Raw genomic sequence first — 55,642 nt, 5'->3', positions numbered from 1 at the left:
GGCGAGGCCGTAGATTTCGCGCTGGCCGAAGACAAGATTGGCCTGCACGCCGAGATCGACCAGGACTGCGGCGATCAGAAGCGCGATGAAGGAACTCGTCCCGAAGATCGCGCCCCCAAAGGCCACGATCACCATCGAAAGGGCGACGATCGTGCCGACGTGGCTGTGGCCGCGATCGGCGAGCCGTCCCGCGACGGGGGCTGCGAAAACGCCGAGAACGCCGGCAAGCGCGAACAGCGCGACATCGGTCGGTGTGAAATTGAACGGCTCGCGCATCAGGATGATCGGCGCCCCCGTCCAGAACAGCGAAAAGGCCGCGAACATCGAGGCATGATAGAGGCCGCGGCGGCGCAGGACCGGCTCGCGGATGAACAGGCTGCCGAGTGAGCGGATCAGCGCGAGATAGCCGCGCTCGCCCTGCGGTACGCGGGTGGGAAGCATGAAGAGCGAGGCGAGAGCCAGCGCCGCGATCAGCCCCGCGGAGAGCCCGAAGACGCCGCGCCAGCCGACATAGTCGGCGAGGAAGCTCGCGACCGGACGCGCCAGGAGAATGCCGCCCAGAAGCCCGCTCATGACATTGCCGACCACCGCGCCGCGCTCGGCCTCCGGCGCGAGATTGGCCGCGAGCGGAACGATCATCTGGGCGGCGCACGAGGTCGTTCCAACGACGAGCATCATCAGGAAGAGCGCCGAAAGGCCCGGCGCCAGCGCCAGACCGGCGAGGCTCACCACATTCGCCGCCATGGTGAGCAGGATGAGCAGGCGGTTCTCGACGATATCGCCGAGCGGCACCAGGAAGACGAGGCCGATGGCATAGCCGATCTGCGCCACGGTCACGACCGCGCTTTCGGCTTCTACCGGCAGGCCAGTATCGGCGCCGACCAGGGCGACGAGCGGCTGGGCATAGTAGAGATTGGCCGCCAGCGCCCCGCAGGAAAACGCGAACAGAACGGTCAGCGGCATGGCCAAGCCATGCGCGGTTTGCTCCGGCGCTGCCGAAGAACGGGACTGGCACATGTCGGGTCCTGATGATCCCAGTTGAAGGCGATCGGTCTCGGCCGACCGAGGCAGGATGCGACGGCGGTCTTCTGCCCTGCCGCATGTTTCGCGGCATCTACCTGCTCTCTTGCCTCCCGACTTCCACCCCTCGGTCCGTCACACACACGTTGACGATCCGTCCGTCTTTGGAGACCGCGCAACCGCGCCGCCAGCTTGCCCCCGGCCGTTCGCTCGCTATCGTTGCGGCGATTGAACGAATTGGCCGTGGCCGTCGCCGGCCGGCAAGACAGGACGAGAGATGCGCTTCACCGGAACCGAAACCTATGTGGCGGGCAAGGATCTGATGGTCGCGGTCAACGCCGCGATCACGCTGGAGCGCCCGCTCCTCGTCAAGGGCGAACCGGGCACGGGCAAGACCGAGCTGGCCTCCCAGATCGCTGCGGCGCTCGGACTCCGGCTCATTCAGTGGACGGTCAAGTCGACCACCAAGGCCGCCCAGGGCCTCTACGAATATGACGCGGTCTCGCGCCTGCGCGACAGCCAGCTCGGCAGCGAGAAGGTCCACGACATCCGGAACTACATCAAGCCCGGCAAACTCTGGGAGGCTTTCGCCTCCGACGAGCGCGTCGTGCTCCTGATCGACGAGGTCGACAAGGCCGATATCGAGTTTCCCAACGACCTCCTGCAGGAGCTCGACAAGATGAGCTTCGACGTGGTCGAGACCGGCGAGACGGTCGCGGCAAAGCACCGGCCGATCGTCGTCATCACCTCCAACAACGAGAAGGAACTGCCGGACGCGTTCCTGCGCCGCTGCTTCTTCCACTACATCCAGTTTCCCGATGCCGAGACGCTGCAGGAGATCGTCGACGTCCACTATCCCGGCATCAAGCAGGATCTGGTTCGCGCCGCGCTGACGCAATTCTACGAAATCCGCGACCAACCCGGCCTGAAGAAGAAGCCTTCGACCTCGGAGGCGCTCGACTGGATCCGGCTTCTGGTCGCCGAAGACATGGAGGCGAAAGACCTTCGCGAGAGCCCGTCTAGGGTGCTGCCGAAGCTCCACGGCGCGCTTTTAAAGAACGAGCAGGACGTTCATCTCTTCGAGCGCCTGGCCTTCCTGGCACGGCGCCAGGGCTGACGACTGGAGAGGGGCACCCGCATGACCGAGATCGAGATCCGACCGCTGGAAGCGGCCGACGAGACCGAATGGCGCCGTCTCTGGCGGGGCTATCTGGAATTCTATGAGGCCGAGGTTCTGGAGGCAGTCTATCGCTCGACCTTCGACCGTCTGCTCGGCCAGGAGCCCTACGATCCGAACGGTCTACTGGCGATCGTTGACTGACGGCCCGTCGGGCTCGTGCACTACCTCTACCACCGCCATTGCTGGCGGGAGGAGAATGTCTGCTATCTGCAGGACCTTTTTGCCGATCCGTCCGTGCGCGGCCGAGGCGTCGGCCGCAAGCTGATCGAGGCGGTCTATGGGGCGGCCGACGAAGCCGGCTGCCCGTCTGTCTACTGGATGACCCAGGAATTCAACTATGCCGGCCGCATGCTCTACGACCGGGTCGGCGTGAAGACGCCCTTCATCAAATATCAGCGGCCGGTCTGACCGGCCGCTGACCTCTTCCCTCGCCCGACGGCTCAGGCCGCGAGCAGCTTCTCCATCTTGCCGACCGGATGATTGGTGAAATCCTTGTCGATCTCGCCAACCACACGCGACTGCACCTCCTTGTGGAGGTGCTGGCGGAGTTCCCCGAGGATCTTCGGCGGCGCGACCAGCACGATTTTGTCGAAGCGCCCGCGATGGGCCATCTTGTAGAGGATGTCCGAGAGCTCGATGGCGAAGCGCTCCTTTTCGAGCTCGTGCCAGTCGGTATCCTGGACGGCCGAGCGGTGATTGCCGCTGGCGTCGGGCATGCGGCCCGGCATGTTGGCGCCCTGATCGCGATCCGGCGGATTCTCATGCTCCTTGACGCGCCGAATCTCGAAATTCGGCAATTCGCCATCGCCCATGTTCTGCAGGAAAAGAGCCTTCTCCCCGTCCGCGACCAGGAGCCAGGTCTTGTAGCCAATCGGCTTGTCCAACATGACTTGATGCCTTTCCGTTGTGGAGCCGGCACGTGGGTTGCGTGCCTCTCTCCAATAACGTTCGGGGGCCAAGTCCGTTTCGCGAAATCCCTCTGTTTTCAACGGCTCGTGACATCGCGCGGATTTACCGAAAATCTTAACCGTCTCTGTCGATAGTCGGGGATTGGTAGCGCAAATGCACCACCCGTTAAGGGGTATCGGCGAAATTCTCGGGCTCGAAACAGCGTGCAATCTGTGTCGAAGTTCGAGTGACCGTCATGCTCCGCCAAAAACCTGCCAAGACTCTCCAGGTCGTCTCTCTTCTTGTTCTCGTCGCCGGTCTTTCGGCATGCTCGAGTGGCCCGCGCTTCTTTCGCCGCGCGATGAGCGAGCATGAATGCATGACGCGGGTGATGTATTTCGAATCGAACCGGTCGAGCCCGGAAGGCATGCTCGCCGTCGGCACGGTCGTGATGAACCGCGTCGAGAGCAAGCAGTATCCTGACACGGTCTGCGGTGTGGTCGGCCAGAAGAACCAGTTCGCGCCGGGCGTCCTGACGAAGCGCATGGAGAAGGGCGTCAAACTCGCATCCAGGATGGCGTCGAAGGTCCTGGATGGCGGGCGCCATCGCTACGTCCGGGAGGCCAAGTTCTTCCACACCGCGGGCATGACCTTCCCCTACACCAACATGCACTATCTGGTTGAAGCCGGCGGCAACGTCTTCTACGAGAAGCGGAAGAACGCCCGGCGCTCCTACGACCCGCCGTTCCGAAACCCGCCGGCTCTCGATCAGGCGAACCGGGCGGCCCGGGCGATGCTGTCCGGCTATGCGACCAGCGAGCCGCAGCGCCTGGCCAATACTTCCCCGGCGACGGCGCGCTTCGAGCAGCACCTATCGCCCTCGACCGAACTCGTCTCGCCGCGCGAAAGCGTGCGTTCGGACGTCTCGCTGAAGCCGATCACCATCGACGACGTGCTCCGGGCGAATGGCGGCGGGTTCTGAAGACCGCCGCGCGGGCCACCTTCAACCGCTCGTCCCGCACCGGAAGACCAAGTGAGGTCCTGCGCCGTGCCTCGTCGGCACGGCCGGCTGTTCAGGCGAACAGGCGCATGCCCTGCCCGGACCGCTCGCGAAAACTCTCGGCGACATGTTCGGCGAGCGCTTCGGCCACAGGCCCAGCGCCCTCGCGCGTCATCATGTCGACCCGGTAGCTGCCCAGCGGCGGCAGGCCGCCCGGCCCATCCAGGCGCACGAGACGCGGCGACAGCACGCTCGCCGGCAGCGCGGCAACGGCGAGATCGGCCTCGACGGCGGCGATCTGGGCCTGGCACTGCTCGCTCGAATAGGCGATGCGGTAATCCAGCCCGGCCCGATCGAGGGATTCGAGCGCCTGGCTCCGCCAGAAACAGCCCTGCTCGGCCAGCGCCAAGGGAAGCGGACTGCGCGTGGCCGCACAGCCATTCTTGAGCCCGACCCAGACGAGCATCTCCGTATGCACTTCCCGGACGGGCAGGCCGTGTCCCTCCTCGCAGGTAAACAGGGCAACGTCGAGTTCCCCCAGACTGCACCGCCGCCGCAGTTCGGAGCTCGTGTCGAGGCGGACTTCCACCTCGACATGGGGATGCGTCGACGCGAAGCGCTGGAGGATTTCCGGCACGGCGAACACACCGGAATCGTTCGGCGCTCCGAAACGCACCCGCCCCTCCATCACCGGCCGACGAAAGTAGCTCATCGCCTCGTCATTGAGCTTCAGAACCTTGCGGGCAAAGCCGAGCATGTATTCGCCCTCGGGCGTCAGCTCGACTGACCGGGTCTCGCGGCGAAACAGCTCGCGCCCGACGATCTCCTCCAGCTTCTTGACCTGCAGGCTGACGGCCGAAGGCGAGCGGAACACCCGCTCGGCCGCGCGGGTGAAATTGCCGGTTTCGCAGATCGCGACGAAGGTCCGCGCCAAATCGATATCGAGATTGGTGACGACCGGGGCCATCTGGTTCATGGGAGGAACTCCTCGTCCTCTGTGAGTTAAACTCAACGCATCTCTTAAACCTTTTCGTTCGACTCATCAATCCGGAGCCGGCAACCTGACCTCACATCAAACGACGGAGGTCATCATGCTACAGTCGGTCTACAGCACTCGGATCGAAGAGACGGCCCACGCCGCCGGCGTCACCGGGCTCGGCGGCTGGTTCAAGTCCTGGACGGAGGAGCGGCGCAGGCGCAAGCTTCGCCGCGACGCCTTCGCGACGCTCCTGCGCGTCGACGACGACGTTCTCGAGGATATTACCGGGCTCAGGCGCGATCAGGTGGAAGCCGCCGCGCGGCTGCCGCTCGACGTCGACGCGCTGGAGCGGCTTCAGGCCATGCGGCGGGCCGAACTCAAGTCGGCTCGCTTGCTGCGCCGCTGAGCGCGCGGGCCTCGGCAAAGGAGAGGTGTCGGATCCCCTCCCCGTCGAAATAGACGAAGCCGAGGCTCTGTCGCCGCGAGACCATCGCCGAGGGCAAGGGATCGTAGCGAAAGGTCTCGCCGCCGAGATGCGGGGTCAGCGAGCCGATGTCGACCCGATTGTCTTGGGTCACCCGCAGAAGCTGGAGACGGCGGCCATCCGCCGCCGTCGCCTCGAAGGGAATGCCGGCGAGCCTCAGGAAGCTCGTCGGATCCGGTGCGTTGGGGAAATTGTCGGTGAACGCCTTTTCGACGAGGTCGAAATCTGGCTCCGCCTCATCCGGCTTTGCCCCGTGCTCATGGTCATGGGGCGCATGCGGCGTCTGCCATTGCGCGGCGGGACGCGGGTTGTTGTGTCCGAGATGACCGTGAGTCATGTCGTAGGGGTGGAAATGCTCGTTGTCCTGCTCGCGATGCATCCCGTTCTCCTCCGCCGCTTCGATCCCCGTAAAACCGCGCCTCAGTAGGTGACCGGCTTGTCGATGATCGCCTTGTGCTTGCCTAGCGAGCCGTGGGTGACCATCGAGCCCAGGGCTTCGACCGCCACGCGCACGCCCATCAGGGCCGTGATGTCGGAGGTATCGTAGGGCGGCGAAACTTCCACCACTTCGAGACCGCAGATGCCGGGGGCACAAACGAGGCCGAGGATCTTCAGCGCCTCGCGCGGCAGGAAGCCGCCCGGCTCCGGCCAGCCCGTGCCGGGCACGAAGCCGCAGTCGATGGAATCGACGTCGAAGGAGATGTAGACAGCGTCGGCATCCTTCCAGGCGAGTTCCAGCGCGATCTCGGCTGTCTTTTCCAGCCCGAACTGTTCGATGTCCTCGATGGTCAGCACATTCGTCTGGCGGCGATAGGCTTCCTTGGCGCCGGGGCGCGGCACCTGCCAGCCGCCGATGCCGAGTTGCACGAGATTGACCGCCGGCACGTTCGGCAGATTCGTCGCCCAGTACCAGGGCGTCGTATGCATGCGCTCGTCGAGGTCCTTTTCCTGAATGTCGATGTGACGGTCGAAATGGATGATGCCGATGCGCTTCGAGGTGCATTCGGCGATACCGCGCACGCACGGAAAACCGATCGAATGATCGCCGCCCAGCATGATCGGCACGGCGCCGGAGGAAAAGACATGGGAGACGCCGCGCGAGATCTGGTCGAAGGACTTTTCCAGATTGCCGGGGATGGTGAAGACGTCGCCGGCATCGCAGAGCGTCATCTGTTCGCGCAGATCGACGCCGAGCTCGTAATTGTAGGTCGTATAGAGCGCCGAGATGCGGCGGATGCCCTGGGGCCCGAAGCGGGTGCCGGGCCGGTAGGTCGTGCCGGAATCGAAGGGGATGCCGAGCACGGCAGCGTCGTATTTCCCGACATCGCGGACATTCTCGACATAGGGCGCCTTCAGGAAGGTATTGATCCCGGCAAAGTGGGGAAGCTCACCGCGCGCAAAGGTCGGGATCGACTTGTCGGTGATCGAGTCGGCGCCTGGCAGGCCCATGTCGAGCGCCCATTTCTGCTCGCGCTTCCAGCCTTCGCCCGAGAGCTTGTCCTCGGCTTCCAGCGCCTTCCAGCCGCGAGTCTCCCTGGCATCGAAATTCGGGTGGTGCCGGCGGCTGCGGTTCGTCTCGGCGCGGCGCAGGCCAGCCTTCCGGCCGCCGCGTGTTGGCTGTTCGATGGTCATGGGATTGCTTCCTCCTTGGCCGCATCGCCGGGCATCGCCTCGCTCTCGTCGGGTCCGTTCCCGGAGGCGATCGCCGGCTTGTTCAGTTTGAGGTCGTAGGTGATCGTGGCGCCATAGGCGCCGGGATGCTGCGGGTCGTGGCGCACCTTGTCGAAGACGAGAAGCCGCGTGCCCAGCTTGAAGGCTTCCTGAATGTCGTGGGTGACCATGAAGATGGTCATGGCGTGCTCGCGCCAGATCTCGCCGATCAGTTCGTGCATGTCCTGGCGAATGCCGGGATCGAGCGCGCCGAATGGCTCGTCCAGAAGCAGGATCTTCGGCTTCTTCAGAAGCGCCTGGGCGATGGCGAGGCGCTGCTGCATGCCGCCGGAAAGCTGGGCCGGATAGCGTTTCGCGGCGTGGGAGAGACCGATCTTCTCCATCAGCGCTTCGGCCTCGGCTTTCGCCGTCTTGCGGGATTCACCGAACAGGCGCCCGAGCCAGGGCGATTTCTCGATCTCGGCCGGCAGCAAGAGGTTCTGCAGCACCGTCAGATGTGGAAAGACCGAGTATTTCTGGAAGACAACGCCGCGATCGGGCCCCGGCTCACCGGGGATTGGCATGCCTTCGACCGCGATCCGGCCGCGATCGGGCTGCTCCTGCCCCAAAAGCATGCGGAGGAAGGTGGATTTGCCGCAGCCGGATGCCCCGACGATGGTCACGAACTCGCCGCGCGGCACCTGAAGCGACACCCGCTCCAGGATCGGCGCCGGACCGTAGCTCTTATAGAGATCGGAGACGGCGACGAAGCTCACAGACCGCCGCCTTTCAGATGCGCCCAGGGGAAGAGCACGCGCGAGGCCCAGGCGAACATGCGGTCCGTCAGATAGGCGAGCAGCGTGATCCATGCGACATAGGGCAGGATGATATCCATCGCGAGGTAGCGCCGCACGAGGAAGATGCGGTAGCCGAGCCCCTCGGTCGACGCGATCGCCTCGGCCGAGACGAGGAAGATCCAGGCCGGGATGAGCCCGATGCGCAGGGCCGCAAGCAGCACCGGCCAGACCTGCGGCAGGAAGATTCGGGTGATGATCTGCCAGCTCGACGCGCCGAGCGTCTGGGCCTTCACCAGCTCTTCTTCCGGGATGGCGAGGATGGCCTGGGCGAGCGAGCGGATCATCGCCGGTGTCGTGCCGATGACGACGAGCCCGATCTTCGCCGCTTCCCCGAGGCCCAGCGTGATGAACAGGATCGGCAGGATCGTGATCGGCGGGACCAGCGAAAACGCCGCGACGAAAGGCGCGAAGAAGGAGCGCGCATAGGGGAAGAAGCCGGCAAGGCAGCCGACGAAGAGGGCGATCGCGCCGGAAATGAACAGACCGATGAACAGCCGCTGCAGGCTGGCGAGCGTATCCACCCAGAACAGAAGATCGCCCGACCGCCGATCCGGAACGAAGGCGATGTTCCACATGGATTCGCCCATGGTGGCGAGCGACGGCAACAGCTTGTCGGAGGGGTTTTCGGCCAGCCGGATCTGGCTGGCGATCACATAGGCGAGGATCAGGGCGATGAAGGGCAGAAGCGCCAGGCCGATCGCGACCGGTCGCGACGGCTCGCGGTTGATCAGGCGCATGCGACGGCCTCCATCTCGCCGATCCGGCGGCCTTCGAGCCAGGGATGGGTCGAGAGTTCGGCCTGCCAGCCGGCGCCGTCGCGGCGATAGAGCGTCACCGACATCGCGGTCCGCCACAGCAGCGTTGCGCGGTCGCAATCCGCGATGGGCACGAAGGGGTCGATCCACTCGGGCGCCGGCGGACGCGGGGTGACGACGATCCGCCAGGCGCCGGCGGTCAGGACGATGTCGCGCGTCGGCTCGATCGCCATGGCGCCCGGCGCGGTGGTCTCGCCATCGCGCGAGCCGGCCACGAGCGACCACTCTTCACGATAGGCCTCGACCACCCCGTGCTCGATGATGCGATCCGCGGAGAGCTCCATCCGTCCGATATCCGGCGCCTTCAAAGGCCGCAGATCGAACAGTCTCTGCCAGATGCAGATAGCACCCTCGACGCGGGTCAGCCCGCAGAAGGCGTCCTGGCCGGCGATGAAGGCGAGTTGCGCGTCGCTGCAGGCTTCCAGACTGTCGACGGCGCCGAAATCCGGACGATCCTCGGGCACCCGCAGATCGGCATGCCAGCGTTCGGTCTGAAGCCAGAAGACCCGCGCCGGCCGGTCATCGGTGAGGAGCCCGGGCCCCAGGCGTTCGAGAGCCGTTCGCTCCCACAATCCGCGATAGGCCGGCGGCACCGGTGGCAGCGCCTCAAGCATTCGCGGCCTTCTCATGCCGGGCATACTGACCGAAGGACGAGAGGCCCTTGGCCCCCTCGGGCAGGGCGATTTCGCCGTTGGCGAGACGTTCCCTCAGATAGGTGAAGCTCTGAATGGTCTGGGCGTAGAGGTGATCGCCGGCGCGCATCGGCCCGTATTTCTCGTCCGGCTCGCCGCCGGTCAGTTCCGGCAGCGGCGCGACCTCCGTGTGGTAGTCGCAGGCGAAGAACAGCGGGAAGGAATAGCGTTCCTCCTTCACCTTCCGCACCCGGTGGGACGTCGCGACGAAGGCGCCATTGGTCCAGACCTCCATCATGTCACCGATATTGACCACATAGGCATCGTCCAGAAGTGGCACGTCGATCCACTCCCCCGCCCCGTTCATCACTTCGAGCCCCGGCGCCGTCGGCAGGAGCAGAGTGAAGCATTCGTAATCGGTGTGCGAGCCGATGCCTTGCGAATCCTCGGCCGCGGGATCGAAGGGATAATGGATGAGGCGCAACTGGCTCGGCGGATTGGTGACGAAGCGGTCGAAGAAGGTCTCCTCGAGCCCGAGTGCAAGAGCGAAGCCGCGCAGGAGATGGCGGCCGAGGTCGAAGACCTCGTCGTAATAGGCCTGCACCGCCTCCCGGAAGCCCGGCAAATCCGGCCACTGGTTCGGGCCGACCATCGGCGTCTTCGCGACGACGGAGGGATCGTCGGCGGAGACCTCACGGCCGAGATCGAGCGCCTCCTTCTTGTCGCGCTTGCCGCCGACCATCACCTCTTCGCCTTCCGGCACATAGCCGCGATGGTTGGCCGACTTGCCGATATAGATCTCCATCTTCCTGTCCGCCGGCAGCGCAAAGAAGCTCTTCGTCGCTTCGAGCAGTGCGGCGCGCTGCTCGCGATCCACCTTGTGCCCGGTGACATAAAAGAAGCCGACCTCGCGGGCCGCCTTGCCGAGCTTTTCGGCGACGGCGCGGCGCTCGCCTTCATCCGGGGAATAGAGGCCACCGACATCGATGACGGGGAGCTCCGTGAACGCGGTCTGCTGAGCCATGGATGCTCTCCATGCTTGGGGAAGATCGTGCCGGACGGGCGACGCCGGAGGTCCGGCGACGCGCGTTTGTCGCTGGACCTAGAGTTCGCCGTCGCGCGCCATTTCGACATAGCTGTTGTCGTAGCGCAGCTTCACGTTGTTCTCGTCGCCATAGGTCGATCCGTCGGGAAAGCTGACGCCGACGAATTCCGGGCTCGGCGCCCCCTGCCCCAAAATGCCGTGGTCGTAGAGGAATTCCGCGACGAATTTCGTGGTCTGGGGCAGCTTGTCGCCGGTCGTGAATTCGAGAAGCTCCTCCGGCGTATAGAAGAGCGCCGTCGCGGCAAGCTGGCTCTTGTAGCCTTCGAGATCGGTTCCGGCCGCTGCGGCCATGGCCTCGAGGGCGGCCGTGCCTTCCGGGGTGTCGGACTGCATGAGCGCGAGGACTTCGAACCACGCCCCGACCAGCGCCTTGCCGAAGTCCGGATTGTCGTTGAGCGTCTCTGTATTCACCACCAGCATGTCGATGATTTCGCCGGGGATCTTGGAGGAATCGAAGACGAGATTGGCGTCGGGGCCGGACAGGATCTCCGACAGCATCGGGTTCCAGGTGGCGACCGCCGTCACCTCGGGCGTGCCGTAGATCGAGACCATGTCGGCATCGGAGGTGTTCACCGTGGTGATGTCGCGTTCGCTCAAGCCCACCGATTCCAGGGCGCGCGCCAGGAAGTAGTGGGAGACCGACAGCTCTACCAGATTGACGCTCTGGCCCTCGATATCGGCGAGCTCGGTCCCGCTCTTGAGCACGAGGCCATCATTGCCATTGGAATAATCGCCGGCGATGAGAACGGTGGTGTCGACACCCCCGGCCGAAGGAATCGACAGCGCATCCATGTTGGTCATTGTACAGGCGTCGTATTCCCCAGCGGTATACTGGTTGATCGACTCGATATAGTCGTTGATCTGCACGATCTCGACATCGATGCCGTATTTCTCGGCCCATTTGTCCATGATGCCGGATTCTTCCAGATAGCCCCAGGGCATCCAGCCCGCATAGATCGACCAGCAGACGGAAAACTCGGTCTTCTCTTGGGCGTTGGCGGCCTGAACGGCTATCAGGGAAGCGGCGAAAGCGAGGGCGCCGGCTAGCTTCTTCATCGAGCATCATCCTTCTTCGTCGCGTCGGCCGCACTGGCCGAGTCTCTCAAGGGTTTCGCGCGAAGAGGACCGGGAGACGGCCCGCTCGCGCGGGACCGTGCGGCGTTCTCCCGGGATTTTGGCCCGCCGTGTCTCCCCGAAGTTCACGGGGAGTGCGTCTCTCGGACCAGCCGCACCCTCGAAGAGGATGCCGGAACCCTAGACGCACCGCACGAAAGAGCACAGGCAAGCGGCGTGCCAGGGAGCGAAGAATGGGTGGAAGCTGGAGATTGGCATGCGCCGAGGCCGGGGCGGCGGCGAGATCGCTCGAAAGCTGGGCTTTCACTGCCACAAAAAGTGGCATCCAGACGCCCGGCGTCGCACGAATCTTGCGCTTTCGATGCAAGAAAATTTTTTGGCCGGCAAAGAAACCGGCGCTGCTCTGGGAAGGGATTTATGATTGCGTATCGCAATCATTGCGACGCGCACATGGAGGTCGCGCTGACCAACACCCTGATTTACCCGTCAAATCATTCGATCGACAGCAAGCATTATAAATAGCAAATAACAATTTATCAGTGCAAGAAGTTCGCCGATTTTTACTCGAAACGACGCTAGTACGCTGGTTTTTATGTCAATTTCGCCGTGAAGTTACATCGGGAAAATTAAGACACTTCGCGTATGAACCAAGCATCGAATTCATCAGAGCAGATGAATTATCAGTAGCCCTTATCAAAGGCTGCCGAAATACATCGAATTGGAAATTCGGCGTTTGCCTGCCCCTGCGGCGCCACGAACGGGTCAAGCGGCCTGAGGGCCAGAATGATTGGAGGACTGCAATGTTTGGTTCAGGTCTTGGTTCCGGCTCCCACGCCGCTGGTGTCTTGCAGGCGCTGGAGAAATCGCTTGCGATCATCGAATTCAAGCCCGATGGCACGATCATCACGGCGAACGAGAATTTCTGTCGCGCACTCGGCTACGACGTAAAGGAAATCGCAGGAAAGCATCATTCGATGTTCGTCGAACCTGCCGAGGCGCAGAGCGCGGACTATCGCGCCTTCTGGGCGAAGCTCGGCAGAGGCGAGTTCGACGCGCGGCAATACAAGCGCATCGGCAAGGGCGGCCGGGAAATCTGGATCGAGGCGTCCTACAATCCGGTCTTCCAGGGCAAGAAGGTCGTCAAGGTGGTGAAGGTCGCCACCGACATCACGGCCGCCAAGAACCTTGCCAGCGAGAATGCCGGCAAGCTCGATGCGATCTCGCGGTCGCAGGCGATCATTGAATTCGCGCTGGACGGCACGATCCTGACCGCCAACGAGAATTTCTGCAATGCGATGGGCTACACGCTCGACGAGATCAAGGGTCGCAAGCACGCGATGTTCGTCGAAACGGCCTATGGTCAGAGCGCGGAATACCGCGAACTGTGGGCCAGGCTTGGCCGTGGCGAGTTCGTGAGCGACGAGTTCAAGCGTATCGCCAAGGGCGGCAGGGAGATCTTCATCCAGGCCTCCTACAACCCGATCTTCGACGCCGACGGTCGGGTGACCAAGGTAGTGAAGTTCGCCAGCGACGTCACCGGCCGCGTCAATGCCGTCCAGACGATCGCCGACGGTCTGGGGCGGCTGGCCGAAGGTGACGTGCGCCAGGAGATCAAGGAACCCTTCATCCCCTCCCTCGACAAGCTGCGCACCGACTTCAACGCCTCGGTGGCCGTCCTGCGTGATGTCCTCATTGCGGTCGGAGAAACCGCCTCGACCATCGGCTCCGCGACCGAGGAAATCCGCGTCGCCTCCGACGATCTTGCCCGACGCACCGAGCAGCAGGCGGCCTCGGTCGAAGAAACCGCCGCCGCAATCGAGGAACTGACCGGGACCGTTCGCGCCTCCTCCGAAAAGGCGGAGGAAGCCGGGGCGCTGGTCGAGAAGACGAAGACCGGAGCGGAGAATTCCGGCGCGATCGTCGCCAAGGCGGTCAGTGCCATGGGCGCGATCGAGGCGTCTTCGCAGCAGATCAGCCAGATCATCGGCGTTATCGACGAGATCGCCTTCCAGACCAATCTGCTTGCCTTGAACGCCGGCGTCGAGGCCGCCCGCGCCGGCGAGGCCGGCAAGGGTTTCGCCGTCGTCGCCCAGGAAGTGCGGGCGCTTGCCCAGCGCTCGGCGGAAGCCGCCAAGGAGATCAAGGGTCTCATCCAGACCTCGACCAGTCAGGTCGAACAGGGTGTGACCCTCGTCGGCGAAACCGGAAAGGCGCTGGAATCGATCGTCGCCGAAGTGCAGCTGGTCAACGAGAACGTCCAGGCGATCGTTCAGGCCGCCCGTGTTCAGGCGGTGGGGCTTGCCGAGATCAACAAGGCGGTCGGCTCGATCGACGAAGGCACCCAGCAGAACGCGACCATGGTCGAGGAATCGACGGCCGCCTGCCATAATCTGGCGAAGGAAACCGACGAGCTGAACTCGCTTCTCGCCAAGTTCGACGTCTCTACCGGCAGGGGTTCGCGGCCGCGTCCGGCAGCCAACACCTCGCGTCCGGCCGCCTCGCCGGCACGCCAGCTCCAGGGCGGTGTGCGCAAGGCATTCGCCACGAGCGGCAACAACGCCCTCAAGCAGGACAGCTGGGAGGAATTCTGATGCGCAACACGATGGAACACGGCCAGGCCGGCGAAGCGAACAACGCCTATATCGAGATCATCGCCTTCGAGATCGGCGGACAGGAATTCTGCGTTCGCACGATGTCGGTACGTGAGATCAGGGGCTGGACCCAGTCGACCCCCCTGCCCCAGGCGCCCCAGGAAGTCATGGGCATGATGAACCTGCGGGGATCGATCATTCCGATCGTGAACATGGCGACCAAGCTCGGGATGCCGGCCTCCAAGCCGGATGCACGCAGCGCGGTCATCGTGGCGGAGATTGGGAACACGGTCGTCGGCCTCCTCGTCGACCGGGTCGCCGACATCCTCACCGTCGAGGCAGCCAGCGTCCAGCCGACGCCGGAAATGCGCGGCAGCTTCTCGGCCGGGTACGTCTCGGGCGTTCTCGCAACGGACAGCGGAATGACCAGCTTTCTCGACCTCGACCGCATGTTCGCAGGTTTCGATGCCGAAGAGATCGCCGCCTAGGAAATCAGAAACCCCTATGCCCGGGCATCGCGCCCTGCATGCCGCCGCACCCACCGGTGCGGCGGCTTTTTTTATGGAGTTTCAACTTCTTGCCAAATCGCGTCGCGGCTACAGCTTTTGGCCGGATCATCATGTGCGTGAGACCATGGCCGCGTTTTTCTCAGACTATTCCGCCTTTATCGGCCTTGGCATCGTCACTGTCGTCTTCATCGCCTTCGCCCTCGAACGCTATCCGCCTGAAGTCGTCGCCATCGGCGGAGCCGTGACCTTCTTTCTATGCGGATATCTCGACAGCGAAGAACTCGGCAGCGTCTTCTCCAACCCCGCTCCGATCACGATCGCGGCGATGTTCGTTCTGTCCGGCGGGTTGGTGCGGACCGGCGCGCTCGACGCCGCTGCGGGCTGGTTGGTCGCCAGAGTGAAGACCCGCCCGGCCACGACACTCGCCACCATGACGGCCGGTCTTCTCGTCGCTTCGGCCTTTCTCAACAACACGCCGGCCGTGATCGTGCTCCTACCGATCGTCGTCGAGATCGCGCGCACGCTGGGCGTCGCCGAGACCCGCCTCCTGATGCCGCTCTCCTTCGTCGCCATCCTCGGCGGCACCTGCTCGATGATCGGCACTTCGACCAACCTCCTGGTCGATGGCGTCGCCCGGGCGCAGGGTCTGGAAGCCTTCTCGATCTTCGAGATCACGCCGGTCGGCCTGGTGGCCGCCGCGACGGGGCTCGCTTACCTCGTCCTGGTGGGCCGCCTGCTTCTGCCGGAGCGCGCCGGGGCTGCCGAGACGATCGGCGAAGGCGAGCCGGAGCCCTATTTTACCGAGATCGTGGTGCGGGAGGGCTCGAGCGCCATCGGTCGCCGGCTGGGCGAGGTCGGCTCCCTGACGCTGCGCGGCATGAAACCCGTCGCCATCCGGCGCGGCACCCAGACATTGCGGCGCAACCTCGCCGATATCGAAATCCGCAAGGCGGACCGCATCGTCATGTTCGCCACACCGGAAGAGATCCTGACGCTGCACGAAAGCGACGGCTTCCGCGTCGCGCGTGTCGCCCCGCCTGCAGACGATGAAAAGCGCATCCTGGTCGAAGCGACGGTCGCACCGCATCGCCGCGGCATCGGGCGAAAAGTGTCCGAACTGATCGGCATTTCAGGGTCGGGGATCGCGGTCCTCGGCGTCAGGCGCCATCTTCACGTTCCCGGTCCCACCCTGCACGAGACGCGCCTGCGCCCTGCCGACCGGCTGCTGCTAGAGGGACGCCCGGAAGCGATCACGCGGATTGCCGATGCCAACGATCTCGTCGGCGTGGATGTCAGCAAGGCGCGCTCCTTCCGGCGCGACAAGGCGCCGCTGGCGATCGGCGCGCTGCTCGCGGTTGTCATCGTCTCCGCTCTGGGTCTTGCCTCGATCCAGACGGCGGCCTTCGTTGCGATCGCGGCCTGCCTGCTCCTGCGCGTTCTCGATGCCGACGAGGCCTGGCGTTCGATCCGGGGCGATCTGCTTATCCTGATCTTCGCCATGCTCGCCATCGGCATCGGCATGCAGCAGGCCGGGTCAGTCGATCTCCTGGTCGAAGTCATCTTCCCCTGGCTCGAAAACGCGCCCGTGCTTGTCGTGGTGCTGGCGATCTACGCCCTCTCCTCGCTCCTCACCGAGCTCGTCACCAACAATGCCGTCGCGGTCGTGGTCACGCCGGTGGCGCTCAGCCTCGCCGAATCCCTCGGCATCGACGGGCGCGCGCTCGTCGTGGCGGTCATGTTCGGCGCCTCGGCATCCTTCGCAACGCCCATCGGCTACCAGACCAACACGCTGGTCTACGCCGCCGGCAACTACCGCTTCTCGGATTTTGTGAAGGTCGGCCTGCCGATGAACGTCGCCGTCGGGCTCACCACCACCGTGGCAATCTGCATCTATTACGGCCTGTGACCTGGCGGCCGCCCCGAGCGCGTCATGTCAGCGCAGGCAAGCACATCACGCTCAGAGCTTGTCCAGCGGACAGGGCCGCGCCTTCCGCAGACACTTGCGACGATAGACCCGCTCCCAGCGGGACAACCGACCAATCCGCGTCAGCCGAGCCACCAGTTCCTCGAAGAACGCCTTCTTCTTCGGCTTTGTCTTCAGCCGCTTGAAGCGCTTCTTTTCCCGCCGGGTCATCGAGCATCCGATGCAAGTCCCGTCGCCACGGAACTTGCAGACGCTGATGCAAGGCGACGGCGCCTTCGCCCATCGTTTCGCCAAGGATGGCTCCCCATATCATCGGAGACCGAGAGATCGCGAATTGTCCTGCAGACGGCGGACGAAAGAGACAATCCGTCGGCTCTTTTTCAAGGCGATCCGGTGCCTGCCCCTTCCCGCCAGCTTCCGGGGCTGGTATTAAGGGTGACTAAGATTGTCAAGTTTTAGAATGGTTCCAAACTGGGCTCCTACAAGGCCTCACGCGGAACCGACGGGACATCGAGCATGAGCGCTGCATTAGCCTTCCAGGAATCCGCCGCTGTCGGTGCGACGATCCTGCCATTTCGTCGAGGCGGCCAGACCGTCGGCTGTCCGACGGTCGCCCAGCGGACGCCCCAGTTGCAGGAGGAAGAGCGCGACCGGCTGAACCGGCTTCGCTGGCTCGCCCTGAAGAGCCGCCTGGCGCCACGTCCCAATGTCGAGCGGGCCTGCCTGCTTCTCAGCACGCAATCCGATGCCGCCATCGAGAATCTGGCGAACACCTTCTTTCGCGGCCTGCGCGAGCATGCCAACCGCGAACTCAGCATCTATCGGCCGGGAACCGCCAACCCGTCGGAGGACGAGATCTGGCTGTTGCGGCTGATGGCGGCCTGGCAGTCCGGTGAGCGCACGTCCGGTGCAGCCCTCGTCGCCTGGCGCGTCCGGCCCGAGGGGCGGCGGTGGCTGCGCTTCCTTTCGGAATCGCTCGCGCACAAGCTCTAGCGCCGAGCGTCTCGCCTGCGGCTCCATGTCGATTTGCAGGCGCAGATACGAGGAAGGGCGCCGCCGAGCCAAGAGAGACGGACGCCAACGACATTTTCGAGAAGGGTAAGGAGAGAACAATGGCCCTCGTCGCCGCCAAGATGGAGCCCACCGCCAAGCAGGAGATCGTCGAGGGCTTGACCCAGGCCCTGGCCGAGACGGCCGTCACCACGGTCAAGGCGCAGAATTTCCACTGGAACGTCACCGGCATGGCCTTCGGCCCGCTGCACGAGCTCTTCCAGAAGATCTACGAGGACCATTTCGAGGGTCAGGATTTCCTGGCTGAGCGCATCAAGGCGATGGACGCCCATGCAGAAGGTCGGATGAGCGTCTTCCTGGAGCGTTCCGCCATCACCGAGCATGACGGCAAGACCGACGCCAAGTCGATGATCGAAGTTCTGATGAAGGATCAGGAGACCCTGTCCTCGACGCTTTCGGCACTCGCGGAAGTGGCCGACCAGCATGGTGACTTCGCCACAAACGACATGGCCACCGCCCGCATCGAGGCCCACGACAAGTTCGCCTGGATGCTGCGCGCACATCTGAAGACGACGGCGGGCTGACCAGGCACCGTCCACCCCATTTTGCACCGCAGCCGACCCGTCCGGTCCTACCGGACGGGTTTCTCTTTGCCCGACGGATTCTTGAGAACCGCCCTCCTCAGAGACGCGCCTCGTCACTGCCGCAGGTCGATACCGCCGGCACCATGCCGGACGCAGCCTTTTGGCGTGTCGGAACACTCGGAGGCCGTCGTCTCCCGAACAGCGAATAGGTGTAGATCGCCAGCGCCGACCAGATGAAGGCGAAGGCCACGAGCTGCCAGGAACTGAACGGCTCGCCGAACAGGAAGATCGCGGTCAGCACGAGGAGGGTCGGTACGAGGTATTGGAGGATGCCGACCGTCGTGTAATGCAGAAGACGCGCACCCGCCGCATAGAGGATGAGCGGGATCGCCGTTACCGGCCCTGCCCCGATCAGCATTGCGGTTTCGACGCCGTTGGTGAGGAAGTGCCGTTCCGGCGCGAGCCAGAACAGCGTGAGCAGTGCCGGCACCGTCAGGATGACCACTTCGAGGAAAAACCCCTCGCTCGCCCCGACAGGCACCATCTTGCGAAGAAGCCCGTAGGTCCCGAAGCTGCAGGCAAGCACCAGGGAAATCCATGGCAGACCGCCGGCCTTCACCGTCATGACGGCGACGCCGATGGCGGCCAAACCGATCGCGATCGCCTGCAGGCGCGTCGGCCTCTCGCTGAGAAAGACGGCAGCGAGCGCCACGTTGACGAGAGGATTGATGTAGTAGCCGAGCGCCGCATCCACCGCCTGATTCGAGACGATGGCGTAGACATAGACCCCCCAGTTGCCGGAGATCAGCGTCGCCGTCAGGGCGGCAAGCGCCAGGGTGCGGAGATTGCCGAAATGCCGCCAGGCACTGGCAAGGCTTCCTTGCCACCACAGGATCGCGATCGCGAGCGGCACGGCCCAGATGATCCGGTGCGCCACGATCTCGAGCGGCGAGACGTGGTCCAACAGTTTCATGTAGACCGGCATGATGAGGCCCCAGATGGCGTAGGCGCCAAGGGAAAAGGCCAGACCCTGTCGGCTTTCAGCGAAAGCCGGTTGCATTGTCGTATTCCGTCTCATGGAAGGGTGTGATGCGAACGCCTTATCAGACTGTGGTGGTTGGCACAGCCCGATTTTTGTTGATCGCACCGATCAACATCCGTGATCGGCCGGGGCGAAAGGGCGATCGAGGCGGCGATACCGCGACAAGCGGGTTCGCGAGGTCATCCGGTAGCGGCTGACCATTCACACTCCGCGAGGCCAGGCGGCGAAAGTGCAGCCACCTCTTTCCCTCAAACAAGGAACCCGACCGCGAGAAGGCGCTTCGCGGCCGGGTTTCTGTCACGCCTGGAGGTCGGCGGATGGACGGCGGTGCGGGCGACAAGCGCCCTTGCGACTATTGCAGATATTTCGTCGGGTCGACGGGCGCGGAGTTCTTGCGCACCTCGAAGTGCAGGATCGGCACGTCGGTGTCTCCGCTCATGCCGGACTTGGCGATCTCCTGGCCGCGGCGCACCGTCGCGCCTTTGTCCACCAGAAGCGTGTCGGCGTGCCCGTAGACCGTGACGAGGCCATTGTCGTGCTTGACCAGGATCGTGTTGCCGAATTCCTTCAAGCCGTTGCCGGAGTAGATGACCACTCCGTTCTCCGCTGCCTTGACCGGCGTGCCGCGCGGCACGGAAATGTTCAGCCCGTCATTGCGGCGACCGTCGACCTTCTCGCCGAAGCGCTTGAGCACCCGGCCCTGGACCGGCCAGCGGAACTGGTCGATGCCGGTCGAATTCGGCGCGACGGCCGCCACCTCTTCGCGCACCTGCTTCGAGACCGAGCCGGTGGGGTTGGGATCGACCTGAGCATCCGAGGCAACGCGGCCGCTCTTTTCGGCCACCCTGGCCTGCCTGGGCTCCTCGACCTTCGGGGCCGAGGCCGCCGGCTTGGTCGCCGAGGACGTGTCCGTGGATGTGGATTCAAGCGAAGCGACGCGCGTCTTCGCGGCAGCGGGAACCGTCCCGCCCGACGGAATCGTCAGCGTCTGGCCGATGCGGATCGTGTCGGAGGTCAGCCCATTGGCGCGGCGGATCGCATCGGGCGACACGCCGCTCTTGCGGGCAATCTTGCTGATCGTGTCACCGGACTGAACCTTCACCGTCCCGGCCGGCTGACCGGACTGGCTGCTCGCCTCGACCGTCGTCGAACGGCTGGCCTGCTGGACCGGACGCGGGCTCGGGGTGGCGAGACGGGACGCCTGCTCCTGCAGACTGGTCGGCGGCGCACCGCGGGTGGCCGGAACGCTTGCGCGGCTGTCGGCAGCCGCGACCATCGGGCGATCGCCCGGAACCCCGACAGGATCGCTGCCGGCGGTTACATCGGCGCTGGACGTCACGGGAGCCGGATCGGCCGCGCGGCGATAGACCGGCGGCGGAGGCGGCGGAAGCTGGCTGCGCTGCATGACCGGGCCTGAGGCGGACGCGGCCGGATAACCGCTCTGCTGCGAAGCCTGCGGCGTGGCCAGGAAGCCTCCGCCGGAATTGGAGTCCGGCGCCTGAGCCGGCGCAATCGAACCGGTCGCCATGCTGTCGACGGCTCCGGGATAGGGTTGGGCCGGCGCATTGGTCTGGGCCGGCACGGACTGCGGGATGGAACCGGTATAGAAACCGTCGTCGAACCGCACGACGTCCCCGCTGCAACCGGCCAATAAGCCGGCGATCGTGGCGACGGCCACGGAGCCGACCATCTGTCGGCGCAAACGGCTCAGCACGAGGAAGCGCATCACAATCCCTTCGGTACAAAGAAGCATCACGCGACCATTCAACACCGTTAATCTTACTGCCGCGTTAAGTCGCTGCACCAAAACCAGGAAATCGCATGGAGCGCTGAGCCGCCCGAAGGCGCCGGCGGGATATCGCGCGGGCCGCGCTAGAGAACGTCGGCCTTGCCGAAGGCGATTGGCTGCAGACGGATCGGGCCGAGATCCTCGCGCTCGAAGCGGCTGCCGACCTTGCGCAGCCGCACCAGCGTCTGCTCCCCGTCCCCGGGGCCAATCGCACAGACGAGAGAGGCGGCGATGCCGAGCTGGTCGAGAAACTGCTTCGGCGGCGCCGGAAAGGCGGCGTGGACGATCACCCGATGATAGGGGCTTCCGCCGCGATAGCCCTCGCGTCCGTCCTCGAAGACCGGCGTCAGATTGCTGATCCCGATCTCGCGAAAGCGCTGCGAGGCTGCGTCGAGGAGGCGGCGGTAGCGCTCGAAGGTCGTGACGTGGCCGACGATCTTCGCAAGAAGGGCGGTGACATAACCGCTGCCCGTGCCGATCTCGAGAACGCGCTGCTCGGCCTCCGGCTCGAGGGCGGCGACGAGTTTCACCGCGGTCATTGCGCCGGGCATCGTCTCGCCGCAATCGATCGGCGCCGTCAGGTCCTCATACGGATCCTCGGTGCCCGGCGGAACGAACAGACGACGCGGAACGCTTTCGACGGCCTTGAACAGCGCCGGCGGGATATCCGGCTCCTCGCCCAGACGCCGGATGAAGCGCGCGAGCCGGTCTCGATCCGCCTCCGAAGCCTTCATCTCAGAGCATCCGCCAGCCCGTCGCGGAGTCTCTCGGCGGTGAGGTCCAGCTGCAGAGGCGTGACGGAGATGCGCCCCGCCTGCAGCGCGGCGATATCCGATTCGGCGACATCAGGGCCGACCTGCCGGCCGAATTTCAGCCAGTAATACGGGAAGCCGCGACCGTCCCGGCGCTCTTCGAGACCGAGCCCATAGTCGAGCTTGCCCTGCCGGGTGACCTCGATCCCCGCCACCTGATCGGCCGTGACCGCCGGAAAGTTGACGTTGAAGAGATGGCCCGCCGGCAGGTCGAAGGCTGCGAGCTTTTCGATCAGCGCCGGCGCATGGCTCTCCGCGGTCTTCCACAACGCATCCCGCCCGGTTCCCGGCGCAAAGGCCTGGCTGAGCGCGATCGAGCGGACTCCCAGCATCATGCCTTCGATCGCTCCGGCGACCGTGCCCGAATAGCTGATGTCCTCGCAGATGTTCTGCCCGGCATTGATGCCGGAAAGAACGAGGTCCGGCGGCGAATCCATCACCTTCTTCAGCGCCATGATGACGCAGTCGGTCGGCGTGCCCCGCACGGCGAAATGGCGTTCGTCGAGTTCCCGCAGTCTGAGCGGCGAAGACAGGGTCAGCGAGTGCGACAGACCGCTCTGGTCGGTCTCCGGTGCGACGACCCAGACGTCGTCCGAAATCTCCCGGGCGACGCGTTCCAGAACGACCAGGCCCTCGGCATGGATGCCATCGTCATTGGTAATGAGAATGCGCATCAGGCAGACACCGCAATACGTTCCAGCCCGCCCATATAGGGCCGAAGCACCTCAGGCACGGTGATACTCCCGTCGGCGTTCTGATAGTTTTCCATCACCGCGATCAGCGCGCGCCCGACGGCAACACCGGAGCCGTTCAGCGTATGGACGAAGCGCTGGGCCTTCTCCCCGGTGACCCGGTATCGGGCCCCCATGCGGCGCGCCTGGAAGTCGCCGCAGACCGAGCAGCTGGAAATCTCGCGATAGGTGTCCTGTCCCGGCAGCCAGACCTCGATGTCGTAGGTCTTTCGGGCGCCGAAGCCCATGTCACCGGTGCACAGCGTCACGACGCGATAGGAAAGCCCGAGCCGCTTCAGCACCTCTTCGGCGCAGGAGGTCATGCGCTCCAGTTCTTCGACCGATTTCTCCGCGTCGGTGATCGACACGAGTTCAACCTTGTAGAACTGGTGCTGGCGCAGCATGCCGCGCTGGTCGCGCCCGGCCGCGCCCGCCTCGGAGCGGAAGCACGGCGTCAGAGCCGTCACGCGCAGCGGCAGATCGGCCGCATCGAGCGTGCGCTCGCGCACCAGATTGGTCAGCGAGACCTCGGCGGTCGGGATCAGCCAGCGGCCTTCATTGGTGTGAAACAGATCCTCGGCGAATTTCGGCAGTTGGCCGGTTCCAAACAGCGCCTCGTCGCGAACGAGAAGCGGGACCGCCATCTCCGAATAGCCGTGTTCCGTCGTGTGCAGGTCGAGCATGAACTGGCCGAGCGCGCGTTCGAGGCGCGCCATCTGGCCCTTGAGCGTGGTGAAGCGGGCACCGGAAATCTTCGCCGCCTGCTCGAAATCCATGAGGCCGAGCGCTTCCCCGAGATCGAAATGCTCCTTCGGCTCGAAATCGAACTGGGGCGGCTCGCCGACTCGACGGGCCTCGACATTGTCCGCCTCGTCCTCGCCCACCGGCACGTCGGCGAGCGGAATGTTGGGAATGCGGGCGAGCGTATCCTCGAGTTCGGCGTCGATGCGCCGCTCGGTCTCCTCGCCCTCCTGGATCTCGGCCTTCAGCGCGCCAACTTCCTCGATCAACGCCTCGGCGCGGGCGTTGTCTCCCGAACCCTTGGCGCGGCCGATCTCCTTGGACGCGTCGTTGCGGCGATTCTGGAGATCCTGAAGCACCTTCAGGTGGTCGCGGCGCCGTTCGTCGAGCTTGATCAAATCCATCGCGGCGGGGGGCGCCCCCCGCTTCGCGAGCGCCTCATCCAGCTTGCCCGGATTGTCCCTGATCCATTTGATGTCGAGCATGATTCCCTCGTCTGTGGCGGCAAGGGACGTGACAGGAGGGTGCGCTCAGACTTCGCTCTCAGCCTCGCGCGCGGCCCTTTCCTCCGCCCGCTTCTTCTCGATCATCCGTGCCGCCAGGATGGAAATCTCGTAGAGAAGGATCGTCGGCAGGGCAAGACCGATCTGCGACAGCGGATCGGGCGGCGTCAGGATGGCCGCGGCAACGAAGGCGATGACGATCGCGTATTTTCGCTTCGAGGCAAGTCCATCGGCGGACGTCAGACCCGCCCGCACGAGAAGCGTCGCCACGACCGGCAACTGGAACACCAGGCCGAAGGCGAAGATCAGCGTCATGATCAGCGAGAGATATTCCGAGACACGCGGCAGGAGCTGGATCGCTGCCTGCCCGTCGCCCCCGCTCTGTTCCATCGACAGAAAGAACCACATGACCATGGGCGTGAAGAAGAAATAGACGAGCGCTGCGCCGATCAGGAAAAGGATAGGCGTCGCGACGAGAAATGGCAGGAAGGCGCCACGTTCGTTCCGGTAGAGCCCCGGCGCAACGAAGGCGTAGATCTGGCTGGCGATCAGGGGAAAGGCCAGAAAGAAGCCGCCGAAGGCCGCGATCTTGACCTGGGTGAAGAAAAATTCCTGCGGCGCCGTGTAGATCAGCTCCACTTGCCGCGTTTCGGCCATGCCGGCCCACTCGGTAGCGACCTGATAGGGAATGACCAGGAAGTTGAACAGCGGCTTGGCGAAGAAGAAACACACCACGAACGCCACCATGAAGCCGGCGATCGACCAGATCAGCCGCCTTCTGAGTTCAATGAGGTGATCGATCAGCGGCGCCGAAGACGCCTCGATCTCGTCGTCCCGGGTCGTCGTCACGCCACGTCCTTCGCTTTGGCCGGGCTGTCCTGACTTGCGGTCGACGATGCGGCGTCGTCGCTGTCCTTCGTCGGCGCGGCTTCCATATCCGAATCACTTGCCGCTTTCGGCTGCCCGGTCTTGTCCGGCACCTTCGGCTCGGGTGCCGCCGTGGCACTGTTCAGCGACGAACGGATCTCGTCGCCGATCGATTTCATCGGGTTCATCGCTTCGCGGACCTTGCGGCGGGGATCGAGCCCCCTCACCTCGTTGACGCTGTGCTTCACGTCCTCGAGATCGGCCTCTTTCAGCGCTTCATCGAACTGTCGGCGAAAATCGCCTGCCATTCCCCGCAACTGCTTGGTCACGCGCCCGAAGGTGCGCAGCATTGCGGGCAGGTCCTTTGGTCCGACGATGACGATGAGCACCACCGCGACCACCAGCAATTCGGACCAGCCAAGATCGAACATCACACAAGCCTAGAAATGCCGCACGCGACGGCGCAGCCAACCGAACGATGTGCACGGCGGTCTCTTTCGAACCGCCGCGCCCAAGGTTCCGACGCGATCAGCCCGGGGTTTTCTCGGTGTTCGCCTCGCGAGACACAGTCTCGTTGGGGCGATTGTCCAACGTCCGGCGCTCCGCGGTCTGCGGCTCGCTCTCCTCGTCGGACATGCCCTTCTTGAAGCTCTTGATGCCCTTGGCGACGTCGCCCATCAGCTCCGGAATCTTGCCGCGGCCGAACAGAAGGAGCACCACCGCCAGAACGATGAGCCAATGCCAAATGCTGAAGCTACCCATACCCAATCTCCCTCGGGGCGGTTTCGATCGCCCCTCATTCTAGCTAGCGATCCTCAGGTGTCTTTTCAAACACGATAACGTCTTGCGGATCAACGGAAACAACGACGTCTCTTTGCGTTTCGGCCACAAGACCGGCCCGCATCCGCGAGCGCAAGGGCAGTTCCACCCCTTCGACCGCAACCGTCATCAGGTCCACCCCGCCCAGAAAGCGCCGAGAGACGATCCGGCCGAAGACGCCGTTCTCGCTCTCGTTCAACCGCAGACCGGTCAGACGCAAGGCCACGGTCATCGGCGTACCATCGGGACATGGCGACTCTGCGACCGGCCCCAGCGGCGTCACCACCCGGCCGCCGCGCACTTCCCCATCAATGATGTTGAGTTCGGAAAAGAACCCGGCGGCAAAGAGGTTGGCGGGCTTTCCATAGAGTTCGGCCGCCGTGCCGCTCTGCACGAGCTGGCCGTCGCGGATCAGCGCGATTCGGTCGCCGAGGCGCATCGCCTCCTCGGCGTCATGGGTCACGATGATCGCCGTGGCATGGCTTTCGCGCAGGATCTGCAGCGTGTCGGTGCGGACCACGTCCTTCAACCGGCTGTCGAGCCCCGAGAACGGCTCGTCCATCAACAGCACCGATGGCCGGGGGCTCAGGGCGCGCGCCAGCGCCACACGCTGCTGCTCCCCGCCCGACAGCGTGTGCGGATAACTCATCGCCGCGTGGTCCAGCCCGACGCGCTTGAGGCCCGCCAGCGCTTCCCTTTTGGCAGCCGGTCCACTGAGCGCGCTGAGGCCGAAGCGCACATTGTCCAGGATGGTCATGTGCGGAAACAGCGCAAAGTCCTGGAACATCAGGCCGACGCCGCGCTTTTCCGGCGGCACGAATTCATGCGGGCCCGCGATCTCGCGGCCGTTCAGGAGCAGCCGGCCATGGGTCTGGCGTTCGATCCCGGCGGCAATCCGCAGCATCGTCGTCTTGCCCGAACCGGACGGCCCCAGAAGACAGAGGATTTCCCCCGGCTCGGCGACCAGAGAGATCCCGTTCAGGATCGTCGTGGAGCCGACGATGTGCCCCACATTCTCGAATGCGAGCCGCGCGGCGAAGCTCACGCCGGCGCTCGTGCGCGTCCGCGTCTCATCCTCGACGTCATGGGTGGCTGGCGAATTTCCGAGCACGTCAGGTCCGCGTTTCTTCAACCGGCGAAGGCCATTCCGGATGCATCTCCCAAGCCCTCGGATCGTCGATGAACAAGGCCCGGTCAACGGCCTTGTGCCTAACCGTTTGTCGGTGGCGCAGCAACCACCCGCACGACTCAGCCGACCATCGACATGAGTTCGGCATATTCCGCCCGCAGCTGATCCACGGACTCGGTCTCGGTGGTGGTTTCGAGAATGGCCTCGGCGGCACGAGCGCGACGCTCCGAATCCTTTGCCAGCGGCTGCGCGGCGCGGGCAATGCGCTGCATTTCCTCCATGTCGCCATTGCAGTGAAGGAGAAGGTCGCAGCCGGCCGTGAGCGCCTGCTGTCCGAGGTCGTAGAGATCGCCGGACAGCGCCTTCATCGACATGTCGTCGGTCATCAGGAGCCCGTCGAAGCCAATCTCGCCGCGGATGATCTCCTCGATGACGATAGGCGAGAGCGTCGCCGGGAAGGTCGGGTCGATGTCGGTGTAGAGAATGTGCGCCGTCATGGCTGCCGGGAGATGCGCGAGAGCGCGGAACGGCACGAAGTCGGTCTTCGACAGTTCGGTGCGCGGGGTTGCGACACGCGGGAGTTCGTAATGGCTGTCGGCCTTGCCGCGTCCATGGCCGGGTACGTGCTTCATCACGGGCAGCACGCCAGCCGCCATCGCCCCGTCGGCCACCGCGCGGCCGAGCGTCGCCACGGTTTCCGGATTGACGCCATAGGCGCGGTCGCCGATCACCGAATGGGCGCCCTCGACCGGCACGTCGACACAGGGGATGCAGTCGGCATTGAAGCCATAGGCCATGATGTCTGCGGCGAGCAGACGTCCCTGCAGCCAGGCCGCGCGTTCGCCGGCCTGCGGGTCGATCGCGTAAAGCCGGCCGATCTCGGCCGGCGGCGGATACTCCGGCGCGAGCGGCGGTCGCAGCCGATTGATGCGTCCGCCTTCCTGATCGACGAAGATCGGCGTTGTCGCGCGCCCACCCACGTCCTTCAACTCGGCGACCAGGTCGGCCACCTGATTCGCCGTATCGACATTGCGGGAAAACAGGATGAAGCCCCAGGGCCTCTCGTCGGCGAAGAAGCTGCGTTCCTCGCGGCTGAGTGTCAGGCCGAGGGGGGCCGCGATCCAGGCTTTCGAAGCACTCATTGTTTTCTCCGGGATCGCTTCGGACTCCCCTCCGCCGGGCACGCCCTGGCCGGCCGGGTGCCGTCGCGGGAAATCAGGGAAATGTGCTTTCCACGCCGCGCCGGCGATGCCGGCCACGGCGGAGACGGCGGCGGCGCCTAGCGCGCCACGAAGCAGCTGCCGCCGGCGGATTTCAGATCGCCACACAGTCGGCTCGCCTCGGTTCTCGAATCCACGGGGATACGGACACGATAGTAGGTGCCCTTGCCCGGAATGTCGGCCGTCTGGATCACCACGCTGCGGCCGCCAATGACACCGCTGAAACGCTGCTTGAGGCTCTGCGAGGAGGATTCCGCCGCACCCTGCGAAGGCTGCGAGGAGATCTGCACGTAGTAACCATCATGGACCGGCTGCGGCGCGGGCTCGGGCTCGAGGGACGCAACCTGCACTTCCTCGGTCTGCGCCGGCAAAACAGAACCGGTCGCCGCATCGACGTCCGCCGCGGGCGGTGCCGCGAGGGGCGCCTCCGCCTCAGGTGCAGCGGCCACCTGCAGCGCCGTTTCACCCGGGTTCCGGGCGCCGGGTCGGGCCGTCGGCACGGGGACGTTCGGCGCCGGCTCACCGGTGGCCTCGTCCGAAGCGACACCGTCGGCGGCGGCCTGACCCTCGCCGGCAGCATCGCCGGGCAGCGGCTCGAGGGCGACGGGCCGTGCGGCCGCCTCGATCAGGGCACCGCGCTCGCGCAGATTCTCGATTGCGGGTTGCGGCGTCGTCTCGGCGGCCACCAGTGTTCCGTCCGGACGAACCGTATAGGTCTTGACCCGACGCGGCGTCAGCACCGCGATGGGGGACGCTTCGCTCGAAGCATCTGCAACGCGCACCGGCTCTCCGGCGCCTTCGTCGGGCAAGCCGATTTCCACGCCCGGCAGATCCACCGGATCGGGCACGGGAGCCGCCTTCGGCAGGTCGACCGGCTTTTCGGCGGCCTTCAGCAGCGTCTTCTGGGAGGGCGCCGCTTCGCTGTCGCCGCTCTCGACGCGGTCATAGACGATCTTGTTCTTGTTCGGGATCTCGCGCCCGCCGGGATTGTCGGGCTTGACCTTCACGGGATCGGGGTCGGCCCGCACGATCAGGACTTCGCCATCGTCGCCGCCGGCCATGCTGCCGGCACCGCCGAGAACGAAATAGGCTCCGCCGGCCGCCAGCATGAGAACAAGGGCGCCGAGCCCGAGGCTTCCGATGATCCCTCGCCCCGACACGGCCCGCCGCGCGAGCACGGCGGGATTCGGCTTCGATTCGAATTCGTCCTGACCGGGAGCCCAGCCGTCGAAGGCATGCGACCCGGCTTCGTCCGCGGTCCGGCGGTCATCCTGGGTGAGGCCGGCAGCCCACTCCGGCTGTCCGGGTTCCTTCGCCGGTTCGGCCGAGGTCTGAGCGCCATCCTGCTTGATGGCGGCGAGTTCGCTGGCGATCAGCTCGTCGAAATCGTCGAAGACCTGCGGGGTCGGCTCGGGCTCGACATGCGCCTGCGGACGCTCGGGTGCGAACGCCTCGGAACGGTGAATGGTGGGCTGGCGCGGATTGGCCGGCGTCGACAGGCCGAGAAGCGCCTGCTCGAACATCTGATCGGAAGTCACCGGCGCCTTGGCGGCGGGAGCAGCGGGCGTTTCCGTCTGCTGACCGATCCACCGCGCATATGACCCGGCGGCACCCGAGGTCGCGGCCGGCGCGGGACGCGCCGGATTGACGGCCGGCGGGACCGCGGGCGCGGCCTTTGGCAAAGGCTTCTGGAGAACCGGCTCGGCCACGGAGGCTTCGGCGACCGCCTCGCTCTCGATTTCCTGCGCCGCTTCCTCCAGTGCGTCGGTCAGTTCCTCGGCGAGCGCTGCCGCGATCATCGGCTCGCTATGCGCGGCGAGGTCGACCTGGGTCGTGGATTCGGCTTGAGGCTCCGGATCGGCTTGAGGCTCGGGCTGAACCACCGCGGCGGCCTCTTCGCCGCTCTCGGATTCCTGGCCTGCGGCCTCCTGCGGATCTGCGGAAGCTTCGATCGGCTGATCGGGAGAGCCGTTGGCATCGAGAAAGCGAAGGAACTCCGCCGAGTCCTCATCCGCAGGATCTGCGGCCGCTGGTTCACCAGCCGGCGTCGTTTCCACGGTTTGCGCAGGGTCGCGATGATCCGATTGCGGCATCGGCGCCACCTTGAGCGGCTCATCGAGAAGGCGGGCGAGTTCCTCGAACGGATCGTCCAGTTCGGCATCGAAGGCCTTGCCGCTCTCGCGAGCGGACAGGTTTGTGTCCCCCATCGACATGCAAATCCCCGCCTTTATCCCCTCACGGAGGCCCCCGACCTCCGTAATTTCGATCGCTAGGCGAGGAAATTGACCAAAGCGTGATGACCTAGCGCATTTCTTCCGGTGCGTCGGCCCCGATCAGATCAAGGCCGATCGCCAAGACGATCGCGACCGCTTTGACCAGCCCCAGCCTTGCAACGCTGATCATGGGATCATCACGGTTAACAAAACGTAAGTCTGGCAGGTCTTTACCGCGATTGTACTGGGCGTGGAACGCGGCGGCGAGATCGTTCAGGTAGAACGCAAGGCGATGCGGCTCCTTCGCGTCGGCCGCCTGTTGAATGAGTCGTGGAAACTCTGCGAGCTTTCGGATCAGTCCCACTTCGCCGACATCGGTCAGCCCGGAAAGACTCTCCGATTCGATTCCGGCAAAGTCCGGCACGGCGATTCCCGCCTCCTCCGCCTGACGGAAGACCGCGGCGGCCCGGGCATGGGCGTATTGCACGTAGAAGACCGGGTTGTCCTTGGACTGTTCGGTCACCTTCTTGAAGTCGAAGTCGAGCGGCGCGTCGCTCTTGCGGTAGAGCATCATGAAGCGCACCGGATCGCGGCCGACTTCCTCCACCACTTCGGCAAGCGTGACGAAGTCGCCCGAGCGCTTCGACATCTTCACCGGCTCGCCGTCGCGATAGAGCTTCACGAGCTGGCACAGCACGCAGTCCGCCACGGCGGAGCCCCCGGAGACCGCCTTGGCGACGGCTTCCAGCCGCTTCACATAGCCGCCGTGATCGGCGCCCAGCACGTAGATCATCTCCGAAAAGCCGCGCTCGAACTTGTCGCGGAAATAGGCGACGTCGGCGGCAAAGTACGTGTAGGCGCCGTTCGACTTCACCAGGGGCCGATCCTGATCGTCGCCCACATCGGTGGAGCGCAGGAGAACCTGCTCGCGGTCCTCCCAGTCTTCCGGCACCTGCCCCTTCGGCGGCGGCAGCGTGCCCTTGTAGACGAATCCCCTGTCGGTCAGATCCGAGATCGCCTCGGCGATCTTGCCGCCATTGCCGGCATGAAGCGTACGCTCGGAAAAGAACAGATCGTGTTCGACGCCGAGTCCCTTCAGGTCGGACCGGATCATCGCCATCATCGCGTCGATCGCGCGGTCCCTGACGACCGGCAGCCACTCCTCCTCGCTCTGGCCAAGCAGCATGTCGCCGAACTCCTTGGCCAACGCTTCGCCGACAGGCTTCAGATAGTCTCCCGGATAAAGGCCTGCGGGGATTTCGCCGATCTCTTCGCCCAGCGCCTCGCGATAGCGCAGATAGGCGGAACGGGCGAGAACATTCACCTGCTCGCCCGCGTCATTGATGTAATACTCCTTGGTGACGTCATTGCCCGCGAAGGCCAGCAGCCGGGCGATCACGTCGCCGACCACCGCGCCACGACAATGGCCGACATGCATCGGCCCAGTCGGATTCGCCGAAACATATTCGACGTTCAGCTTGCGACCGGTCGCCGGCCCGCGGCCATAGCCGCTCCCTGCGCCCAGAAGCGTGGCGAGATGATCGATCCAGAAGCCCGGCTTCAGCGAAAGATTGATGAAGCCAGGCCCCGCAATACCGATCGTCTCGATATCCGGGTCGGCCTTGAGCGCGTCGGCAATCCGTTCGGCAAGATCGCGCGGCTTGGTCTTCAGCCCCTTGGCCAGCACCATCGCGGCGTTGGTCGCCAGATCGCCATGAGCCGGATCGCGCGGCGGCTCGACGGTGACGCGGGACAGGTCGACATCTTCGCCCGCCGGCAGGATCGCCTCCACGGCCTTTTTGACCCGACCTTCGAAGTCGGCAAAGATATTCATCGAACCATCCTCAAATTGCCGCCCATGGCGGAAGTACCGGTGCCGCGCGCCGCCCGACAGGCCGCCATTGCGACCAAGGCAATGCGCCGGCCCCGAACGCATCGTTACCGGCCGCCGCAAACGCCGCCATTCGAACTGAAGACAGGGCGGCTAGCGCAATTGCGGCATGGCGTCAAACAGACGCTGGTATTCGGCAAGGGCGTAGGTGTCCGTCATGCCGGAGAGATAGTCGGCAATCCGCCGCGCCAGCCGCTCGTCCGAAAGCCCCGCGAGCCCTTCCGCCCAGTCGCCCGGCATCAGGTCGGGCCGAGCCCGAAACCGCTCGAACAAGGCCTCCACCACCCGCTCGGCCTCGCGCATCACCCGCATGACGCTGTCGCAGCGATAGACACGGGCGAAAAGGAACGCCCGCGTCTGCTGGACCGCCTCGATCATCGCCGGCGAAAAACAGATGATCTGCCGCCCGGCGTTGCGGACGTCGTCGGCGCTTTGCGGCTGAAGCGCATCGAGATTGGCGGCCGTCGTCGCGATCACGTCCTCGACCAACCGGGTGATGTGGCGGCGCATGACCTCGTGGATGGTGCGGGACGGGTCGAGGCGCGGATATCTCGCTTTCACCTCGCGATGGATCGAACCGGCGAGATCGAGCTGGTCGAGATCGGCGAGATCGATCAGCCCGGCCCGAAGGCCGTCGTCGAGATCATGCGTGTTGTAGGCGATGTCGTCGGAGATCGCGGCAGCCTGAGCCTCGAGATCGGCGAAGCGATCGAGCGCCAAAGGAAAGCGCGCGTCGAACTCGCGGATCGGCTGCGGGACCGGTTCGGCATCCTCGGCATAAGGGCCTGTCAGCGGCCCATTGTGCTTGACCAGTCCCTCCAGCGTCTCGAAAGCGAGATTGAGCCCGTCGAAATCGGCGTAGCGTCGTTCGAGCTCCGTGACGATCCGGAGCGACTGGGCATTGTGGTCGAAGCCGCCGAAGGCCGCCATGCAGCGATCGAGCGCCCGCTCGCCAGCATGTCCGAAGGGCGTATGGCCGAAATCATGGACCAGCGCCACCGCCTCGGTGAGATCCTCGTCCAGCCGAAAGGCGCGGGCGAGCGCTCGGGCGATCTGCGAGACCTCGATCGTATGGGTCAGGCGCGTGCGGTAGTGATCGCCCTCGTAGGGCACGAAGACCTGGGTCTTGTGTTTCAGGCGCCGAAAGGCGGCAGAATGGACGATCCGGTCACGATCGCGCTGGAACGGCGTGCGCGTCGGGCTCTGCGCCTCGGGCACGAGCCGGCCGCGCGAGTTTTCCGGCGCTTCGGCATAGACCGCTCGGCCCGCCGGCCCTGCGACTTCCGCCATTGAACGCTCCGTCACGGCCATGGATCGACAACTCCCGCCGGTCGTCACGTCGCGGTGCGATTGACCGGCTCCTCCGGCGTGCATAACTAGTGGGCTTGTCACGAACAAGGAGCGGCGGACGCCCCGAAGCCTCCGCCGTAAGATCGATGAGCGAGACAGTTTCCGAGCCGGTGACCCTTTCCGACAGCGCCGTCAAGCGCATCGCGACGATCCTGAAGAAGACGGATGGCGAAGACAGCCTGCGCATTTCCGTGGAAGGTGGGGGCTGCTCCGGCTTCTCCTACAAATACGATCTCACCAGCGAGCACGACGCGGAGGATTTCGTCATCGAGAAGGACGGCGCACGCGTGCTGATCGACCAGGTCTCGCTGGTCTATCTGGAAGGATCGGTGGTGGATTTCGTCGACGATCTGATGGGCCAGTCCTTTCAGATCCGCAATCCGAACGCCGTCGCCTCCTGCGGCTGCGGCACCAGCTTTACGATCTGACCGGGATGCTGATCGCGACCTGGAACATCAACGGGATCAAGGCCCGGCAGGACGCACTCCTGTCCTGGCTCGAAGCCGCCTCGCCCGACATCGTCGGCCTGCAGGAAATCAAGAGCGTCGACGAAAACTTCCCGAGGGCGCCGATCGAGGCCCTCGGCTATCACGTCGAGACGCACGGCCAGAAGGGCTTCAACGGCGTCGCGCTCTTGTCGAAGCGCGCACCCAGCGAGGTCGTCCGCGGCTTGCCGGGCGACGAAGACGACACGCAGGCGCGTTATATCGAAGGCCTGTGGGAAATCGGCGCGCGCCGGCTGCGCGTCGCCTCGATCTATCTGCCGAACGGCAATCCGCTTGGCTCGGAGAAATTCCCGTACAAGCTCGCCTGGATGGACCGGCTGGTCGCCCATGCCCGCGATCGCCTCGCGTCAGAGGACGAATTGGTTCTCGCCGGCGACTATAACGTCATCCCCATGCCCGAGGATGCGGCCAATCCGGAAGCATGGGTGAACGACGCGCTGTTCCAGCCCGAAAGCCGCGGCGCCTTGCGCAACCTCGTCAATCTCGGCTTCACCGACGCCGTCCGCGCCACCACCGACGAGCCGAAGACCTACACCTTCTGGGACTACCAGGCCGGCGCCTGGCAGAAGAACAACGGCATTCGCATCGACCACATGCTGCTGTCGCCCGAGGCGCAGGACCGGCTCGTCTCGGTCGGAATCGAGAAGCATGTCCGCGGCTGGGAAAAACCGTCGGACCACGTACCGGTGATGGTGCAGCTGGCGGCGTGAAGCGTCACGTATTCGACTGAGGTTCGCCTTGGATTCCGAATCCAGATGGACCAAGTTGATGAACCGGGTTTGATTGGACTGGCGTCGCCATGACAGTGACCGTCAACATAGACGAAGCGAAAAGCAACCTCTCCCGACTGGTGGATGCGGCCGCCAAGGGCGAGAGCTTCATCATATCCAAGGCCGGCAAAGCTCTGGTGAAGGTCGTCGCTGTCGATGCCCCGGTCGGTATGGGAAAGAAGAAGCTCGGCTTTCTGTCCGATCGCATCACCGTACCGGAGGACTTCGACGCGATGGGCCGTGACGAGATCGAAGAGCTTTTTCGCACGTCCGAATGAATCTCCTCGTCGACACTCACCTCGTTCTCTGGGCAGCAGGTGCACCGGACCGCTTGTCGGCTGAAGCACATTCGCTCCTGGCTGACGACGAGAACAATCTCTATTTCAGCGCTGCAAGCCTGTGGGAGATTACGATCAAGGCGGGCCTGGGTCGCGACGACTTCGTGGTGGACCCACGCCTGCTACGTGCCGGGCTTCTCGACAATGGCTGGCGCGAATTGCCGATCACAAGCGAGCATGTGGTGTCGACAGGCGCTTTGCCCCTGATTCACAAGGACCCTTTTGACCGTCTGCTGATCGCGCAAGCCAGTTCGGAAGGATTCCTGCTGCTGACTTCCGACAAGATGGTCAGCCGATATACGGGGCCGATCCGAAAGGTTTGGTGCAAGCCGACCCGGGGTTTCATGCCGGGGATTGGCGTAGCGTGGGCGAGACAGGAACGGTGATACCTCGGCAGCAATCGCAGACCGCTGCCGGGGGGAATAAAAGACCTGCAGTGCATCCGAGGCGCGTCACATCGTGAAACGCGCCAAGGCTGCAGCGTTCAGTTCTTCGCGCTCGCGACCGTCCCCGCCGAGGCCAGCTGCTGCTCCGCATAGGCAAGCGCCGTGCGGCGATCCTCTTCCGTGGCAATCGAGAAGACCTCCTCCTGCAAGGGGCGAATCCACTTCTCGTCACCCGGGCCGGCGAGCTTCAGGGCCATGGTCAGCATGGCAAGCCCGCGCACCGGCTCGGCCCGAAGCGAGATCTTCTCGCCGTCGAACAGGAGATAGCCAAGCAGCGCCTTGGCGCCCACATGGCCCTTTTCCGCAGCCAGCTTCAGCCAGCGTGCCGCCTGGCGCGGATTGGCGCGGCCGCCTTCGCCGTAAAGCGTCATGCGACCGAGTTCGAACTGGGCCTTGGCGTCGCCGAAGAAGGACGCTGCGTGGAAATAGAACTGCCGCGCCCGCGGCAGATCGGTCGTCACCGGGCTGTTGGGAATGCCGACGCGCAGATAGTCGGCCAGGGCCACGACGGCACTCGCGACATAGGCCGCGTTGACGTAGCTGCCCTGCTCCTCCTCCTGATCCCGAACGATCTGTTCGAAGATCTTGAAGGCTTCGTAGTCGTTCTCCGGCACGCCGTCGCCCTCGGCATACATCTTGCCGAGCTTCCAGCGCGCGCCGGGGTGTCCCTTGTCGGCGGCGTAGCGCAACGCCTCGAAGGCTTCGAGCTTTTCGCCGCGCTTGTAGGCCTTGAAGCCGAAGGAGAAGAGTTCGAGCGGCCCGGCATCCGGGTCGACCTGGGCTTCGGGATCGAGGGCGAAGCCCCCCTGCCCGGCCGAAAGCAGGAGCGCCCCGGCCAGTGCGAAAGAAAGAGAGAAGCGCTTAAATGTCCGCATAGCAGTGCTTTTCCGCAGCGCCGCCGGGGTGGGTGACCGCGCCCTTGCGGGCCGTGCCCACTTGCTGCGCATACTTCCAGATCGCACCGGTCGTGTAGTCGGTCTCGCGCGGCTGCCATTCGGCGGCGCGCCTGTTCAATTCGTCTTCGGAAAGCTCGACGTCGAGCGTGCCGGCGACGGCGTCTATGGTGATGATGTCCCCATCCTGCAGGAGGCCGATCGGACCGCCGACGGCTGCTTCCGGCCCGACATGGCCGATGCAGAAGCCGCGCGTCGCGCCCGAGAAGCGGCCATCGGTGATCAGCGCGACCTTGTCGCCCATGCCCTGCCCGTAGAGCGCGGCGGTCGTCGCCAGCATCTCGCGCATGCCCGGACCACCCTTCGGCCCCTCATAGCGGATGACGAGGACCTCGCCTTCCTTGTACGAACGATCGGAGACGGCCTTGAAGCACTCCTCTTCGGAATCGAAGCAGCGCGCCGGACCGGAGAACTTCAGGTTTTTCATTCCCGCCACCTTCACGATGGCGCCGTCCGAGGCGAGATTGCCCTTGAGGCCGACCACGCCGCCTGTCGCGGTGATCGGATTGTTCGCCTCCCGCACCACGTCCTGATGGGGATTCCACGCGACCTTTTCCATGTTCTCGGCGACGGTGCGGCCCGTGACCGTCATGCAGTCGCCGTGGAGATAGCCGTGTTCGAGCATCGTCTTCATGAGAAGCGGGATGCCGCCGGCCTCGAACATGTCCTTGGCGACATATTTCCCGCCGGGCTTCAGATCGGCGATGTAAGGCGTCTTCCGGAAGATCTCGGCAACGTCGAAGAGGTCGAACTCGATACCGCATTCATGGGCGATCGCCGGCAGATGCAGCGCGCCATTGGTCGAGCCGCCGGTTGCCGCGACCACGGCCGCCGCGTTCTCCAGCGACTTCTTCGTGACGATGTCCCGCGGCCGGATGTTGCGGGCGACGAGCTCCATCACCATTTCGCCGGAGGCGAAGCAGAACCGGTCGCGAATCTCATAAGGGGCCGGCGCGCCGCAGGAATAGGGCAGCGCCAGGCCGATCGCCTCGGCGACCGTCGCCATGGTGTTCGCCGTGAACTGCGCGCCGCAGGAGCCGGCGGACGGGCACGCCACCTGCTCGATCTCGTCGAGGTCTTCGTCGGACATCGTGCCGACCGAATGCTTGCCGACGGCCTCGAACATGTCCTGAACGGTCACTTGCTGGCCCCGGAAGGAGCCGGGCAGGATCGAGCCGCCATAGATGAAGACGGACGGCACGTTCAGCCGCACCATCGCCATCATCATGCCGGGAAGCGACTTGTCGCAGCCGGCCAGTCCCACCAGCGCGTCATAGCAGTGACCGCGCATGGTCAGCTCGACCGAATCGGCGATGAGATCGCGGGAGACCAGCGAGGACTTCATGCCCTGATGGCCCATGGCGATGCCGTCGGTGACGGTGATGGTGCAGAATTCGCGCGGCGTCCCGTTCGCGGCCGTCACCCCCTTCTTGACGACCTGCGCCTGGCGCATCAGCGAAATGTTGCAGGGCGCGGCCTCGTTCCAGCAGGACGCGACGCCGACGAGCGGCTGATGGATCTCTTCTTTCGAAAGACCCATCGCATACAAGTATGAGCGGTGCGGAGCCTTGGATGGCCCCTCCGTCACGTGACGGCTGGGTAGCCGTGCCTTGTCGATCGAACGCGCGTCCATGTCATCCCCCTCGTCGTCTCACCGATCTCTCCGCCAGTGGTCGGCTGTTGGCCGAGGTGCCGGTGTTTTGTGGCGGCAACGGGGCGCCACCACCTTGGACCGAGTATATTCGATGCACGCCTGCAATAGTGTTGCTGCGAACCCACAGGCGCAAAATCCTCCGGCAAGTCGCGCCGCACGGCAAAGCAAAAGGGCGTGCTCGAAAGCACGCCCTCATCACGTTTCAGTTCCGCCCGGCCGGTCTCGCCGGGTCGCCGAAAGCACAAGCCTCAGAAGGTCAGTTTCAGCGAAGCGTTGATCGCATAGACCACGTCGTCGCCGACCGTGGCGTTGTAGTAGCTGCCGCTCGAGATCGACTGTTCGCCGTCCGTCCAGTAGCCGACCAGACCGCCGACTCGCAGGTCGCTCCACTCGTTGGCCTTGAAGGAGAGGCCGCCCGCCAGCGTGTAGAGATCGGTGTAGGTCGTGTCCGCGCCGGTCGAGACGCCGCGGTCGTATCCGACGGAGAGGGCACCGGAGATCTGGTCATTGAAGGCGTGGCCGACGCCAAGCGAAGCGGTATAGCCATCCTGCCAGTGGTAGGGCACGTAGCTCGACGAGGTTCCGATCAACGGGCTGCTTATCGTGTTGACCGAGGCGTTGTTGGTCGACCAGTCCGTCCAGCGGAAGGATGCCAGGACGAGCCAGCCCGGTGCCACGCCGGTCTGGGCCTTGATTTCGAGATATTGCGGACTGACCGCCTCGCTCAGGGAGGAGCTTACGGGAAGAACAGTGCCGGTCGGCAGACCCGGAATGAAGGAGTTCAGCAGCGTGACCGTACCGGATCCCTGGACGTCGTCGTGCACCACTTCGGAGCGATAGAGCGCCTGCACGCGCAGAGCATACTCCGGGATCTCGTAGGCAGCGCCGATGCGGTAGCCCGTCTGATAGTCGCCGTCGATGTCGACATCGACTCGCGTCGAGGCGACGGGGACGCCGGGCGCGACGAATGGCAAGCGCTGACCGAAGCTCGTTCCCTCGAAGTGGAAGTCTTCAAAGAAGACGCCACCCAAAAGGCTGAAGCGCCCCATTTCACTCGTGTAGCTGGCCCGGCAGGTCAGGCCGAGTTCCGTCGAGTCAAAGGCCAGCCGAGCTGTCCGCGAGGTGGAGGTAGCCGTTGCGAAGTTCAGGCGGTCGACGTTCGACGTGCTCTGGGTCGAGCTGACCTGCGCGGGAAGCGCGCCTCCCGGCAGATCGGTATAGTCAGCTTCGGCCGCGAAGGATTCCGTCGCCGTGCCGGCGCAGGCCAACGTCTCGTTGCCGAATGCCAGTGCGTAGGAAGGAATGACGTAGTCGCCGGTGTAGTCGTCGAAATTGCCGCTGACCCCATTGACCGAGTCAAAGCCGCGCTGAGGCGACACATACGTCACGCCGGCCCGCATGTTCACGGTGCCCTGCTCGAACAGGATGTCGGTGTCGGCCGTCCCGCGCTGAAAGCCGCCGGCCAGCGCGCTGGAGCTGAGCGCCACCGTCATCAAGGCGGCGATCGAAATGGTCTTGCGGCAAACTGCCATGGAATTCCCCCCACTGATGCGCACCCTTCGTTTATCGAACGGCGCTTGCGTCAGCATAAATCGGAATCGCAAAACCCGGTAAGCCACGCTTCGATGATGCAGTTCTTCAGCTTGCGACATCGGTTCAATTGGAAAGAAACCTGATTCTTCTGCGAAGAACTTGAGAAATCGAAAATCTTGTCGCTTACGTAAGCGTCAAAACGCCAGGGTTGTGACGCTGGGTAAGTTGCATGACACGGAGGCAAGGCGGGACTTTTTGCAATATTTTGCGGCAGAGCGTGTCCGCAATGTCACAAATCCGCCATATGCCGCCACGGATTGCCCCGAGGCACGAAGCAACGAGCGCTGCATCGAAGACGATTCGAAGAATTGCCCGAAACAAAAAAGTCTCGCGAGTCGTCGCAAGACCCGGAGGTCGCCCGAAGCGGTTCACGAGACCACGGTATGAAGGATCAAACCGAAACTCGAGTCCGGTTCGACGCGATCTTTTCACCAAGCGCACAGAAGACGATGCCCCCACTTGTTTCAAGCGGCCGACGTCATGTCGATGGTGGCCTCAACCGAGACATTGCAGGGCGCCGGCAAGCTTTTCCGATTCGAGCTGATAGGCTTCCCGCTTCTCGCGCTCCTGCTCGACGATCTCCTCCGGCGCGTTGGCGACGAAGCGCTCGTTGGCAAGCTTCTTGTCGATCCGGGCGATCTCTCCGTCGGCCTTGCTCTTCGCCTTGGTCAGGCGCGCGCGCTCGGCCTCGATGTCAATCATGCCGGCGAGCGGCAGGGCGAAAGTCGTCCCGGCAACGATGATCTGCGCCGAGTTGGCCGGAGCCTCCCCTGCTGTCGAAACCGAAGCGAGACGCGCCAGCCGGCGAAGCTGGAGATCGTGACGCGCGAGCCGACCGGTGGTCTCAGCGCCAGGATCAATCGCCACGAGTTCGGCTTCGGCGCTCGGCGGCACGTTCATCTCCGCGCGGATCGAACGAATCGCCGAGACGAGATCGACCAGCCAGTTGATGTCGTCGGCCGCTTCGGTATCGGCGAAGTCGAGCGTCGGCCACGCGGCATGGCAGAGCAGCCTTTTCCGCTGATTGTCTCCCGCCGTAACCGCCCAGAGCTCCTCGGTCATGAAGGGCATGAACGGGTGAAGCAGTGCGAAGACCTGATCCAACACGAATCCGGTCACGTGACGCACCTCGTCGGCAGCATCCTTGTCCTCGCCGGAAAGCGTCGGCTTGGTCAGTTCGAGATACCAGTCGCAGAAGAGGTTCCAGACAAATTTGTAGAGCGCGCTCGCTGCGTCGTTGAAGCGGTAGGCAGCCAACGCTTCATTTGTCTCTGCGATGACCCGTGCGAGCTCCGTCACGATCCAACGATTGAGCGGCAATGTCAGGCTGTGCGGGCTGACCTCGGTGCCATGGACCGCACCGTTCATCTCCGCAAATCGGGTCGCGTTCCAGAGCTTGGTGCCGAAATTGCGATAACCGGCGACGCGCTGCGGGTCGAGCTTCACGTCGCGGCCCTGGGCCGCCATGATCGCGAGGGTGAAGCGCAGGGCGTCGGCGCCGAATTCCTCGATCAGGTCCAGCGGGTCGATGACGTTGCCCTTCGACTTCGACATCTTGGCGCCGCTCTTGTCGCGCACCAGCGCATGGACATAGACCGTGCCGAACGGCTCCTCGTCCATGAATTCGAGCCCCATCATCATCATCCGGGCGACCCAGAAGAAGATGATGTCGAAGCCGGTGACCAGCACCGAGGTCGGATAATAGGTCTTGAGCTCCTTCGTCTCGTCCGGCCAGCCGAGGGTGGAAAACGGCCAGAGGGCAGAAGAGAACCAGGTGTCGAGAACGTCCTCGTCGCGCTTCAGGAAGCCGTCCCGCTTGGCGGGATCCGCGGCCATCGCCCGCGCATCCTCGTCGGTGATCGTCTCGTTGGTAACGTAATGGGCGAGCGCCGCGGCGACCGCAGCTTCCTCGGTCTTCTCGACGAAGATCGTCCCATCCGGGCCGTACCAGGCCGGGATGCGATGACCCCACCAGAGCTGGCGCGAGATGCACCAAGGCTCGATGTTCTCCATCCATTGGAAATAGGTCTTCGACCAGTTTTCCGGCACGAACTTCGTGCGCCCGTCCCTGACGGCGGCGATCGCGGGCTTTGCCAGCGTCTCGGCGTCGACGAACCACTGGTCGGTCAGCATCGGCTCGACAACCACGCCGGAGCGGTCGCCGAAAGGCTGCATGATCTTCTTGTCCTCGACCGTGATCATCAGCCCTTCGGCGTCGATCTCGGCGACGACCTTTTCCCGCGCCGCGAAACGGTCGAGCCCGCGGAACTCGTCCGGCACGAGATTGATCTCGTCGACCACGGAGGCATCGGGCGTTTCGCCCGAGCGGACGATCTCGGCGGCGCGGCTTGCTGCCTCGGCGTAGGGTTCACCGTCCGAGCGCATGGCCGCCGTCTCGTCCATCAGGCGATAGGCCGGAATGTCGTTGCGCCTGGCGACCTGATAATCGTTGAAATCGTGGGCGCCGGTGATTTTCACCGCGCCCGATCCGAAATCGGGGTCCGGATACTCGTCGGTGATGATGGGAATCAGCCGGCGATGCTCCTTCGGACCGACAGGAATCTCGCAGAGCTTGCCGACGATCGGGCGATAGCGCTCGTCGTCCGGATGAACGGCGACCGCGCCGTCGCCGAGCATGGTCTCTGGCCGGGTCGTGGCGATCGAGATGTAGTCGCGGGTCTCGCGCAGGGTCTCGTTCCCGTCGGCGTCCTTCTCGACATATTCATAGGTCTCGCCGCCGGCCAGCGGGTACTTGAAGTGCCACATATGGCCGTCGACTTCGCGGTTCTCCACCTCGAGGTCGGAGATCGCCGTCTCGAACTTCGGATCCCAATTGACTAGGCGCTTGCCGCGATAAATCAGGCCCTTGCGGTAGAGCTCGACAAAGACGTGCAGCACCGCCTTCGACAGGCCCTCGTCCATCGTAAACCGCTCGCGCGACCAGTCGCAGGAGGCCCCGAGCCGGCGCAGCTGCTTCAGGATGACGCCGCCCGATTCCGCCTTCCACTGCCAGACGCGATCGACGAAGGCTTCGCGGCCGAGCTCGCGGCGGGTGACGTTTTCCCCGCTCGCCGCCATCTGGCGCTCGACGACCATCTGGGTCGCGATGCCGGCGTGATCGAGACCCGGCTGCCAGAGCACATTCTTGCCGCGCATGCGCTCGAACCGGATCAGGACGTCCTGCAGCGTATCGTTCAGCGCGTGGCCCATATGGAGCGAGCCGGTGACGTTGGGCGGCGGGATGACGATGGCGTAGGGCTCGGCGCCTTCCTTGGCGCCGGCGCCTGCGGCGAACGCATTCGCCTCTTCCCAGCGGGCAGCGATCCGCGGCTCGATGGTCGCCGCGTCGTAGGTCTTGTCGATCATGAGATGTCCAGAAGGCGTTTTTCTCGCGTTGGCATTCGGTTAGCCACGCGGGCTACTCGCTGTCAACGCAGAGCCGGACGCAAGAAGGGCGCGGCATGTCTCCACACCGCGCCCGTCAAAGCTTCATGGATGCAATTTGGGATCAGGTGCGATTGCCGCGGGCGATCCGCGAAATTTCCTCGCGCACCATGTGCTCGACCATACGCGGAAGATTCTCGTCGAGCCATTCCTGAAGCATCGGACGCAGCATCTCGCGAACCACGCCGTCGACTTCGCGCAGATGTTCGTCGCGGATGGCGGAAGCGAGATCCGAGAAGGAGGCGGCGACACGCTCTCCCGCTTCCTGGGAGATCAGGGCGTGAGCGACGTTGAGACTGTCCGTCGCCGCGGCAAGCGCCTTGGCATCGGAGATCGTGTCGGTCGGCTCGGACACGGCGACCGCGTCTTCGACAGCCGGGACGCCGTCGGCATACTCCGACCAATCGGCCTGAGACGCCGATTCGAGTGCTGTCGCCGGCTCTTCAACGGCCTCGACATCGTTCAGAAGATCACTCGCGAACCCTTCCTCGTCGAACTCGTCGAGAAACATTTCCGCAGCGAAATCGGCCGCGCGATCGTTGGCGGCCACCGCTTCCGGCCATTGCGGAAGGGGCTCTGGTTCGGCTGGCGCAGGGCGCCTTATGCTGCGCGGCGCATTGGCCGAGACCCGAGCCGGCGTCTCGGTCCGCCCCGGCGTGGCGGCCTCGGACGGCACGCTGTGCATGGCGACAGTGGCGTCGGCGAGCCCGACCTCGTCCAGACCGGCCAGCGAATCGAACTCACGCGCCTCACTCTCGTAGATCCGCGCTTCCAGCGGTTCACGTCCGACCGCCTTCGGAGCCGCGTCCAGTCCGTCACGCTGGGTCATCGTCTCGGCTCCAGATGCACGCCCGGCCTCTGCGGTAAACTGGCGATCGGCCTGAGGCGTTGCGGTCCGCTGCGGGGCGGTCGCGGCGACATTCTCACGCGGCGGCTCCTGGCGCGGCGCAGGAAAATCGGTGACCGTCCCGGCGGCCTCGACGTCCGACGACGCGGCCGGAGCCGGCTTCGACGCCGACGCGGCGGCACGTGCAGCAGACGGCGAAGTCCGCTTGTCTCCGGTTTCGATGATCCGGCGGATCGAGGCGAGAATCTCGTCCATCGACTGATCTTTGGCCGGCAGCGCGTTGCTCATGGATGGCTCCCGCATGTTAGGCGATATTTAACGTTTATCGACCGAATCATGCGTGAAGCCTATGTCGGATGAACTTTCAGGTGAATCCCGACAGGCGACGAAACCGTTCTTTCACAAGATTCTTTGCCAGGCGTTATCGTCGGCGTTGCGGGAACGGCACAGTTCGCGCCGGCAAAAGCAAAGCCGGCGGTCACGAGAACCGCCGGCCTAGGTCTGTCCGCCGATGTGAGAGCTTCAGCGGCCGTCCGGCGTCCGCAACCCGAACCACTTGTCTTCGACCTCGATGTAATGGTCGTTGGGATCATATTCGCTTGCCGCCAGCTGCAGGTTCTTGGAAGACAAGAGCCCCACGGACGATAGAAGCGAGTAGCCCGCCACCACCTCGTCGCGCTCGGCACCGGCGAGAAGGATCTGCGCCGAAATCAGATCGGCCTGCGCGTCGAGGACGTCGAGCGTCGTCCGCTGGCCGACATTGCGCTCCTCGATGACGCCGTCGAGCGCGAGACGGGCGGCCCGGACCTGCGCCTGGTAGCCGGTGATGTTGGCCCGCGCAGCCTGAAGCTGCGCCCAGGATGTCGCCACGGCGGCCCGAACCTGGTCACGGGTTCCATCCACCTCGATGCGGCGCTGGCCAAGCACTTCCTTCTGCTGGCGGACCGCCGAACTGGCCGCACCGCCCTGATAGAGCGGAATGCGGATCTGCGCGCCGATCGTGGCCGAAACCTGGTTCTGGGTGTTCACATCCACGCCTGGGAGCGAACCGGGATTCGGGTCCGTGTCAGTCATCGTGTAGTCGTTCGCCACCTCGCCCGTCACGCTGACCGTGGGCAGGAGCGCCCCCTCGGCCGACTTGACCTGAAACGCGGCCGCGTCCACTGCGGCCAGGGTCGCCAGGATCGCCGGATGCTGACGCTGCGAGATCGAATAAGCGTTGGCGACGGAATTCGGCAGTTGGCGGGACGGCGCATTGGCCGGGGCGAGGCTGCCCGGCGCATCGCCGACCACGTCGAAATAGGTCGCCTCGCTCGAAGCGACCTGCGCCAGCGCGCTGTTGAGAAGCGCGGTTGCGAGCGCCTGCTGCGACTCGGCCTGGGCAACGTCGGTGCGCGTACCCTCGCCCACTTCGAAACGGGCACGAGCTGCGCGCACCTGTTCGTTCAGGAAGCCGAGGTTCTGGCGACGCAGATCGGCGATCTGCCGGTCGCGGATGACGTTCATATAGGCCGTCGCCGCGTCGAGCAGCGTGTTCTGCTCGGTGTTGGAAAGATTGTACTGGGAAGCGCGCACCTGCGCCTTGGCGGCACGGACATTATTTGGCGTCTGGAAGCCGTCGAAGATCGTCTGGTTGATCTGAATGCCGATACTGCCCGTATAGGTGCGGTTTCTCTGGGACGGCAGTCCGTCGCCGAAGGTCGTGTGGCTCCGTGACGCAGTCGTCGAGCCGACGGCGGCCACGGTCGGACGCAGCCCTGCTCTCGCCTGGGGCACGTTTTCATCCGTCGCCCGGAGCTGAGCGCGGGCGGCATTGAGGTTCTGATTGTTGGAGTAAGCCTTCGCCAGCGCCTGAGCCAGAGTCTCGGCGCCCGCCGATTGCCCAAGACCCGCTACGATCGAAGCCGACAGAAGGGCTAGAAAGGAGAGTTTCTTCAGCACCATAACAACTCCGTGCCGTAACGCGATACAATGGAGACGCACGCCACGGCGCGCATTCACCCCAGAGCCAGTTCCCCCAGCCCTTATTGTCACTGAATATGGCACGAAGTCATTTTGGTTTTGCTAACCCCTCCTGCCTTTTTGCCCGAGCGCGGCAATTCTGCAACGACGCGCCCAGGGGTCAGAAGACGAATTCAGGCGCCTTCCGGAAACTGGGGAGCGGCTGAATCGAGCAGTTGAAGCCGAAGCGCTCCGAGACGACACCATGCTCGTCCTTGACGTAGAGCATCGCCTCCGCGGCATTGCCGACACCGCGCACGACGACCATGCGGCCGCCGTCCTTCATCTGCTCGAAGAACGTCTCGGGGAGGGTCTCGACGGAGCCCTGAAAGATGATGACGTCGTAGGGTGCCTCGGAGGCGTATCCTTCGACCAGGGGCCCCTCGACCACGGCGCAGGTCACGTAGTCGAGGCGCGCGAGATTCTCCGTCGCAGCCGCAGCAAGCTCGGGCTTTTCCTCGAGCGCCACCACGGAGCCGGCCAGATAGGACAGGATCGCCGACGAATACCCGGTGTTGCATCCGACATCGAGAACCACGTCGTCGGGACGGATGGTCGCCAGTTGCAAAAGCTTGGCAAGGGGCGAGGCCTCCATGACGAAACGACCGTCCCCCAGCGGTGCATCCTCGTCGATATAGGCGAGGGTCCGCCGCGAACCGGGCATGAACTCCTCCCGCGGGACCTGGAGGAACGCCTTAAGAATATCGTGGCTGGTCACATCCGTGGTTCGAATCTGATTGTCGACCATCTTTATGCGGGCCGCTTCGAAATCCATGGCCGTCATTCTGTCCCTCATCCGTCTCGCGCCGATGGCACGTGCCCGTTCCATAGTCGCGGCGAGAAATCGGCGCAAGCGTCCGGATGGCATTGCCGAGGGGCCTTCGCGCTTCGTTTCCGCCGGTCCCACGACAAGGAAAGAGCCGGACGCGCCCTCGACGCGAACGATCACGACCCGACTGGGCAGAAACCCCCAAGAGCATTCGAATACTTATAGAATATATTTCGAATTTTAGAGATTAATACCAATGAAAATCTGTGGAATACGCGGCGACCAATTCGAATATCGCGTGCTATACTTTGCAACAATCAAAGGATTGATGGACAGGGAGCGGCGCATGCGTGCCAATATCGCGATCACCTTGGTCACCGTGACAAGCAGCCTGCTTTCGGCCGTCACACCAGCCTTTTCGGGCGGGGGCGGGTCGCTTGCATGTTATCAGCCCGTCCATCAACCGGCTCTTTATGAAACGAGGCACGAAACGGTCGTCGTCAGCCCGGCGAGAACCGTTCACGACGTGGTGCCGGCGCAGTACGGCTATGAAGAACGCCAGGTTCTCGTGGAGCCGGCGCGCGTGGCGGTGGAGCATATTCCGGCCGTGACCCGAACCGTCGCCAAGAAGGTTCTGCTGTCACCCGAGCGCGTGATCCATCGCTCCTCGCCGCCGGTCTACCGCACGGTCTACGAGAAGGTGCTTGTCCATCCGGGCGGCGAACGCTGGGAATGGCGCATCATCCACGGCAAACGCGTCTATTGCCGCGTTGCGGTGCCGCCGCGCTACGCGAAGCAGGCGAAGAGGGTTCTCGTCCACCCCGGACGCCAATGGACCGAAGTCGTACCCGCCCGCTATGGCGTCACCCACGAGACCGTGGTCGTGCAGCCCGCAAGCGTAAGGAAGTTTCATGTCCCGGCCCGCTACCGCACGGTGAAGGAACGGGTGCTGGTCGCCCCGGAGCGGCGGATTGCCCGCCATGTGCCCGCCGTCGTCGAGACCCGGACCCACAATGTGAAGGTCCGCGAGGCCACGGAGGGCTGGCAGCAGGTTCATCTGAGAGGCTCCTGCTGACACGGCGACAGCCCTGAACGCGGAACCAAAAATCGACCTGATTAATTCGCGTCTCTTCACCGTCGCACCCGCCCCATTGACGGTGAAGAGGGGCGCTTTTTTGGTGTGCGGAACGCTCCTCCCCTCCCCGGTCTCTTGCCTCCCGACGAACGGAGGGCGATGACAGGACCATGGTCGAGCCAGCCGCAATCCCGTCTACCGCCTTGCCCGCAAGCTTTTCGCTTCGCAACGGCGCGCTTCGTCTCGATCCCGGCGAACCAGCATTCTTCCAGAATCCCTACCCGGCCTATGCCGCCCTTCTCGCCGCCGGTGGTCTCGCCGACTGGCCCGAAGTCGAGGGACATGCCGTGGCGCGCCACGACCTCGTCACGGCGCTCTTGCGCGACCGTCGCTTCGGCCGAATCCTCACGGACGATCCGCTCGGCCGGCCGGACTATTCGGGCAAGCCCGACCACCTCGGCGACTTCTACGCCATCGAATCCCATTCGCTTCTCGACCTCGAGCCCCCCACCCATACCCGCCTGCGCGCCCTCGTCGGCCGAGCCGTCGTTGCCCGGCGGATCGAACGTCTCGCACCGCGGATCATCGCGATCGCCGACGAGCTGATCGACGGCTTCGCCGGCGAGACCACGGTGGATCTGATCGAGCGCTTCGCCTCGCCGCTTCCCGTCCGGGTCATCGCCGAGATGATCGGCGTGCCCGAAACGGCCTGCCCAGAGCTTCTCGACTGGTCGCATCGCATGGTGGCGATGTATACGCCACGCCGCTCGATCGAGACGGAACGCGCGGCCAATGCCGCGACCCGCGACTTCGCCAGCTTCCTGCGAGACGTGATCGACGAAAAGCGACGAAAGCCGGCCGACGATCTCGTCTCGGTTCTCATCGCCGCGCAAAGCGAAGAGGGCCGGCTCGACGAGGCAGAACTCGTCTCCACGCTCGTCCTGCTTCTCAATGCCGGCCATGAAGCGACGGTGCACCAGATCGGCAATGCAACGAAGACGCTTCTCGAAAACACCGAGGCTCCGGCAGAGCTATTTGCGCAAACGGATCAGGCGGCGGCCGCGATCGAGGAGACCCTGCGTTTCGACCCGCCGCTCCATCTGTTCGAGCGCTACGCCCTCGAGGAGGTGGAACTTGCTGACGGCACGCGTCTCAAACGGGGAGAGAAAGTCGCTCTTCTTCTCGGCGCAGCCAATCGCGACCCGAACGCCTATCGCGAACCGGACGTCTTCCGACCGGAGCGCTTTCTCGCCAGGGGTACGCCGACGCATACGAGTTTTGGCGGCGGCATCCATTTCTGCATCGGCGCTCCGCTCGCGCGGCTGGAGGCGAGGCTCGCGCTCGACCGGCTCTTCGCCCGACATCCCGGCATGAAGCTCGTAGAGCCGCCACGCTACCGCGACAGCTGGCACTTCCACGGTCTGGAACGGCTCGTAGTCCGCCTCGATGGCACAAGCTGAAACAGCACTTGACCGTCCGGAGGCTCCTCCGCCCCCGAAACTACGTCTTCACCACATAATGCTTCTTCGTGGGCTCGACGACGCGCCATCGCCCCTTGAAGCCCGGCCGGATGATGAAGCTGTCGCCGGCCGTCAGCTTGACCGGCTCCTGACCGTCTTCGGTCAAAACAGACACGCCTTCGAGGATGTGGAAGAACTCCCATTCGGTGTAGTCGACATCCCACTCGCCGCCGGTCGATTCCCAGATGCCGGCATAAAGACCGTTTCCGTCGTCCTCCAGATTCCACATCTTGTAGGCCGGGCGGCCGCTGCGGATCTTCTCCTTGTCCGGTGCGCCGGTTTCGACGGGGACACCATCCTTGTCGAAGCGAATGAAGTGCTCTGTCATGATGATTTCCTTTGAGCGGCGGCCCTGCCCGAGCGCATTCGCCTGCAGATGCGTGGTGTGATGGGGAGGTATCGAGAAAGGCGGATCGAGGGGCCGACTTGACGAGGCGGCGCGCGGAAGCGACCGGGGAACTTTTTGCATTGCAACACGAACAGCGCCGCGCGTCCAGATCGGCCCGGTGCCGGCACAGAACCAGTGTGTCGGGCGAAAGCGATCCGGACGCCAAGCGCCGGCAGTGGCCCTCTAGAACCGGTAGTCCTTGAATATGTTCCGCCGGACGCGATCGATCAGGTTGAGGTCGTCGATCGTCTTGCCCGCGGGAATGTCTGCCTTCCTGGCAAGATCATCGGCGTCGAGCGTGATCTCCCCCGCCTCCGGAGTCAGGCTGCCCGAGGCAAGGCGGAATCCGTCGAGCTCCGCCGTGTATTGCAGCTCATGGCCCTCGCCGCTGCCGGCGAGCTCGAAGACGACGGCAAACATGCCGGCTTCACCGAGCTGATAGCGCTGCCGGTATTCCTCGCCCGTGGCCGGATCGAACAGGCTGACGGTCAGTGTCGAGCCCACCCGCTCCTCGACCTTCACATGAAAGACGACGCTACGGCGTTCGGCCTGGGCGAGCAGGATGCCGGCCGGCAGTTTCAGGCCCAACGCCGTAAGGGAGGCATATTCGAGGCCGCCGCCCCGCCACATCGTGTCCGCCTCGGGAACCGGCCGGGGCGCGCCGGTCTTTGGCGGCGAATAGGGCGTGCCGGTCATGACCACGGCGATCGTCCCGAGCCCGACAGCAAAGGCCGAGGTGCGGCTTCTCGGCTGGAAGACCATGCAAAGCAGCGCTGCCAGCACGACGACGGTCAACAGGATGACGTGGGGTTCCAGCGTCGCATTGAAGGACTTGGCGGAAAGCCGCGTCAGCTTGGTGACGGCCGAGGCTTCGTCCTTCTGGGCGATGTCGGCGATCGCGGCGATGAATCCGCCGAGCGCCGCGCAGACATAGAGCAACACGGCGTTGACGCGGAAACGCGCCGGGGCGGGTTCGTGGACGTCGGGGCCGGAGTCGATCGCCATCAGTCGCACCATAGCTGAGGCTACAGCGCAGTGTCCTGCCAAGCCTTGAGGTTGTAAAGCCGATCGGACGTAACGTCAGTTCACGACTTCATGACCGCAAAGGGCTCTCCGGCTCCCTGAACGCCACAGCGATCCGGAGCGCTTGCCGGAATTGTCAGGCCTGGGCCAGCGCCTGATCGAGATCGGCGATGATGTCGGAGACCTCCTCGATACCGATCGACAGGCGGACGACGTCCGGTCCGGCGCCGGCGGCCGTTTTCTGGTCGTCGGCAAGCTGGCGGTGGGTGGTCGAAGCCGGATGGATCACGAGCGAGCGCGTGTCGCCGATATTGGCGAGATGCGAGAAGAGCTCCAGCGCCTCGACGAACTTCACGCCCGCCTCGTAGCCGCCCTTCAGGCCGAAGGTGAAGACGGCACCGGCCCCCTTCGGACAGTACTTCTGCATCCTGTCATGGCCGGGATCGTCGGCAAGGCCGGCATAGGAGACCCAGGCGACCTTGTCGTGAGCCTTGAGATGCTCGGCGACTTTCAGCGCGTTGTCCGAATGGCGCTGCATCCTCAGCGGCAGCGTCTCGATCCCGGTCAGGATCAGGAACGCGTTGAAGGGGGAGATCACCGGCCCGAGGTCCCGCATGCCGAGCACGCGGCAGGCGATGGCAAAGGCGAAGTTGCCGAAGGTCTCGTGCAGGACGATGCCGTTATACTCTGGCCGGGGCTCGGAAAGCATCGGGTAGCGATCATCGGCCGACCAGTCGAAGCTGCCGCCGTCGACGATCACGCCGCCCATGGAATTGCCATGGCCGCCCATGAACTTCGTCAGCGAATGGACGACGATGTCGGCGCCGTGCTCCAGCGGTTTGCAGAGATAAGGGGTCGCCATCGTGTTGTCGACGATCAGCGGCAGCTTGTGGCGATGGGCGACTTCGGCGATCGCCTCGATGTCGAGGATGACGCCGCCGGGATTGGCGATCGACTCGATGAAGATCGCCTTCGTCTTGTCGTTGATCTGAGCCTCGAAGCTCCCCGGATCGAAGGGATCGGCCCATTTCACGTTCCAGTCGAAGGATTTGAACGCGTGGCCGAACTGGTTGATCGAGCCGCCATAGAGCTTGCGCGACGCCACGAACTCCTCGCCGGGCCGCATCAGCGCCTGGAAGACCAGAAGCTGCGCCGCATGGCCGGATGCGGTGACGAGAGACGCCGTCCCGCCTTCGAGAGCCGCAACCCGTTCTTCCAGCACCGCCTGGGTGGGATTGGTGATGCGGGTGTAGATGTTGCCGAACTGCTGAAGGCCGAAAAGCGAGGCGGCATGATCCACGTCGTCGAAGACGAAGGAGGTCGTCTGATAGATCGGCGTCGCCCGCGCGCCTGTCGCCGGGTCCGGCTGCGCACCGGCGTGGATCGCCAGGGTCTCGAATTTCGGTCCGTCCATGTTCTGCTCCCTCGGTGAACTGCGGGACAAGAAAACTCCTTCCCCGCGCTTCTTAAAGTCGGGGTCCGCCTTATCATGGGAGCCGACCGGGCGGCGAGTGCTCGTCAACCCGTTTTTTGGCGGCGGGCGGAAGCCCCGCCGACGCGCAGGCAATTTCACCGAGGAGCCCCCATGCCGAGCATCGAAGGAAAGATCCGCTACGCAGTCGTCGGAGCCGGCTGGATTTCCCAGGGCGCCTTCATGCCGGGCGTCGGCCAGACCACGAATTCGCTGATGACGGCGATCGTTACCGGCGATCCCGAGAAACGCCATGCGCTCGGCGTGAAATATGGGCTGACCGCCTATTCGTATGAGGAATACGACAAGATGCTGGCCAGCGGCGAGGTGGATGCGGTCTATGTCGCGACGCCCAACGACCGGCACCGCGAATTCGCCGAACCGGCGCTGCAAGCCGGCATCCACGTCCTTCTGGAAAAGCCCATGGCGGCCAGTCTCGAAGATGCCGAGGCCATCGAAGCCGCGGCCAAGGCGTCCGGCGCCAAGCTGATGATCGCCTATCGCCTGCATTGCGAACCGGGCACGATCGCCATGATCGAGGCGGTCCGCAACGGCGAGATCGGCACCCCGCGCTACTTCACCTCGACCTTTTCCCAGATGGTCAAGATGAACAACCACCGCGCCAAGGGCGGCTACTGGGTCGGGCCGGTGCCGGACATGGGCGCCTACCCGATCAACGCGGTGCGTAACCTCTTCCAGGCCGAGCCGGTCGAGGTGATGGCGCTTGCCTCCAAGACCGATCGGGGTCTCGGCGCGGACGACACGGTGAGCGTCATCATGCGCTTTACCGAAGGCCGGCAGGCCAGCTTCACCCTGAGCTATTCGGCCACCGACATCGACCGGTTCCATCTCGTCGGCACGGACGGCCTCATCGAGGCAATGCCGGCTTTCGGCTTTGGCGAGGGGACGGCGATTTCCTACCGCGTGACAAAGGGGAGCGAGACCGAGGAACATCGCGCCCCGGTCGTCGACCAGTTCGGCGGCGAGACGGATTATTTTTCCGATTGCATCCTCAACGATCGCGATCCCGAGCCGAACGGCGAAGAAGGCGTTCTCGACATGCGGATCCTCGTGGCGATCGAGAAAGCCATCGAGACAGGCATGCCGCAGAAACTCGAGCCGATCTCGCGGCAACGCCGCATCGGGCCCGACCAGGAGCGCAAGCTCGAACTCGCCGCAGTCCCCGACTTCGTTAACGCCGACACGCCGGCCGGATAGGTCACCCGCCTAACCAACTGGGCCGGAACCAAAAAATCCCATCACTGTTGCGTTGGCAAAGCCTTGCGTCATCCGCGCGAAGGCGGCTTTCACACTTGCGATGGGAATTCTCATGTCAAATCCCCTCCTGCCGCTGTCGGTGGCGATCCTGATGGCCGCCGCCTCTCACCCCGCCACGGCTCAAATGGCTCAAACCGCGCCGGAGGCCGCGGAAGAAGCAATCGGCCCGACATCCATGGCGACCACGGGTGACGAGTTGCCGGCCCCCTCCGACGTCAAGACCGTGGCGGACTTCGTCGTTCTCGCGACGATGTCGAACAATTTCGAGATTCAGAGCAGCAATCTCGCCCTGCAGAAGGCGCAGAACCAGAACGTGACGGCGTTCGCCAAGCGCATGCTGGAGGATCATTCCAATGCTTCGATGGCGCTGAAACAGGCGGTCGAAGAATCCGAAGACGTCGATGCAGTTCCGACGGGCCTCACCGCCCATTACACGGAGATGGTGCGCAAGCTCGAAGCCGTGCCCGCCGAACAGTTCGACGCGCCCTATCTGGAAATGCAGGAGCAGGCCCACCGCACGGCCATCACCCTCTTCCAGACCTATTCCGAGAACGGCGAAGAGGGGCCGATCCAGCGCTTTGCGAGCGAGACGCTTCCGGTCCTGAAGCAGCATCTCGCCATGCTGGAAGACATGGAATGACCCGCACGCGCCGGCGAGTCGGCGCGGCCTTCCCGCCCGGAGGAACAAGACCTTCCACCGGGCATTCCCCGAACATTCAACGTTCCTGACCGAGGCGCCTGATGGCTTCATCCCTTGCCCGTGTCGGCCCGCTGGGCCGGCATCCGATCCATGCCTTTCTCATGTCCTTCCCCGTCGTCTGCTTCATCGTCACGATGGGCACCGACATCACCTATTGGCAGACCGGCAGTCTCTTCTGGCAGAGCATGTCAGCCTGGCTTCTCCTCGCCGGGCAGTTCATCGGGGCGCTCGCCGCGCTCGCCGGCCTGATCGACATCCTCGCACGGCCGGCGCTTCGGGCGCGAAAGATGATCTCGACCTATGTGATCGCGGTCATCGTGATGTTCGTTCTCGCCTTCCTCAACAGTCTCGTTCATGCCCGTGACGGCTGGACCGGCGTCGTCCCCGACGGCCTGATCCTGTCGCTCCTGACCCTCATTGCCGCTGTGGTCGTGGCGTGGGCCGGTCACAGCATCGACTACCGCCGCCATTCCGGAGAGATCATCTATGCCTAGTCGCCGCTCGTCCCTTTCGAAGGCCGCGCTGACCGGAGTGTGCATCCTTCCCCTGGCCCTTGCCGGTTGCGGCGACGGACAGGATTTCGACATTTCCGAGCAGATCGGCGCCGATCCGGTCCTGCCCGAGCCGACCAATGCCCTCATCCCCGCCATGAAGGTGGCGGAGGTGATCGGCTGGAGCGAAGGGCAGACGCCGACGGTGGCCGATGGCCTCACCGTCACGGCCTACGCCCAGAATCTCGGCAACCCCCGCACCGTTCACACGCTGCCCAATGGCGACGTCCTCGTCATCCAGTCCCGTGGCCCCTCGGGCGAGCCGGCGACGCGGCCGAAGGACCTCATTCGCGGCTGGATCATGGCGATGGCCCATGGTGGCGGCGGACCGCAGATCGAAAGCAATCGCATCACGCTCCTTCGCGACACGAACCGGGACGGCGAGGTCGACGAGCGGAGTGATCTGCTGACCGACCTCGATTCCCCGTTCGGCGTCGCCTGGATCGACGGCACGCTCTACGTCGCCGCCACGGATGCGATCCTCGCCTATCCCTATGAGCTGGGACAGAGCGAGATCACGGCCGAGCCGACCATCCTCACTCCCCTGCCCGGTGGTCCGATCAACCACCACTGGACCAAGGACCTCGCCCTCAGCCCGGATGGCCAATACCTCTACGCTTCGGTCGGCTCGAACTCGAACATCCTCGAAAACGGGCTCGAAGCTGAAAAGGGTCGCGCCGCGATCTGGCAGGTCGACCGCGAGACCGGCGCCTCCCGCGTCTTCGCCTCAGGTCTGCGCAATCCCAACGGGCTGACCTTTCATCCGGAAACGGAGACGCTCTGGACGGTCGTGAACGAGCGTGACGAACTTGGCCCCAATCTCGTGCCGGACTACATGACCTCTGTCGAGGAAGGTGCGTTCTATGGCTGGCCGTGGAGCTACTATGGCGACCATGTGGACGAGC

General features: G+C 64.4%; 54 protein-coding genes and 1 riboswitch (2 of these 55 cut by a window edge). Of the genes, 20 read left to right on the top strand and 34 right to left on the bottom strand.

The genetic code is table 11. The features are described 5' to 3' along the window. Positions 1-963 carry the 5' portion of an MFS transporter gene (locus MF134_RS07435; protein WP_255338793.1) on the bottom strand. 186 nt of this gene lie to the left of the window's left edge, so only the first 963 of its 1,149 coding nucleotides appear in the window; its start codon is at positions 961-963; the stop codon falls past the left edge of the window. Between the two features lie 334 nt (positions 964-1,297). Between MF134_RS07435 and MF134_RS07430 the strand changes: the two genes are divergently transcribed. Genes MF134_RS07430 through MF134_RS23985 form a run of 3 tightly spaced genes read left to right on the top strand, consistent with a single transcriptional unit; the run spans position 1,298 to position 2,608 of the window. Further along, a complete protein-coding gene (locus MF134_RS07430) occupies positions 1,298-2,137 on the top strand; it encodes an AAA family ATPase (protein ID WP_255338792.1) in 840 nt (279 codons plus the stop codon). A gap of 21 nt (positions 2,138-2,158) precedes the next feature. Beyond that, complete coding sequence (locus MF134_RS23990; RefSeq protein WP_369695412.1) at positions 2,159-2,341, top strand: hypothetical protein; 183 nt, start codon at positions 2,159-2,161, stop codon at positions 2,339-2,341. A 15-nt stretch (positions 2,342-2,356) separates the two neighbouring features. After that, positions 2,357-2,608 carry a GNAT family N-acetyltransferase gene (locus MF134_RS23985; protein WP_369695411.1) on the top strand — a complete coding sequence of 84 codons (252 nt, stop codon included), beginning with the start codon at positions 2,357-2,359 and terminating at the stop codon, positions 2,606-2,608. Between the two features lie 32 nt (positions 2,609-2,640). On the opposite strand, the gene MF134_RS07420 is transcribed toward MF134_RS23985, so the two are convergent. After that, positions 2,641-3,087 (bottom strand): host attachment family protein, encoded by a 447-nt coding sequence (locus MF134_RS07420; RefSeq protein ID WP_255338791.1) that lies wholly within the window; start codon positions 3,085-3,087, stop codon positions 2,641-2,643. 380 nt (positions 3,088-3,467) lie between these two features. Between MF134_RS07420 and MF134_RS24185 the strand changes: the two genes are divergently transcribed. Further along, positions 3,468-4,070 carry a cell wall hydrolase gene (locus MF134_RS24185; RefSeq protein WP_457589956.1) on the top strand — a complete coding sequence of 201 codons (603 nt, stop codon included), beginning with the start codon at positions 3,468-3,470 and terminating at the stop codon, positions 4,068-4,070. A gap of 91 nt (positions 4,071-4,161) precedes the next feature. Here the strand turns inward: MF134_RS24185 and MF134_RS07410 are convergent, their stop codons facing one another. Further along, complete coding sequence (locus MF134_RS07410) at positions 4,162-5,064, bottom strand: LysR substrate-binding domain-containing protein (RefSeq protein WP_255338790.1); 903 nt, start codon at positions 5,062-5,064, stop codon at positions 4,162-4,164. Between the two features lie 115 nt (positions 5,065-5,179). On the opposite strand from MF134_RS07410, the gene MF134_RS07405 reads away from it, so the two are divergent. Further along, positions 5,180-5,473, top strand: coding sequence for a hypothetical protein (locus tag MF134_RS07405; protein ID WP_255338789.1), 294 nt, complete (start codon positions 5,180-5,182; stop codon positions 5,471-5,473). On the opposite strand, the gene MF134_RS07400 is transcribed toward MF134_RS07405, so the two are convergent. From MF134_RS07400 to MF134_RS07370, 7 genes are all read right to left on the bottom strand, one after another. Then, entirely contained in the window at positions 5,445-5,930 is a 486-nt protein-coding gene (locus MF134_RS07400) for a hypothetical protein (protein WP_255338788.1), read from the bottom strand. The genes MF134_RS07405 and MF134_RS07400 overlap by 29 nt on opposite strands. A 41-nt stretch (positions 5,931-5,971) precedes the next feature. Then, complete coding sequence (locus tag MF134_RS07395) at positions 5,972-7,183, bottom strand: agmatinase family protein (RefSeq protein ID WP_255338787.1); 1,212 nt, start codon at positions 7,181-7,183, stop codon at positions 5,972-5,974. Next, on the bottom strand, positions 7,180-7,977 hold the full coding sequence (locus MF134_RS07390) for an ABC transporter ATP-binding protein (protein ID WP_255338785.1): 798 nt from the start codon (positions 7,975-7,977) through the stop codon (positions 7,180-7,182). The genes MF134_RS07395 and MF134_RS07390 overlap by 4 nt, the downstream gene beginning before the upstream one ends. Then, on the bottom strand, positions 7,974-8,795 hold the full coding sequence (locus MF134_RS07385; RefSeq protein WP_255338784.1) for an ABC transporter permease: 822 nt from the start codon (positions 8,793-8,795) through the stop codon (positions 7,974-7,976). Before MF134_RS07385 ends, MF134_RS07390 begins: the two co-directional genes overlap by 4 nt. Continuing rightward, positions 8,786-9,487 (bottom strand): hypothetical protein, encoded by a 702-nt coding sequence (locus MF134_RS07380; RefSeq protein ID WP_255338783.1) that lies wholly within the window; start codon positions 9,485-9,487, stop codon positions 8,786-8,788. The genes MF134_RS07385 and MF134_RS07380 overlap by 10 nt, the downstream gene beginning before the upstream one ends. After that, positions 9,480-10,529 carry an isopenicillin N synthase family dioxygenase gene (locus MF134_RS07375; RefSeq protein WP_255338782.1) on the bottom strand — a complete coding sequence of 350 codons (1,050 nt, stop codon included), beginning with the start codon at positions 10,527-10,529 and terminating at the stop codon, positions 9,480-9,482. The genes MF134_RS07380 and MF134_RS07375 overlap by 8 nt, the downstream gene beginning before the upstream one ends. A 78-nt stretch (positions 10,530-10,607) precedes the next feature. Beyond that, complete coding sequence (locus MF134_RS07370; protein WP_255338781.1) at positions 10,608-11,666, bottom strand: putative urea ABC transporter substrate-binding protein; 1,059 nt, start codon at positions 11,664-11,666, stop codon at positions 10,608-10,610. A 105-nt stretch (positions 11,667-11,771) separates the two neighbouring features. Continuing rightward, a riboswitch (guanidine-I (ykkC/yxkD leader) is annotated at positions 11,772-11,879 on the bottom strand. Between the two features lie 605 nt (positions 11,880-12,484). On the opposite strand from MF134_RS07370, the gene MF134_RS07365 reads away from it, so the two are divergent. The 3 genes from MF134_RS07365 to MF134_RS07355 all read left to right on the top strand — a co-directional run bounded on the left by MF134_RS07365 (position 12,485) and on the right by MF134_RS07355 (position 16,690). Then, on the top strand, positions 12,485-14,275 hold the full coding sequence (locus MF134_RS07365) for a methyl-accepting chemotaxis protein (RefSeq protein WP_255338780.1): 1,791 nt from the start codon (positions 12,485-12,487) through the stop codon (positions 14,273-14,275). Then, positions 14,275-14,763, top strand: coding sequence for a chemotaxis protein CheW (locus MF134_RS07360; protein WP_255338779.1), 489 nt, complete (start codon positions 14,275-14,277; stop codon positions 14,761-14,763). The genes MF134_RS07365 and MF134_RS07360 overlap by 1 nt, the downstream gene beginning before the upstream one ends. A gap of 133 nt (positions 14,764-14,896) precedes the next feature. Further along, entirely contained in the window at positions 14,897-16,690 is a 1,794-nt protein-coding gene (locus MF134_RS07355) for an SLC13 family permease (RefSeq protein ID WP_255338778.1), read from the top strand. A gap of 51 nt (positions 16,691-16,741) precedes the next feature. On the opposite strand, the gene MF134_RS07350 is transcribed toward MF134_RS07355, so the two are convergent. Then, positions 16,742-17,002: a DUF1289 domain-containing protein gene (locus MF134_RS07350; protein WP_255338777.1), complete on the bottom strand. Its 261-nt coding sequence runs from the start codon at positions 17,000-17,002 to the stop codon at positions 16,742-16,744. Between the two features lie 222 nt (positions 17,003-17,224). Here MF134_RS07350 and MF134_RS07345 point away from each other — a divergent pair, with 222 nt between their 5' ends. Continuing rightward, positions 17,225-17,701, top strand: coding sequence for a hypothetical protein (locus MF134_RS07345; RefSeq protein WP_255338776.1), 477 nt, complete (start codon positions 17,225-17,227; stop codon positions 17,699-17,701). Between the two features lie 119 nt (positions 17,702-17,820). Continuing rightward, complete coding sequence (locus tag MF134_RS07340; RefSeq protein WP_255338775.1) at positions 17,821-18,303, top strand: Dps family protein; 483 nt, start codon at positions 17,821-17,823, stop codon at positions 18,301-18,303. A gap of 97 nt (positions 18,304-18,400) precedes the next feature. Here the strand turns inward: MF134_RS07340 and rarD are convergent, their stop codons facing one another. From rarD to MF134_RS07275, 13 genes are all read right to left on the bottom strand, one after another. Then, entirely contained in the window at positions 18,401-19,363 is a 963-nt protein-coding gene (rarD, locus tag MF134_RS07335) for an EamA family transporter RarD (RefSeq protein WP_255338774.1), read from the bottom strand. Positions 19,364-19,697: 334 nt separating this feature from the next. Continuing rightward, on the bottom strand, positions 19,698-21,071 hold the full coding sequence (locus MF134_RS07330) for a peptidoglycan DD-metalloendopeptidase family protein (RefSeq protein WP_255338773.1): 1,374 nt from the start codon (positions 21,069-21,071) through the stop codon (positions 19,698-19,700). Positions 21,072-21,217: 146 nt separating this feature from the next. Next, entirely contained in the window at positions 21,218-21,868 is a 651-nt protein-coding gene (locus tag MF134_RS07325) for an rRNA adenine N-6-methyltransferase family protein (protein WP_255338772.1), read from the bottom strand. Beyond that, positions 21,865-22,620 carry a 5'/3'-nucleotidase SurE gene (gene surE, locus MF134_RS07320; protein WP_255338771.1) on the bottom strand — a complete coding sequence of 252 codons (756 nt, stop codon included), beginning with the start codon at positions 22,618-22,620 and terminating at the stop codon, positions 21,865-21,867. Before surE ends, MF134_RS07325 begins: the two co-directional genes overlap by 4 nt. Next, positions 22,620-23,903, bottom strand: coding sequence for a serine--tRNA ligase (serS, locus tag MF134_RS07315; protein WP_255338770.1), 1,284 nt, complete (start codon positions 23,901-23,903; stop codon positions 22,620-22,622). The genes surE and serS overlap by 1 nt, the downstream gene beginning before the upstream one ends. A gap of 45 nt (positions 23,904-23,948) precedes the next feature. After that, positions 23,949-24,770, bottom strand: a complete 822-nt coding sequence (gene tatC, locus MF134_RS07310; protein ID WP_255338769.1) for a twin-arginine translocase subunit TatC — start codon at positions 24,768-24,770, stop codon at positions 23,949-23,951. Beyond that, on the bottom strand, positions 24,767-25,219 hold the full coding sequence (tatB, locus tag MF134_RS07305) for a Sec-independent protein translocase protein TatB (RefSeq protein ID WP_255338768.1): 453 nt from the start codon (positions 25,217-25,219) through the stop codon (positions 24,767-24,769). The genes tatC and tatB overlap by 4 nt, the downstream gene beginning before the upstream one ends. A 97-nt stretch (positions 25,220-25,316) precedes the next feature. Continuing rightward, entirely contained in the window at positions 25,317-25,550 is a 234-nt protein-coding gene (locus tag MF134_RS07300; protein WP_255338767.1) for a twin-arginine translocase TatA/TatE family subunit, read from the bottom strand. Between the two features lie 43 nt (positions 25,551-25,593). Then, positions 25,594-26,718: an ABC transporter ATP-binding protein gene (locus tag MF134_RS07295; RefSeq protein WP_255338766.1), complete on the bottom strand. Its 1,125-nt coding sequence runs from the start codon at positions 26,716-26,718 to the stop codon at positions 25,594-25,596. Between the two features lie 137 nt (positions 26,719-26,855). Further along, the gene (gene nagZ, locus MF134_RS07290) at positions 26,856-27,878 is read right to left on the bottom strand and encodes a beta-N-acetylhexosaminidase (RefSeq protein ID WP_255338765.1); all 1,023 of its coding nucleotides are present in this window, start codon (positions 27,876-27,878) and stop codon (positions 26,856-26,858) included. Between the two features lie 137 nt (positions 27,879-28,015). Then, positions 28,016-30,163 carry an SPOR domain-containing protein gene (locus MF134_RS07285; protein ID WP_255338764.1) on the bottom strand — a complete coding sequence of 716 codons (2,148 nt, stop codon included), beginning with the start codon at positions 30,161-30,163 and terminating at the stop codon, positions 28,016-28,018. A gap of 94 nt (positions 30,164-30,257) precedes the next feature. Continuing rightward, positions 30,258-32,003 carry an arginine--tRNA ligase gene (gene argS / locus MF134_RS07280; protein WP_255338763.1) on the bottom strand — a complete coding sequence of 582 codons (1,746 nt, stop codon included), beginning with the start codon at positions 32,001-32,003 and terminating at the stop codon, positions 30,258-30,260. 150 nt (positions 32,004-32,153) lie between these two features. Next, the gene (locus MF134_RS07275) at positions 32,154-33,350 is read right to left on the bottom strand and encodes a deoxyguanosinetriphosphate triphosphohydrolase (RefSeq protein ID WP_255338762.1); all 1,197 of its coding nucleotides are present in this window, start codon (positions 33,348-33,350) and stop codon (positions 32,154-32,156) included. Between the two features lie 146 nt (positions 33,351-33,496). Between MF134_RS07275 and MF134_RS07270 the strand changes: the two genes are divergently transcribed. The 4 genes from MF134_RS07270 to MF134_RS07255 all read left to right on the top strand — a co-directional run bounded on the left by MF134_RS07270 (position 33,497) and on the right by MF134_RS07255 (position 35,410). After that, positions 33,497-33,838 (top strand): HesB/IscA family protein, encoded by a 342-nt coding sequence (locus MF134_RS07270; protein WP_255338761.1) that lies wholly within the window; start codon positions 33,497-33,499, stop codon positions 33,836-33,838. 5 nt (positions 33,839-33,843) lie between these two features. Further along, positions 33,844-34,626: an exodeoxyribonuclease III gene (gene xth, locus MF134_RS07265; protein ID WP_255338760.1), complete on the top strand. Its 783-nt coding sequence runs from the start codon at positions 33,844-33,846 to the stop codon at positions 34,624-34,626. An 89-nt stretch (positions 34,627-34,715) separates the two neighbouring features. Continuing rightward, complete coding sequence (locus MF134_RS07260) at positions 34,716-34,964, top strand: type II toxin-antitoxin system Phd/YefM family antitoxin (RefSeq protein ID WP_255338759.1); 249 nt, start codon at positions 34,716-34,718, stop codon at positions 34,962-34,964. Beyond that, positions 34,961-35,410, top strand: a complete 450-nt coding sequence (locus tag MF134_RS07255; protein WP_369695410.1) for a type II toxin-antitoxin system VapC family toxin — start codon at positions 34,961-34,963, stop codon at positions 35,408-35,410. The genes MF134_RS07260 and MF134_RS07255 overlap by 4 nt, the downstream gene beginning before the upstream one ends. A 98-nt stretch (positions 35,411-35,508) precedes the next feature. Here the strand turns inward: MF134_RS07255 and MF134_RS07250 are convergent, their stop codons facing one another. From MF134_RS07250 to MF134_RS07220, 7 genes are all read right to left on the bottom strand, one after another. Then, positions 35,509-36,345: a tetratricopeptide repeat protein gene (locus tag MF134_RS07250; RefSeq protein WP_255338758.1), complete on the bottom strand. Its 837-nt coding sequence runs from the start codon at positions 36,343-36,345 to the stop codon at positions 35,509-35,511. After that, positions 36,332-38,056, bottom strand: a complete 1,725-nt coding sequence (ilvD, locus tag MF134_RS07245; protein ID WP_255338757.1) for a dihydroxy-acid dehydratase — start codon at positions 38,054-38,056, stop codon at positions 36,332-36,334. The genes MF134_RS07250 and ilvD overlap by 14 nt, the downstream gene beginning before the upstream one ends. 269 nt (positions 38,057-38,325) lie before the next feature. Beyond that, positions 38,326-39,729 (bottom strand): outer membrane protein transport protein, encoded by a 1,404-nt coding sequence (locus tag MF134_RS07240; protein WP_255338756.1) that lies wholly within the window; start codon positions 39,727-39,729, stop codon positions 38,326-38,328. 436 nt (positions 39,730-40,165) lie between these two features. After that, positions 40,166-43,036 (bottom strand): valine--tRNA ligase, encoded by a 2,871-nt coding sequence (locus MF134_RS07235; RefSeq protein WP_255338755.1) that lies wholly within the window; start codon positions 43,034-43,036, stop codon positions 40,166-40,168. Positions 43,037-43,178: 142 nt separating this feature from the next. Beyond that, complete coding sequence (locus tag MF134_RS07230; protein ID WP_255338754.1) at positions 43,179-44,249, bottom strand: DUF2497 domain-containing protein; 1,071 nt, start codon at positions 44,247-44,249, stop codon at positions 43,179-43,181. A gap of 234 nt (positions 44,250-44,483) precedes the next feature. Next, the gene (locus MF134_RS07225) at positions 44,484-45,905 is read right to left on the bottom strand and encodes a TolC family outer membrane protein (RefSeq protein ID WP_255338753.1); all 1,422 of its coding nucleotides are present in this window, start codon (positions 45,903-45,905) and stop codon (positions 44,484-44,486) included. A 178-nt stretch (positions 45,906-46,083) separates the two neighbouring features. Beyond that, positions 46,084-46,737 (bottom strand): protein-L-isoaspartate O-methyltransferase family protein, encoded by a 654-nt coding sequence (locus tag MF134_RS07220; RefSeq protein ID WP_255338979.1) that lies wholly within the window; start codon positions 46,735-46,737, stop codon positions 46,084-46,086. Between the two features lie 340 nt (positions 46,738-47,077). On the opposite strand from MF134_RS07220, the gene MF134_RS07215 reads away from it, so the two are divergent. Together MF134_RS07215 and MF134_RS07210 are read left to right on the top strand one after the other, a co-directional pair. Beyond that, positions 47,078-47,806 (top strand): hypothetical protein, encoded by a 729-nt coding sequence (locus MF134_RS07215; protein ID WP_255338752.1) that lies wholly within the window; start codon positions 47,078-47,080, stop codon positions 47,804-47,806. Positions 47,807-47,976: 170 nt separating this feature from the next. Continuing rightward, entirely contained in the window at positions 47,977-49,266 is a 1,290-nt protein-coding gene (locus MF134_RS07210; RefSeq protein WP_255338751.1) for a cytochrome P450, read from the top strand. 40 nt (positions 49,267-49,306) lie between these two features. Here the strand turns inward: MF134_RS07210 and MF134_RS07205 are convergent, their stop codons facing one another. The 3 genes from MF134_RS07205 to MF134_RS07195 all read right to left on the bottom strand — a co-directional run bounded on the left by MF134_RS07205 (position 49,307) and on the right by MF134_RS07195 (position 52,151). After that, positions 49,307-49,654: a cupin domain-containing protein gene (locus MF134_RS07205; protein ID WP_255338750.1), complete on the bottom strand. Its 348-nt coding sequence runs from the start codon at positions 49,652-49,654 to the stop codon at positions 49,307-49,309. A 243-nt stretch (positions 49,655-49,897) separates the two neighbouring features. Next, positions 49,898-50,719: a hypothetical protein gene (locus MF134_RS07200; protein ID WP_255338749.1), complete on the bottom strand. Its 822-nt coding sequence runs from the start codon at positions 50,717-50,719 to the stop codon at positions 49,898-49,900. Positions 50,720-50,873: 154 nt separating this feature from the next. Beyond that, positions 50,874-52,151: an O-acetylhomoserine aminocarboxypropyltransferase gene (locus tag MF134_RS07195; RefSeq protein WP_255338748.1), complete on the bottom strand. Its 1,278-nt coding sequence runs from the start codon at positions 52,149-52,151 to the stop codon at positions 50,874-50,876. 171 nt (positions 52,152-52,322) lie between these two features. Between MF134_RS07195 and MF134_RS07190 the strand changes: the two genes are divergently transcribed. The 4 genes from MF134_RS07190 to MF134_RS07175 all read left to right on the top strand — a co-directional run. After that, positions 52,323-53,426, top strand: coding sequence for a Gfo/Idh/MocA family protein (locus tag MF134_RS07190; protein WP_255338747.1), 1,104 nt, complete (start codon positions 52,323-52,325; stop codon positions 53,424-53,426). Positions 53,427-53,538: 112 nt separating this feature from the next. Continuing rightward, complete coding sequence (locus MF134_RS07185; protein WP_255338746.1) at positions 53,539-54,126, top strand: DUF4142 domain-containing protein; 588 nt, start codon at positions 53,539-53,541, stop codon at positions 54,124-54,126. Positions 54,127-54,227: 101 nt separating this feature from the next. Beyond that, positions 54,228-54,680 (top strand): DUF2231 domain-containing protein, encoded by a 453-nt coding sequence (locus MF134_RS07180; protein WP_255338745.1) that lies wholly within the window; start codon positions 54,228-54,230, stop codon positions 54,678-54,680. Next, a protein-coding gene (locus tag MF134_RS07175; protein ID WP_255338744.1) for a PQQ-dependent sugar dehydrogenase crosses the window boundary here: on the top strand, positions 54,673-55,642 show its 5' portion. The gene runs 737 nt beyond the window's last position; the window shows 970 of its 1,707 coding nt (coding positions 1-970); the start codon lies at positions 54,673-54,675; the stop codon falls past the right edge of the window. The genes MF134_RS07180 and MF134_RS07175 overlap by 8 nt, the downstream gene beginning before the upstream one ends.

Source organism: Jiella marina, from assembly GCF_024359545.1.
Taxonomy (GTDB): domain Bacteria; phylum Pseudomonadota; class Alphaproteobacteria; order Rhizobiales; family Rhizobiaceae; genus Jiella.
This window is presented reverse-complemented; position numbering and strand designations above follow the sequence as displayed.

What these genes read in the sequence shown, in the direction of transcription:
- MF134_RS07240 (WP_255338756.1), bottom strand. Translation starts at nt 39,729, where the DNA reads ATGTCGCAAGCTGAAGAACTGCATCATCGAAGCGTGGCTTACCGGGTT.
- MF134_RS07190 (WP_255338747.1), top strand. Translation starts at nt 52,323, where the DNA reads ATGCCGAGCATCGAAGGAAAGATCCGCTACGCAGTCGTCGGAGCCGGC.
- ilvD (WP_255338757.1), bottom strand. Translation starts at nt 38,056, where the DNA reads ATGGACGCGCGTTCGATCGACAAGGCACGGCTACCCAGCCGTCACGTG.
- MF134_RS07375 (WP_255338782.1), bottom strand. Translation starts at nt 10,529, where the DNA reads ATGGCTCAGCAGACCGCGTTCACGGAGCTCCCCGTCATCGATGTCGGT.
- rarD (WP_255338774.1), bottom strand. Translation starts at nt 19,363, where the DNA reads ATGCAACCGGCTTTCGCTGAAAGCCGACAGGGTCTGGCCTTTTCCCTT.
- MF134_RS07210 (WP_255338751.1), top strand. Translation starts at nt 47,977, where the DNA reads ATGGTCGAGCCAGCCGCAATCCCGTCTACCGCCTTGCCCGCAAGCTTT.
- MF134_RS07220 (WP_255338979.1), bottom strand. Translation starts at nt 46,737, where the DNA reads ATGGATTTCGAAGCGGCCCGCATAAAGATGGTCGACAATCAGATTCGA.
- tatB (WP_255338768.1), bottom strand. Translation starts at nt 25,219, where the DNA reads ATGTTCGATCTTGGCTGGTCCGAATTGCTGGTGGTCGCGGTGGTGCTC.
- MF134_RS07205 (WP_255338750.1), bottom strand. Translation starts at nt 49,654, where the DNA reads ATGACAGAGCACTTCATTCGCTTCGACAAGGATGGTGTCCCCGTCGAA.
- MF134_RS07185 (WP_255338746.1), top strand. Translation starts at nt 53,539, where the DNA reads ATGTCAAATCCCCTCCTGCCGCTGTCGGTGGCGATCCTGATGGCCGCC.
- MF134_RS23990 (WP_369695412.1), top strand. Translation starts at nt 2,159, where the DNA reads ATGACCGAGATCGAGATCCGACCGCTGGAAGCGGCCGACGAGACCGAA.
- MF134_RS24185 (WP_457589956.1), top strand. Translation starts at nt 3,468, where the DNA reads ATGACGCGGGTGATGTATTTCGAATCGAACCGGTCGAGCCCGGAAGGC.
- MF134_RS07340 (WP_255338775.1), top strand. Translation starts at nt 17,821, where the DNA reads ATGGCCCTCGTCGCCGCCAAGATGGAGCCCACCGCCAAGCAGGAGATC.
- MF134_RS07325 (WP_255338772.1), bottom strand. Translation starts at nt 21,868, where the DNA reads ATGAAGGCTTCGGAGGCGGATCGAGACCGGCTCGCGCGCTTCATCCGG.
- MF134_RS07230 (WP_255338754.1), bottom strand. Translation starts at nt 44,249, where the DNA reads ATGAGCAACGCGCTGCCGGCCAAAGATCAGTCGATGGACGAGATTCTC.
- MF134_RS07370 (WP_255338781.1), bottom strand. Translation starts at nt 11,666, where the DNA reads ATGAAGAAGCTAGCCGGCGCCCTCGCTTTCGCCGCTTCCCTGATAGCC.
- MF134_RS07180 (WP_255338745.1), top strand. Translation starts at nt 54,228, where the DNA reads ATGGCTTCATCCCTTGCCCGTGTCGGCCCGCTGGGCCGGCATCCGATC.
- MF134_RS07195 (WP_255338748.1), bottom strand. Translation starts at nt 52,151, where the DNA reads ATGGACGGACCGAAATTCGAGACCCTGGCGATCCACGCCGGTGCGCAG.
- MF134_RS07410 (WP_255338790.1), bottom strand. Translation starts at nt 5,064, where the DNA reads ATGAACCAGATGGCCCCGGTCGTCACCAATCTCGATATCGATTTGGCG.
- MF134_RS07400 (WP_255338788.1), bottom strand. Translation starts at nt 5,930, where the DNA reads ATGCATCGCGAGCAGGACAACGAGCATTTCCACCCCTACGACATGACT.
- MF134_RS07430 (WP_255338792.1), top strand. Translation starts at nt 1,298, where the DNA reads ATGCGCTTCACCGGAACCGAAACCTATGTGGCGGGCAAGGATCTGATG.
- MF134_RS07380 (WP_255338783.1), bottom strand. Translation starts at nt 9,487, where the DNA reads ATGCTTGAGGCGCTGCCACCGGTGCCGCCGGCCTATCGCGGATTGTGG.
- MF134_RS07420 (WP_255338791.1), bottom strand. Translation starts at nt 3,087, where the DNA reads ATGTTGGACAAGCCGATTGGCTACAAGACCTGGCTCCTGGTCGCGGAC.
- MF134_RS07260 (WP_255338759.1), top strand. Translation starts at nt 34,716, where the DNA reads ATGACAGTGACCGTCAACATAGACGAAGCGAAAAGCAACCTCTCCCGA.
- MF134_RS07255 (WP_369695410.1), top strand. Translation starts at nt 34,961, where the DNA reads ATGAATCTCCTCGTCGACACTCACCTCGTTCTCTGGGCAGCAGGTGCA.
- MF134_RS07275 (WP_255338762.1), bottom strand. Translation starts at nt 33,350, where the DNA reads ATGGCGGAAGTCGCAGGGCCGGCGGGCCGAGCGGTCTATGCCGAAGCG.
- MF134_RS07285 (WP_255338764.1), bottom strand. Translation starts at nt 30,163, where the DNA reads ATGGGGGACACAAACCTGTCCGCTCGCGAGAGCGGCAAGGCCTTCGAT.
- nagZ (WP_255338765.1), bottom strand. Translation starts at nt 27,878, where the DNA reads ATGAGTGCTTCGAAAGCCTGGATCGCGGCCCCCCTCGGCCTGACACTC.
- MF134_RS07225 (WP_255338753.1), bottom strand. Translation starts at nt 45,905, where the DNA reads ATGGTGCTGAAGAAACTCTCCTTTCTAGCCCTTCTGTCGGCTTCGATC.
- MF134_RS07250 (WP_255338758.1), bottom strand. Translation starts at nt 36,345, where the DNA reads ATGCGGACATTTAAGCGCTTCTCTCTTTCTTTCGCACTGGCCGGGGCG.
- MF134_RS07270 (WP_255338761.1), top strand. Translation starts at nt 33,497, where the DNA reads ATGAGCGAGACAGTTTCCGAGCCGGTGACCCTTTCCGACAGCGCCGTC.
- MF134_RS07330 (WP_255338773.1), bottom strand. Translation starts at nt 21,071, where the DNA reads ATGCGCTTCCTCGTGCTGAGCCGTTTGCGCCGACAGATGGTCGGCTCC.
- MF134_RS07200 (WP_255338749.1), bottom strand. Translation starts at nt 50,719, where the DNA reads ATGGCGATCGACTCCGGCCCCGACGTCCACGAACCCGCCCCGGCGCGT.
- serS (WP_255338770.1), bottom strand. Translation starts at nt 23,903, where the DNA reads ATGCTCGACATCAAATGGATCAGGGACAATCCGGGCAAGCTGGATGAG.
- MF134_RS07395 (WP_255338787.1), bottom strand. Translation starts at nt 7,183, where the DNA reads ATGACCATCGAACAGCCAACACGCGGCGGCCGGAAGGCTGGCCTGCGC.
- argS (WP_255338763.1), bottom strand. Translation starts at nt 32,003, where the DNA reads ATGAATATCTTTGCCGACTTCGAAGGTCGGGTCAAAAAGGCCGTGGAG.
- MF134_RS07215 (WP_255338752.1), top strand. Translation starts at nt 47,078, where the DNA reads ATGCGTGCCAATATCGCGATCACCTTGGTCACCGTGACAAGCAGCCTG.
- MF134_RS07405 (WP_255338789.1), top strand. Translation starts at nt 5,180, where the DNA reads ATGCTACAGTCGGTCTACAGCACTCGGATCGAAGAGACGGCCCACGCC.
- xth (WP_255338760.1), top strand. Translation starts at nt 33,844, where the DNA reads ATGCTGATCGCGACCTGGAACATCAACGGGATCAAGGCCCGGCAGGAC.
- MF134_RS07300 (WP_255338767.1), bottom strand. Translation starts at nt 25,550, where the DNA reads ATGGGTAGCTTCAGCATTTGGCATTGGCTCATCGTTCTGGCGGTGGTG.
- MF134_RS07345 (WP_255338776.1), top strand. Translation starts at nt 17,225, where the DNA reads ATGAGCGCTGCATTAGCCTTCCAGGAATCCGCCGCTGTCGGTGCGACG.
- MF134_RS07235 (WP_255338755.1), bottom strand. Translation starts at nt 43,036, where the DNA reads ATGATCGACAAGACCTACGACGCGGCGACCATCGAGCCGCGGATCGCT.
- surE (WP_255338771.1), bottom strand. Translation starts at nt 22,620, where the DNA reads ATGCGCATTCTCATTACCAATGACGATGGCATCCATGCCGAGGGCCTG.
- MF134_RS07385 (WP_255338784.1), bottom strand. Translation starts at nt 8,795, where the DNA reads ATGCGCCTGATCAACCGCGAGCCGTCGCGACCGGTCGCGATCGGCCTG.
- MF134_RS07365 (WP_255338780.1), top strand. Translation starts at nt 12,485, where the DNA reads ATGTTTGGTTCAGGTCTTGGTTCCGGCTCCCACGCCGCTGGTGTCTTG.
- MF134_RS07360 (WP_255338779.1), top strand. Translation starts at nt 14,275, where the DNA reads ATGCGCAACACGATGGAACACGGCCAGGCCGGCGAAGCGAACAACGCC.